Raw genomic sequence first — 49,410 nt, 5'->3', positions numbered from 1 at the left:
AACCTTATGAACAAAAAGAAAAAAGTAGCCAAAAAGAAGGAAAGCTACTACTAACTAAAACATGAAAATCCGAGAAACGGATCTGTAGGACAGGACATTTTAACTTTGCAGAAATTAGGACATTTTAATCTTGCTATAACAACCTCTAAATAAAAGATTGACCTTAGGCGCAGGATATAATATCTTTGGAAAAAATGATTACTATAAAGAGAACCTGCTAATAATAGGATTCGGGATAAAAGTGTCTGAACATCTTTCTCTGGGAACAAATCTAAAATATTTCCAACTCTCTTTTCCTTCACCCTATGGCGATTTCAAGACCCTGGGATTTGATTTAGGCTCTCTTTACGAGATAGAGGAAAAAATCCAGATCGGATTGGCTTTCAGGAATGTAAATCAACCTGAACTGATAAAGAATTCAGACAGAATCCCTTTCTCCTATTCAGCTGGCATCTCTTTGTACCCCTATAAGCAGGTTCTCCTCGCAGCAGAATTGTACAAAACTAAATCAGAGAAAGAGGAATTGAGGTTCGGGCAGGAGATTAAAGTTTTCCGAAACCTGGCATTGAGATTCGGGATGAAAACATCTCCAGCCTGCTACTCTCTGGGCACTGGATTGGAATTGGAGAATTTAAGGTTCGACTATGGATATCTGAGTCACCCTGTTTTAGGCGGAAGCCATAAGGTAACGTTATCTTTTCACCTTTAGGTCAGGTTTCTTGGAGGTCTTTGAAAAATCTATCTTGCGGGGCTGGGAGCCCCGCCTACGTCCACGACAAGTAACTTTCGTAGGTCGGGCACCCTGCCCGACCATTGTAATCTTTTTTAAGAATTCTTTAAGTAAATGAACATTAAGGAGTTTTCAAATGGTAATGAAAAGCACACTTCTCTTCCTTTCCCGTCAGGAGAAACTAAAAAATTTTGTCCTGGGATTTGAGTTCGCCCAGAGGGTTTCACGCCGTTTCGTTTCCGGCGAGACTCAGGAACAGGCAATCAGTGCAGTAAAAGATTTGAATCAAAAAGGATTTTTGGCAACCCTCGACCGTCTCGGTGAAAATGTAACCAATCAGGAGGAAGCCATAAGAGCGGCAGACGATTATCTTCTGCTATTAGATAAGATCAATCAAAATGGTATTGACTCTAATGTTTCTTGCAAGCTCACCCAGATGGGGTTGGACCTGGATTTCGAATTCTGTTTGAATAACGTCAAAAGGATCGTTGAAAGGGCAAAAGGGTATAATAACTTCGTACGAATCGATATGGAGGATTCCCCACGTACTGACAAGACCCTGCAGGTCTGTTTTACCCTACACCGGGAATACCAGAACGTGGGGGCAGTGATTCAGTCTTACCTTTACCGGAGCGAAGAAGATGTGAGAAAACTATTGGAACAGAAAATCAGAATAAGACTGTGCAAAGGGGCATATAAGGAGCCTAAAACAGTGGCTTTCCAGAAGAAAAAAGAGGTGGATGAAAATTTCGTAAAATTGATGAAGATGATGCTGAAAAGCGGGGTATACCATGGAATCGCCACCCATGATGATAAAATGGTACAGGCAACTATCGATTTTGCAAAAAAAGAAAACATAACTAAAGAGAGTTATGAATTTCAATTCCTTTACGGAATAAGAAGAGAGTTACAGGAGGAATTGGTCAAGCAGGGATATAACATCAGGATCTATGTTCCCTATGGAGACCAGTGGTATCCCTATTTTATGCGCCGGATGGCAGAAAGGCCAGCCAACCTGTTCTTTGTGGCAAAAAATTTCTTCCGGAGATAATTTCCACCTGGAGTGTGAATCTTCAGGTTTACCAGTCTTCTTGTCGGGTCAGGAGACCCGACGAGCACGTCAAAGTTTAAAATTGTTTTGAGATTTTTGGAGGTCTTATGGAGATTTTCGATACTATCCGGGAAAATATGGAGGAACAGGAGGAAAAGTATCTGGCGCCTTACGCCATGAAAAGCGAAGGCACCAAAGGAAGAAAGTATCAGGAGGAGGATCATCCGTACCGTTCCTCTTTCCAGAGGGACCGTGACCGGATCATCCACTCCACTGCTTTTCGTAGGTTGGAATACAAAACCCAGGTATTTGTAAATCACGAGGGTGACCACTACCGCACTCGACTAACTCATACGATTGAGGTCGCACAGATCTCTCGCTCCTTGTCCCGGGCTTTAAGGTTAAATGAAGATTTGACCGAAGCCATAGCCTTAGCCCACGACCTGGGCCACACCCCTTTTGGACATTCAGGTGAGGAGACTTTAAATGAGATTATGAAATCATATGGTGGGTTTGAGCATAACCGTCAATCTCTGAGAGTGGTCGATCTTCTGGAGGAAAGATATCCTGAATTCCCGGGTTTAAATCTGACCTATGAAGTGCGCGAAGGGATTATAAAACATGAGACCGTTTATGATAAACCGGTCCCGGCTGAGTTCAATCCGAAATTCTGTCCCACGCTTGAATGCCAGGTGGTCAATCTGGCTGATGAGATCGCCTACTCAGCTCACGATATCGATGACGGGCTGCGTTCACAGGTTTTGTCTGAGGAGGAGCTGAGCGAGGTCGATCTATGGAGAATGACCATAGAGCAGATCGAGAAAAAATATAAGAACTTGCCCTCGCATCATAAATATATCCAGGTGGTGAGGATGATCATTAACCAGGAAGTCACGGATGCCATTGAGGAGACCACCAAACGCTTGAATAAATATCAGATCAAGAGCGTGAACGAAGTCCGCTCTTCAGGAGAGCATATTTTGAGCTTTAGCCCGGATTTAAAAAAGCTCAACTCTCAGCTGAAGATGCTCCTTTTCAATAAAATGTATCGTCATTACCGGATGATTAGGATGGCTGACAAAGCCAAGAGGATAATCACCCAGTTATTTGAAGTGTATCTGAGTAATCCGGATCAGCTTCCACCCCATACCCGAAAGAATTTCAAAGAGACCGAAAAGATGCAGGTGATCTGTGATTATATAGCCGGAATGACGGATAGGTTCGCGCTTCAGGAATATAAAAAGCTTTTCGACCCGTTTGAAAGGGTCTGATTTGTCGAGAACTGGAATATCTGGCGGGCAAAGGTGCCCGCCCTACGAGATCCCATTATCACATGTGTCTGTCATAAAAAACTTTAATGTAAGCCGGTCGTAGGCGGGGCTCCCAGCCCCACTATTCTCCATGAAACGTCTATGTAAGAGATTGCACCAAGTATGAATCTGCTTGCATAAAAAATCTTTCCAGTTGATTTCCTTTATCTCGAGATCATCGCCACCAACCTGTTATTGCAAATTGCAATACTCCCGATTTTTTCGCTGCTTTTCATATCCCGCTCAAAATCAGGGAATTATAAAATGCTTTGACCTTTGCTGGTCATCTTTTCAGCATCTTCCCTATCACCTACAACCTACAACCTATCACCTCTTAACAGGCATAGGTTTTGCAGTAGAGTAATTTTGGCAAATGGCAAAGGTCGTTAAGAGCTTTACGACCCGTAGGGAGGAAATATGGAATGCTTCTTTTACGGAACGATCAGGGAAATAGAGGTAAAAGAAAGATTCAATGGAGTGTTGTCCTTCGCCATACCAGATTTAGGATTCATCTTCCGGGCACAGTTTAAAGGCACTCCGGCTGAATGTGAATATGCCAGCCTTTTAGCCCTTCTGGAATTTATCGAGCAGAACCCGAACCTGTTCAAGAGCAGAAGGATTGAGATTTACGGTGACAGTTTCACCGTGGTCCATCAGGTCAATATGCAGATGCATTGTACCAAAGAATTGGAGCCTTATCGCAATATGGCGCTGGGATATAAAAGGAAAATTCCTTACGTGCTTAACTGGATTCCCAGGAATGATAATCCAGCCATAATTTAAAAAAGATAGGGGTTAGGGTAGGGAAAGTACAACGTCAGGGTTTATCCCTGACGTTTTTTTGTAGGGTAGACCCCCTGGGGGCTGTTGCTTAACTCATAGAAATGGTAAATTTGAGTCAGGAGTCGTTGACGTAGGGACAGCCCTTGTGGCTGTCCGCATTAGAGTTAGGACAGGGACAAGCCCTGTCCCTACAGAAAGATTTTCCTTTATTCGTTATTCGACATCCGCTATCAGTCATTATTTTTTTATCTGTCATCTTTCATCTGTCATTAGTCATTGGTTTAAAGAGGAAAATGTTGACAGACTAAATCAATTTTGCTAACTTGGAAAATATGAAATACACTGAATTCCTAAGCCAGATCGAAAAAGGAAAGATAGCTACTCTTTATCACTTTTCCGGCGAAGAGGATTTTCTCAAGCGAGAAGCCACTGAGAAATTGATAGAGCTTTTGATTGAGCCATCTCTGAAGAGCTTCAATTTAGATTTTCTCCAGGCCAGAGGAGTCAAGGCAGAGGAGATCATAAACCTTTGTGCTACCCTTCCCTTCGGCTCCAAAAAAAGAATGGTGGTAGTTTACGAGAGCCAGAAACTTCACCCTATTCAGAAGGATGAGCTTTTAAAATACCTCCCCCATGTTCCCCCGACAACCTGCCTGGTTTTATTTTCGAATACAGTTGATAACCGCTTGAAATTCTATCAGAGTTTAAAGAAGCTCGCAGCCGAAGTTGAATTTTCTGCACTCGACCCGGAGGAAGCATCAGACTGGATTAGGGAAAGAGTCAATACCTATGGTAAAAAAATAACCTCAGAGGGGATTAATTTCCTGCAGGAAGCAGTGGGAAATAACCTGTATGAGCTGTCAAATGAGCTGGAGAAGTTATCTCTTTATGTTAAAGAACGGGAGTCAATAAACTTAGAGGATGTCGAGACCGTAGTTGGTTATACTAAAGCTGAGAACATATCCCAGTTAGCCCAGGCAATAGTGGGGAAAAACCTCTCCCAGGCTTTAAAGATCTTGAAAGACCTCTCCCTTTCCAAAGAAAGGGAAACCAGCATAAACTACCGACTGGGTGACCATTTTCTGAAGATGTACCAGGTGAAAGCCTCAAAAGACCAGAATATATATAATCTGGCTCATACCTTAAGAACTTATTCTGGATTTATTCTCGAATACCAGAACCAGGCAAAGAACTTCAGCCTGGAACAGTTGGAAAAGGGGCTGGCACTCCTTTACCAGGCAGATTCGGATTTGAAATCAGGCAAGATGCCGGAAAAGCTTTTGCTTGAGCTTTTAGTCTATGAACTGTGCCGTTTATAAACCTTGAAATATCTATACCGAAATAAAATATAAATTCAGGAAAATCGGGAATTTTTCCCATCTCGAAGTGTATTTAAGTTGATGGAAGTCCGGATGGTGGAGAAAAAATTCAAAACCGGAGCTGAGGAGACTGAGGATAAGCTCATTGCCAGGGCGAAAAAGGGGGATATCTATTCCTTTGAAAGGCTGGTAGAAAGATACCAGAAGAAGTTCTATTATCTGGCTTTGCGGATGACCAGATCGCATGAGGCGGCAGATGATCTGGCTCAGGAATCTTTTATCAAGGCATTTTATTCTCTTAAGTCTTTTAAGGAGGGTCATAGCTTTTGCGCCTGGGTTTATAAGATTTGTATGAATCTGACTATAAACTATCTCAAAAGACAGAAATTCACCATCTCAGAAAGCCAGCTACCCCAGGGCTCCTTGGAGCTTGTAGAGGATACGGGGAAAGCCGATGCCTCAGAGCAGTTAGTCAGGGATGAGCTGGCCAGAAAAATAGAAAACGAGATAGATCACCTGCCAGCTGAATTCAGGGCGGTCTTTATCCTCAAAACGTATGAGGAATTAAGTTATGAGGAAATCGCCAATACCCTGAAAATCTCCAAAGGGACTGTGATGTCCCGGCTCTTCCGGGCAAGAGAAAGACTGCAAAAGAGTTTAAAAGGTTATCTATGAAAGAAGGTGGGAAAATTGAAGTGTAAGGATTTTGACAAGCTAATTCATCTTTATTTTGATGGGGAATTAGATGCGGGAGAATCAAAAGAGATAGAGGAGCATCTTTTGACCTGTCAAAACTGCGCGGCAAAACTGCAGGAACTTAAAAAGCTTGAAGAAAGTGCTAAGGGTGTAAGACTGCCAGAGCTTTCCCCTGATTACTGGAAAACCTTTGCTGAAAGAGTAAGGAATGAGATAATCCTCAGAAGGAGAAAATCTATCTGGTCAAGGCTCAAATCTGGATGGGAATCTTTTTTCTTCTACTCGCCGGTAAAATTGAGAATCGCCGCTGGAATCGCCTCGATCCTTTTAGTCTTCATAATCGGAAAGCTCTACTGGGATTACAAAGGAAAAGAATTAGAGCGGGTCAGATCTGAAAGAATAGAAAAGGCTTTATCTATTCCAGTTCAGCAGAAGCCTGAGTTACAGACCCCGGCTGTAAAGGAATCTCTCCAGACTAAAAAGCCTGCCAAGGAAACCACTTTCGTCAAGCCAAAGCCTCCCATCGCTGAACAGAAAGCTTTGCAGATTTCCACTCCTTCTGAATCCATATCGTCTGTGCAGGCAGAAAAAAACGCTGAGTTACAAGCTCCATCTGAATCTGTGATTTCTTTGGCCGGAGAGAAAGCTCAGGGGGAAAAAGAAAAGGGAGCTGGAGAAAGTAAAACTTCGGAACTCAAGAAAAGTATAACTGTCACTGCTGAAAGACCGAAAATTGAAAAAGGAGTCACAGCAAATTTAAGGACTGTTAATCAAGCAGAAATGGCTATGAAGCCTCCAAGCTTACCAGAAACCATCCTTTATGTTCAGAAGTCGCCAGAAGATAAACGCACTGCAGTAACAACCACACTTCGAGCCCCTGCGGCGGCGAAAAGGGATGAGGGGTTATACCCAGCCGAAAGCGTAAGATATTATAAGGTCGATACGGAGTGGGTGCGTGCTTTAACTGACAAAGATACACTGGTAGAAGCAGATACATTAAAAAAGGTAATTTCTTCCTGGAAAGAATATTTTGAAAAGAAGCCTGTATCAGAATGGACTCCTGAAGGTTTTTCGCAGATTAAAGTTGCTTATGAGCTTCTTTTCCTGAAGACAAGCGATGAGCCCTTACGTCAGGCAGGGATAAAACTACTGAATCAATATAAGGACTCGGTAACTGACCAGAAGATGAAGGATGAGCTGACTAAAAACATCTTTGAATTAGAGGCTCTAAAGAAAAAATAAAAAAATTCGAGAATAATTCTTTCCTTGATTTGTAGAGAAATTAGAAAACCTTTAACCAGGAGGGAATTATGAAAAAAACTAAGCCTTATACTCAGCATCTTCCTCATTCTTTACTCCAAAACCTTAGCGGATGGCTTTATCGTCCCGATTCCTCGTCATCCGGATGAGCCACTCCCGCCCTACCTCTCGATCAAATATCATCACGTAGAAATCAAAATCGATAACCAGGTGGCTCAGACCACAGTTGATCAGGTTTTTAGAAATGATTATCCTCGCGACCTTGAAGGAACCTACATCTTTCCGTTGCCTCTCGATGCCTCTATTTCCAAATTCTCGATGTTTATAGGAGGTGAGGAACTGAAAGGTGAGATTCTGGACAGAGACAGAGCGAGGAGAATCTATGAGGATATAGTTCGGAGAAGAAAAGACCCGGCTCTGTTGGAGTATTATAATCAGGGGATGTTCAGGGCACGGGTCTATCCCATACCTGCTCACGGCGAGACCAGGATAAAATTAGGATACTCTCAGGTTTTGAAATCTGAAAATAACCTCTGCGAATATAAATATTCTCTCTCTACTGAGAAATTCTCCCAGAACCCTCTGGAAAATGTGCAAATCGATCTGGTCATCAATTCAGATATTCCGATTAAGAATGTCTACTCTCCGACTCAGGATATAAAAATTGATAAAGAAAGCGACCACAGGGTAAAAGTCTCCTATTTTGAGGAGAACGCCAGACCGAATAAGGATTTTGTCCTCTATTACTCGCTGTCAGATAAGGAAGTGGGCTTCAATCTCTTGAGTTATCAGGATAAAAAAGAAGGGAACTTCTTTATGGCTCTTTTCTCTCCCAAAATCCAGAGACCTGACAGGTTCATCAGAAAAAGAGTAGTCTTTATTCTGGATACTTCAGGCAGTATGCAGGGTAAGAAGATAGAACAGGCTAAGAACGCCTTGATATTCTGCTTGAACAGCCTGAATCCCGGAGACAGCTTTAATCTGATTGATTTCGATGACCAGGTCAAGCCTTTCAGGGAAAGACTTCTGCCAGCTACGAGGGAGAATATTAATTCCGGCATAAAGTTCATCCGGAATTGCGAAGCGGACGGAGGAACAGATATCAATTCTGCCCTTTTGGAAGGTCTGAAAAACTTAAACCCTGAAGACAAAACTTCATATATCGTATTTCTGACTGATGGCTTGCCCACTGTTGGATTAACAGACATCAAGAGGATACTGGAGAATGTGAAAGAGAGAAATATCTCCAACAGAATTTTTGTCTTCGGCGTGGGCTTCGATGTGAACACTCATTTTCTGGACAGACTGGCTCAGGAAAATCATGCCACTTCTGATTATGTGACTCCGAACGAAGACATCGAGGTAAAAGTATCCAATTTCTTTAAAAAGATCTCAAATCCTATACTATCGGAGTTAAGTCTGAAGTTCCCAGGAGTTAAAACCTTTGAACTTTATCCAAAGGAATTGCCTGACCTATTCAGCGGCTCTCAGGTGCTGGTTTTGGGAAAATATGAAGGAGAAGGAAGTTCCTCAGCCTTTTTAAGCGGATATGCTGGTGAAAAAAAGCAGACCTACTCCTATCAGGTAAACTTTTCACCTGAGGAAAAAAATAGCTTCATCCCCCGGCTCTGGGCAACCAGGAGAATCGGATATTTGGTTGATCAGATGAGACTTTACGGCCAAAGCACAGAATTAATCGACGAAATTGTCCGCCTCTCCAAGAGATATGGCATAATAACCCAATATACTTCTTTTCTGGTAGATGCAGATCGCCCGATAACGGTCACAGCTGAGAGGCCGATAATCAAGAAGGGTGTAACCGCTGCTCTACGTACTGAGACCGGATCAGGTGCGGTTTATCAATCCAAGAATCTGCTCGGGATGCAAAGCGCCTTGAAGGCTCCGGAAGCATATATTGACCATTCAGGTAAAGATAGAAAGGTGTCTCAGATAATCCAGGCAGGAAACAAGACTTTCTTTAAAGAAGGTAACCTTTGGGTGGATAGTCAATATGACAGTACACTTAAGATTATAAAAATTCAGAGATTCAGCCCGGCCTATTTCGAGTTAGCTAAAAGATTTCCGGAATTCGAGAAGTATCTCTCTTTAGGCGAGAGGGTTATTTTCGTACACAAGGATAAGATGATTGAAATTTCAGAACTTGGTGAAGAGAAAACTGAAATTCTGAACCAGTTATAGTGAAATCGTTGAGGCGGGGTTACCCCGCCCAAAATCTGACAAACTCCAAGGGGCGTGGAAACCTCGCCCCTATCTTAAAATCAACCCCACCCATCTTATTGCTCAGCATTTTTTCTTCTTTTCTTTCCTTGAACCCTTGACCCCTTAATCCTCGATCCCTTATTCTTAAATATCTATTGACAAAGCCTATATTTTGATTTTTATTTTCCTCAAAGGAGATTCCAATAGTTTTCAGGTGGAAAGATGAAATGGCAGGTATTACTTGTAATCCTCATGTTTCTTGTGTTTAGCTGCGGGAAAACTGAGGAAAAGGACTCTTCTATGGAGAATAATGCTCAGTCAGATTCCCTGAGGATGCAGGAGAAAAGGGACTGGATGGTAAAAACCCAGATCGAAAGCCGGGGAGTCAAAGACCCTTTGGTTTTAAAAGCGATGAGAAAGGTGCCCAGGCATCTTTTTGTCCCTAAGAGCTATCAGGAAGAAGCATATGCAGATGAGCCTTTACCTATCGGAGAAGGGCAGACCATTTCCCAGCCTTACATAGTTGCCCTGATGACCGAGCTTTTAGGCTTAAAAGGAGAAGAAAAGGTTTTGGAAATAGGAACCGGCTCTGGTTATCAGGCAGCCATCCTGGCTGAGATCGCAAAAGAGGTTTACAGTATTGAGATTATCTGCCTCCTGGCTGAAAAGGCTGAAAGTACTCTGAAGGAATTAGAATATAAGAATATCACAGTCAAGTGCGGGGATGGTTACCAGGGATGGAAAGAGCATTCCCCATTTGACGGGATAATCGTAACTGCCGCTCCTGATCATATCCCTCAGCCTCTGGTTGACCAGTTGAAGATTGGAGGAAGATTGGTTATCCCGGTGGGAGAGCTTTTTCAGGAGCTTATCCTGGTTACCAAAACTGAAAAAGGTATTAAAAAGGAAAACGTCATCCCGGTCCGGTTTGTGCCTATGACCGGGGAGGCGGAAAAGAAATGAAACCGAGGAGCTAACAGGCTCGTATTAGGAAGAAAAAAAGAGGTAGAGATGGACAAAAAACTTTATCGTTCCACAAAAAATTCGACGATCGCTGGGGTCTGCGGCGGCATAGGGGAATATCTGAATATTGACCCTACCATAGTCCGCCTGTTTGCAGTCCTTTTGATCTTTGCTGAAGGGATTGGGATAATCCTTTATCTTATCGCCTGGATAATCATGCCCCGGGCAGAGGCAGTTGAGGGTGAGACCGTGAGCCAGAAAGAGTCTGAGACAAAAAAATATTTACCAGGCTTAATTCTCATCGGGGTAGGCATCCTGTTTTTGCTTAATAATTTCATCCCCTGGTTCCACTTTCATTTCATCTGGCCGGTGATCCTTATAATCCTGGGGCTTTTCCTTTTGATCCGGGCTTAAATCTAGAACCAGTTTGACAGGAGGAAATATGACAGTTTCCAGAATAAGGAATGGGGTCATCTTGCTTTCAGTCGGCATAGTTTTACTTTTGAACAACCTGGATTACGTCGACTGGTCAGTTTGGGTTTCCATTTTATCTCTATGGCCGGTCCTGCTAATTGCCATCGGGATAGAAAAAATCTTTGCCAGAACCTCTTTGAGCTTCTTAGCATACCTTTCTCCAATTTTACTCCTGATTGCGATTCTGGGTCCGGCTTATTACTTTTATAATAACGAGAGAGACAACATTACTTACGAGGGTAAGAGATTTCGATGGGAAAAAGAAATGGTACCTGCTGTCAAAAAAGGGTTCGCGACCTTCGATTTCAAGGCTGGTACCCTGAAAACCAATGCCAGCCAGGATAAGCTGGCTCTGGCTGAACTGGACTACTGGAGGAGAGTGCCCCTCTGTTTTTACAACTACTCTGATAAAGACAGTATAGTCAGGCTGGAGATAAAGGACCAGGACCATTTCTGGAGGGGTTGGTTTAAGCCCGGAATCAAGAGCAGGCACCAGTGGGACGTTTTTCTTTCTGATAAAATCCCCTGGGACCTGGAGATCGAGAACTCGGTGATGAATGGAGACCTTGATTTCTCCGGATTGATTCTGGAGAATTTATCAGTGAACCTGGATGCCAGCTCCCTCAAAATCAAATTAGGAAATAAATCCAGGAACCTGAAGGTTAAGATAGATTCAGATGTCTCCAGACTGGAGCTTTTACTTCCGAAAGATGCCGGTTTGAAAATTGAGAACCGGTCTTCTTTAAGCTCAACCAACTTTGAGGATATCTCTGTTAATCATGAGAGAAAAAGCTACTGGACCTCTAATTACGATTCCTCTCCTTCAAAGATCGAGATCTCCATTCATGGAGATGTCTCTTCACTCAAAGTCATAGGTTATTAATCCTGAACTATGCTAAATCGGTTCAAAGTTTTCGGAACATTTGTTATTTTTGTCTGGCTTTTCATCCTTCTGTTCTCTTTTGATTGTTCTAAAGAAAAACCGGATGCCTTTTCCAGAATGATGAAGGAGAAAAAGCTTCTGGTGGGAACAGATGCCACTTATCCTCCTTTTGAGTCTAAGGATAAAACTGGCAAGCTCGTAGGTTACGATATAGACCTGATGGATGAAATCTGCGACAAGTTAGGGGTCAAGTGCGAATATGTAGTAGTTCCCTTTGACGGCATAGTCTCCGGTTTAAACAGCGAAAAATATGATGCCATCATTTCCTCATTTACCATCACACCGGAAAGGGAACAGGTTATAGATTTCTCCAAACCGTATTACCATGCCAGCCAGTCGATCTCGGTAAGACTTGACCGGCAGGACATTAATTCTCTGACTGACCTAAAGGGGAAGAAAATCGGAGTTCAGTTAGGCACAACCGGCGAGCTTTTAGCTAAAAAGGTAGAAGGTGCTGAAGTCATCTCTTTCGACAATATCAGTGCGGCTTTTATCGATTTAGAGAATGGTAAATTAGATGCCATAATCAATGATAAGCCCACATCTCAGCGGATAATAGCCTTCCGCGGAAATGCAAAGATAGTGGGAACAGACCTCTCCTCAGAGAACTATGGCATTGCAGTAAGAAAAGGGGAAATAAGATTATTAGACGCAATAAATAACGCCCTCATCTCTTTAGAGCTTTCTGGCAAATTAGAAAACCTCAATAATAAGTGGTTCTCAGTTCAGACCAGGATACAATAGATGTAGGGGCACGGCGCGCCGTGCCCCTACCATTAACGATCAATTCTCTTTTTCAATTTTCACGTCAATATATTTTACCTTACAGCTCAGACAGACATGCTTTATATCTTTCTTGCCAGCAAAAACGATAAGCAAATGAGCCTGGTAGAAAACTTCGTGGCAGAAATAGCAAATCCCTCCATCCATTTCTGAGAACTCAGTCCCGCATTGGCTGCATTTAAAAGGGGTGATGACTTTGCTAATCATAGGGTAAAACCTCAAGTAAATTGAGGGTAGTAGACCAACTCTGCTTGCGTGTGACCTTAGCCCCCACAGCTAACGAAAAACGCGATTTGTAAATATATTTATGCCTTCCAACTCTTTATTTTCGTTTAATTCTAATCCCAACTCAGTAGCAACTTTCTTTATTTCTACAGAGAGATCTTCGGGTGAATGTATTCTGCTATTTATCAATACACCAGAGAAATCATGACTCGTCTCTATTTCTACTTTGACTAATTTTGTCATGGACCTCCATTCCTCCTGCCAAATTCTCCAGCTTTTAGTTTTGAATATGCTGGCGAAAGGGTTGGGAATCTTCTTACCGAGAAAGCCATAAACCGCCTTTTCATCCTTTTCATCAATTAATCTGAACACACTATCTGCTTTCGTTGGATGTCCTTCGTCTCTCAGGATAACAAGTTTCTTATCTTTAGAGATGTGTACCCATAGCCTATCTCTGAAATCAAAATCATGTTTTATATCGATAGGCCTAAGGCCGACCATACACTCCGTTATTTCACCCTTTTTCCAACAGTAAAACTCGTTTTTCTTGAAACGAAGAGCCATATTATCTCCTAAAGTTGCATCAAGCAGGGAACGACCCTATGGTTGTCGCATATTAATTATCGACAGATTCAATTATGGCTCTTAATCAATTTGGGATTCGATAAATCTAGCTTTTTGTAGGGGCGTATTGCAATACTCCCCTACGCCATTTTATTCGTCTGGTCAGCCGACCCTACGGCGCATCTGAAATTGGAGTGCATTAGCTTGTTAATGCAAGAGCAAGCTCTTGCACTCCAGAAAAAACACCCAACATTCCCCTTGACTTCTTTTGCCCATTCTTTAAATTCCCGACAACGTTAGGAGCCTTTCTTAATATGTTCCTGCAGCAAATAGTCAATTGGATTTCATTTCAGCTTCATATCCTGAAAAATATCCTTTTTTTCCTTGCCCCAGCAATACCGATGACCATCAAGCTAACCCTGGTGGCTTTTGCTTTAGCTCTGATTTTAGGACTCTTGATAGGTTTAGCCCGGTTATCGCAGAGAGGTTTAATCAAAGCTTTATCCAAAATCTATGTGGATGTGTTGAGAGGGATTCCGCTTTTGGTTCAGATCTTCTTCATCTATTTCGGCCTGGGCAAGGTTCTTAATTTAGACCGCTTTTTGGCAGGCGTTATCGCCATTGCAGTATGTTACTCAGCTTATCTGGCAGAGATAATAAGAACTGGTATCCAGGCAATTCACAAAGGTCAGTACCAGGCAGCCCTATCTTTGGGAATGACACCTTACCAGACAATGAGATTTGTGATCCTGCCTCAGTCTTTAAGGATCATAGTCCCGCCAGTGGCAAACGAGTTCATAGCATCCCTGAAAGATAGCTCCCTTGTTTCTATTATAGGATTAAGGGAGTTAACCCGAGCAGGCAGGGAATACTACTCCCAGCATTTTATAGATTTCCAGACCTGGCTGGTGGTGGGCATAATTTATTTGATAATGACCTTGAGCTTATCCAGATTGGTCTCCTATCTGGAGAAAAAATATAGGGTGCATGGCTATGGAATACCGCATTGATTAGTTTATGAATCGAGTAGGGGCAGAGTTTATCTCTGCCCAAGTGCAGGGGTGGAGACAAGCTCCACCCCTACGCGGTATGTGCCAAAATATGATCCTGCTCCCCGAGGGATGTTATCATCCCGAGGATTAGCGACGGGGATGATAACATCCCCTTAGAGCGTGGGTATGCATTTATGATCATTCAGACTAAAGAAATCAGCAAAAGATTTGGCGAAATCATTGCCCTGGAGGGGGTCAATTTTGGGGTCGAATCAGGTGAGGTGGTGGTTATAATCGGACCCTCAGGTTCTGGCAAAAGCACCCTGCTCAGGTGTCTGAATGGTTTGGAGAAAACAGATTCCGGCGAAATCATAATCGATGGGATAAGATTAGACAAGGATAAAAAAAGCATCCATAAGGTCAGAGAGGAATTGGGAATGGTATTTCAGGAATTCAATCTTTTCCCTCATCTTTCAGTGTTAGGAAATCTTTGTTTAGCCCAGGAGGCCGTGCGTAAAAGGAGTAAACCGGATTCCGAGAAAATCTCTCTGGAGCTTTTAAAAAAAGTGGGGCTTCTGGACAAAAAAAACTCATTTCCCAACCAGCTTTCAGGCGGGCAACAGCAGAGAGTAGCCATTGCCCGAGCCTTGGCTATGAATCCCAAGATAATGCTATTCGATGAGCCAACCTCGGCTTTAGACCCGGAGATGATAGGCGAGGTCTTGGAGGTCATGAAAAATCTCGCTAAGGAGGGTATGACCATGCTGGTGGTAACTCACGAGATCGGGTTTGCCCGGGAGGTGGCGAAAAGGATAATCTTTATGGATCAGGGCAAAATCATCGAAGAAGGAAAAACCCAAGACATCTTAAACTCACCCCAAAACCCACGAACAATAGCTTTTTTGAGTAAGGTACTGAAGTGACTTTTAGATAATCTGTAGGGGCGACCCGCCGGGTCGCCCCTACCTTAGTCCTAACCTGAGAAAAGTAGACCTACGTTGCCCGCAATGTGGGTCAATCGTTTCTGTAAGGGCAGATTGCAATGTGCCCTTACTTGTCTGTCGTCCAACCGGAGACAGACTAAAAGTCTGTCCTACCATGTATAAAAAACGAAGAGCCCCCTAAGGGGGCTCCTTTAGAAAAATAGAAGAAGTGAATGGGGTGCTTAGTGCAATTCTTCGGGTAGAGGCGCTTCATCCGGTAAAGGTTGAAATTCTTCCATAGGCGGTGCTGGTTCGACCTCATCAAACAAAGGGGCAAGCTCTTCCTCCATTAATGCCTGTTCCGGATCTACAGGTGGCTCTTCAGGAGCAATGGAGAGTTCCATTTCCTCCTCTTGAGTTAAAGGCGAAGGTGCTGCCTCTTCGGAAAGAGGTCCCATTCCCATCCCCTGCCTCTGGAATCTCTGTGACCTTCCCTCATTTAATTTTATTCTTTTCCGTATTACTTTTCGGTCGAATGCACGGTGCAGTCTTCTTTCTCTGAAGCTCTGAATCTGCTCTTTGGTCAGAACGTCTCTAAAAGCCATCAGCTGGTCGACTTTAGCCTTCTCCAGCTTGGTCCTCAAAGCTCCTATCTCATCCAATTTCCTATTAATTTTAGCTTTGTCAAGCTTCTCCTGATGCAAAAGCTCTCTTAACTCCAGGTTGGCAATCTCCAGGTCAGAATGGAGCCGAATTTCTTCTTTTCTCCCCTCGAAAGCAATGCTCTTAACTTTTTCCTTATGCTCCGGAGAAAGGCCCAAACCTGATTTAGAAGGTTTCTCCCTCTCGGTCATTTGAGAGAAAACTAAACCTGTCGTAAGAAACAGGAAAGCCAGTATTACGACAGAAAGCATGGTCAGTTTCTTTAGACTCATTATCTTTTCACCTCCTTAATTTTTATTGTTCAAATCCTCTTTTTCCTCGGTACTGTCTGATTATCTCCATCATCCTTTTTTCAAATCTATCCTCAAACAGCAGAAGTTTTACCTGCTGCTCCAACGTCAGGATCTCTTTTGTTTTTTCTCTGAACCTTTGCTGGACTTCTTCCAATTGGACCCTCTCTTTTTCTAACTGTCTCAAGATATCTTTTATTTTGCCTTCATCCGGTTTCTCTTCTCCTAAAACTGCTTCCAGCGACTTCAAAAGGTCTTCCCTTTTTTCCCTGAAGATCTTCTGCGCTTTCTGCATCTCTCTCCAGGCAGGTAAAAATTTATCCGATTGTTCCTGGGACAAATCCAGAACCTCTAACATCTTCCACATCTTCATAGTCTCGATCTCTTCCCTTAACCTTTCCCTTTTACCTTCCTCCGGGAAAGGTCGAGCAGGAGGTCTTTGAGCGTGAACTGCTTGAGCAGTCAAGACAAAAATAAAGACCAGGAAGAGCATCCCTGAGAGCTTAAGCTTTTTCATAAAATCTCCCTTTTGAATTTTGTTTTTTCTAAGTCTTTCTTTAGATTTTCCAGTTGTTTTAAATCCAGTTCTTCTAAAGCCTCTTCCTTTCCCCCCTTATCCCAATTATTTTTTTCCAACTCTATCTCTGCCAGAGCCAATTTATCTCTGTCGGTTTCTGAAAAAAGTTTACTGGCCGAGCTTTCATTACCTGCTTCTGCATAGAAAAGCTGGTCTATTTTCTCGCCTTCAGCCGGCAAGAGGTAACTGTATGGCTCTTGGCTGGATTTAAACATAACCCTTTGGTCTTCCTTAAACAAAAAGATACCTAATAACAAGACCAGTGCCAGGCTGACGATTCCTCCAGCTATTTTCAACCTTGGAATAGGAACAAGAGTGGCTCCCTGGCCTTTCTCGATTTTTGCTCTGACCCCAGGCACAAAATTAACCCAGGATGCCTCATCCGGCTCATAGGCACTCTCATTTTTCAGTAATTCAAAGGTTGAACTGATTTTTTGCAGCTCTTTTTGACAGTCTGAGCAGATCTCCAGATGGCTCTGAACTAAATTCCTCTCCTCAGGGGAGATAGAGTTCTCATAATAATCTACCAGCTTAACCTGTATGTTTTTACATCTCATAATTTTCGCCTATTTCTATTCCATAAAACCGGCTAAAGATTTTTTGAGCTTTTTTACAGCCTGAAAATAATTAGCTTTAATGGTGCCTTCGCTTTTGTCCAGGATTTTAGCTATCTCCGAATGGGGCAATTCCTGATAATGCCTTAATATGAACACCGTCCTTTGCTTACCGGGCAGATTCAGCACCGCCTGATCTATAGCCTTGTCAAGCTCCTTTTGTTCAAGGTCTTTAAGAGGGGAATCAGAGGACAAAACCGGTTGAGTCAAATCCTCCAAAAGGATAAAAGACCTGAACCTATCTCTTTGAGTAAAATTCAAACACAGGTTCACAGCTATCCGGTAAAGCCAGGTTGAAAAGCTTGCTTCCTCTCTGAAATCTTTTAAGGAACGATACGCCTTCACAAAAGCCTCCTGGGCTAAGTCCATAGCATCTTCTCTGTTGCGAACCATTTTCAAGACCAGATTGAAAATCCTTTGCTTGTACAGGTTGACCAGCTCGTTATAAGCCTTTTCCTCTCCGTGCTTAAACCTCCGAACTAACTCCCGGACGATCTCCTCGTTCATCTTCTGGTTTTCTATTTTATTTGACACTGGCAAACCCTGAAAGTTTAATCAAAAAATAAAGGGCAAACCAGAGTTTACCCTTCTTAGAAATACTGGACACTGATCACTGACCACTTAAAACTATCTTTATCAGTCTTTTTTACTCTTTATCAAAACCTTGGAGTAAAAAGGAAGATTATCCAGGACCTTTCCTGTCCCGCGCGCCACACAGGTCAGGGGGTCATCCGCCACAATTACTGCCAGATTGGTCTCATGCCTTAATCTTTTATCCAACCCTTTAAGCAAAGCCCCGCCCCCGGTAACGATTATCCCCCGGTCCAAAATATCTGAGGCTAACTCCGGCGGGGTCTGTTCTAACGCTTGTCTTACTGCCTCGACTATAGATTCCACCGGCTCGCTTAAAGCCTCCCTTATCTGAACTGAGCTGATCTTTATGGTCTTGGGAATCCCAGCAATCAGGTCTCTTCCCTTTATCTCCATCACCTCTTCGGTTTCCAGGGGGAAGGCTGAGCCGATTTTGATCTTGATCTCCTCTGCGGTTCTCTCTCCTATCAAAAGGTTGTAATTCTTTTTGAGATAGAGGACTATGGCTTCATCCATCTCATCCCCGCCAATCCGGATGGAGATATTATTGACTATCCCGTTCAAGGCGATGACTGCAATCTCTGAAGTTCCTCCGCCTATGTCAATGACCATGCTTCCGGTGGGCTGGTCCACTGGCAATCCTACGCCGATAGCAGCTGCCATCGGCTCCTGGATTAAAAAAACTTCTCTGGCACCTGCATTCTCGGCTGAATCCCTGACCGCCCTTTTCTCCACCTCGGTGATCCCTGAGGGAACTGAGATGACGATTCTGGGCTTCATCAGGTAGCGGTGTCTGACCACTCTCTTAATAAAATCTGATAAAAGTTTTTCCGTGGTCTCGAAATCAGCAATCACCCCATCTTTTAAAGGTCTTATTGCTACTATCTCTCCCGGAGTCCGGCCTATCATCTCCTTGGCAGCAGTTCCCACTGCTAAGACTTTTTTAGAAGATACCTCTAACGCAACCACAGAAGGTTCATTTAATACAATCCCCTCACCCCTGACGAATACTAAGGTGTTGGCTGTGCCTAAATCTATCCCTATATCGTTAGATATAAAATCAAAAAAACCCATTCCTCCTCCTCAATGGCTTTTTAGATTTGTGCATTGGGAAAGCCGTTCCGTTTATGTAGAATCATTGGCTTTCTCTTCTTCCAAAGGGGATGAGACGGTTTTGTTCATCTCCTCTCCCAAATAGATATATCGGCGAATTAGGGGAATCCAATCGCTCCATTTTTTCCCGGTTTTCCCCTGCAGGGTCTCCCTTTTGATTATCTCGGAAAATGCTCCGGCTTTAGCGTCCATCTCATCTGCATAGTGTAAGATTATCGCCTCTATAGTTTGAGGCACCACCGGTGAAGCAAGCTCTAACTCCCCCTGATGTGACAGGATCAGATGCCTTAGCTCTAAAGCTAAATTCTCCGGAAAGCCCTCGATCTTTTTGATCTTCTGATAAACCAGCTCATCTCCGGACACGATATGGCCTAAAAGCCTGCCTTCATCTGTATAATCTACGAAACCGGCAATCGAATAGGTGTAGATTTTACCGATGTCGTGCAGCAGAGCACCGGTAAGGAGCAGGTCTCTGTCTACCAGTTCGTACAGGTCAGCCGCTTTCTCGCAAAACTCAGCCACCTTTAAAGTATGTTCCAAAAGCCCGCCTAAATAGGAATGATGCCAGAGCTTGGCGGCAGGTGCGATTTTAAGTTTCCGGGTCAATTTCTCATCTTCCAAAATCACGCCCAGAAGTTTCTTTAGATGCTGGTTTTTTATCTTCTCGGTTTTTTTCAGGAAATTTTCAAAGAGCATCCCTAGGTCCATCTCCGATTTGGGAAGGAAATCCAGAGGATCCTCTTCACCTTCCTTAGCCTTTCTCAGCTTTTCGACCTTTATCTCCAGACCTTCTCGATAGGTTACTGTCATTCCCTTAACCTTAACGATATCCCCGGGTTCAGCCTCAGCATACGATTCCTCAACATTCTCGAATAGAACAGCATCAATTCTGCCTGTGGAATCCCCTAATTCTAACTTCAGGTATTTTTGCCCGTTAAACGGCTTGATCTCTTTTTTTCTGAGCACAAAGAAGTCGGTAACCTCGGTGCCAGGCTTTAGGTCTTTTATCCAGATATTTTTCATCGATCAACAATTTTGTTAATAATATCGAAATAGCCGAACAAAAGTCAAGAACAAAATAGTTGTTAATGAAACGGTTTCTGCTTATATTTAAAAAAAAATCTGGAGTGAGTCGTAGAAAAGTTGGTAGCCGCAACCTTCAGGCTGCGTGAACACCTGACAAAGATAAGAACGCAGACATAAAGTCTGCGGCTACCCGGAGGACGAAATTCAGGAAAATCGGTTGAACCAATGCCCATAATTTATCGCTACATCTTAAAAGAGCATATAGGACCTTTCTTTTTTGGCTTAGCCATAATTACCTTTGTCCTGATAATGGATTTTCTCTTAGAGCTGCTCAATTTGATAATTGGAAAAGGGGTGAGCTTGCTGATTGTTCTTCAGGCGTTTGCCTTGAATTTAGCCTGGATGTTAGCCCTGTCTATTCCTATGGCGGTCTTAGTCTCTACTCTGATGGCTTTTGGAAGACTCTCTCAGGACAACGAGATAACTGCTTTGAAGGCTTCAGGAGTAAGCCTTTATCGTATCGTCTTTTCCCCTCTTCTTTTCTCTCTTATTTTGACTTTGGGTTTGATCTACTTCAACGATAGAATTCTGCCTGAGGCAAATCACCGGGCACGTATTTTGATGTCTGAGCTTCACCAGATAAAACCGACTTTGATCCTCAAAGAAAATAGGTTCATAGACGAGATCCCTGGCTATCATATTTTGATTAAAAAGATCAATCCCGGAAATAACGAGATCTCAGATATAACTATCTATGAAAAGGTAGAAGGACCATTTCCCAGGACCATTCTCGCCCAGAAGGGAAAAATTGAGTTCTCTCAGGATAGAAGCACCTTGATTTTAAACTTAGAAAAAGGTGAAGTACATGAGGCAGATCAGAACGAGCCAGGGAGGTATCGCCGCATAAGCTTCGAAAAACAGACCATCTATATCCCGAACGTTGAGGGAAAGTTTATCCAGGCAGGCTCTAATTACCGCACCGACCGGGAGATGAACATCCGAATGATGTCTGAGCAGGTCAGGAATATAGAAAAAAGCACGGACTCAGAGCTGGGCAGCCTGAATAAGCTCGCAGAAGACAGAATATCTGAGGTTTTTGGCAGAAAAATCGTTTCATCTCCGGCCTCCAACCCTTCAAATGAAAAAGAGGTTTTGACCAGCATTTTTTTCAAAAATCAAAACTTTTTTTATCAGCTTCAGATGGAAACCCAGAACCTTTTCTCTCAGGAAAAGGATAAAAATTCGTACCTGGTCGAAATAGAGAAGAAGTACTCGATTCCCTTCGCCTGTCTGGTGTTTGTCCTGATAGGGGCGCCTTTGGGAATTATGTCCCGGAGAGGGAATATGGCAGTGGGGTTGGGACTCTCCTTAGTCTTCTTTGTATTATACTGGGCTTTCCTGATAGGAGGAGAGGAACTGGCAGACCGGCTTTATATTTCACCCTTCTGGGCAATGTGGTCAGCCAATATCCTCTTAGCCTTAGCCGGAACTTACATTCTGGTAAGATCGACTAAGGAGATGACCTTTATCTCCTGGAAATGGGCTGAGAGATTTATCCCGAAAAAGTTTAGAAAAGTTCTTTTCGGGACTGACCTCTAAAAGGGTTTTACTTGAAAGACTCTGAGAAAAAACTTCTTGAAGAAAACTTGGAGTGTAAACCTTGAGGTTTACCTATAATAAAATAAGCCAAAGTCTCAAGACTTTGAGGTTTTATACTCTACGAGACCTTCTCTATGCAGATTTTAGATAGATATTTGTTGAAACAGTTCCTCTACGTCCTTTTTTTCGCGCTCCTGTCTTTCTGGATAATCTTCTTGATAGTGGACGTGGTGGAGCATATAGATACTTTCATCGACCAGCACGCCTCCTTGAGTTCAATCATCAAATATTATATTTTCTTTTCGCCTTACATATTTGTTCTGGTTTTGCCCATTGCCATGCTTTTGTCCTCCCTTTTCTCTTTAGGACTCCTCTCCAGGCAGAACGAGCTTTTAGCCTTGAAATCCTCGGGGGTAAGCCTATACCGAATCCTTTTCCCGCTTCTTGGATTAGCTCTGGTCATGAGTTTTCTGGTGATGATGGCTGGGAATTATCTGATCCCTTACACCAATCGGCTCAGCCGGAAAATTCATTCCAGGGAGATAGAGAAAAAAGCCAATCTCGGTGAAACGATGTACAATGATGTCTACCTGCAGACTGAAAACCAGCAGATTCTGTATCTGAACCATTACAATAGCCAGAACAGAACAGGCGAAGGGGTATTATTTCAGACTTTCAAGGATAACCAGATGAAAGAGGAGATCCGCGCAGAAAAGATCATCTGGGGAGGAAACGGCTGGATATTCTTTAAGGGAAGCCAGAGGATCTTCTCTGATTCCTCTTTATCTCCTGAAAAATATTTACCTTTTGAACGGACACTGAGGTTTGATCTAAAGATTAAACCTGAGGTCTTAACCCGGGAGCAGAAATTGCCTGAAGAGATGAGCTACCAGGAGCTTAAAAACTATGTCCTGCTCAAGCAGAAAACCGGGCAGGACGTCGCCGCAGAAAAAACCGATCTTTATTTGAAAATCTCTTTCCCTTTAGCCAATCTGGTCATAGTCCTTTTCGGCTGCACCCTGGCAACCAGCCCCAGGAGATCAGGATTGGCTTTGAGCTTTGCCTTCAGCCTGGCGATATGTTTTGTCTATTATACTTTTTTAAGGATCGGACAGTCCTTTGGCTACTCCCATAAATTTTCACCTCTTTTAGCCGCCTGGATCTCCAACCTGGTCTTCGGAATTGTAGGATTGGTGCTTTTGTTCAAAGCGAAGAAGTAGTCGCAAAAAATGTAGGGACAGAACAGTGTTCTGTCCCTACAGAAAAAAACTATTGAACCCAAAAGGGTTGACTAATCTTTTGCAAAGGCATCTTTCAAAAGTCTGCTCTGTCTTTCAAAAGCTTTGCGCGGATCAGGTGGGGATTTCATCAAGGAGATCTCTTGGGTCAAAAGGCGGGCAACGTGCATAGTGTGAGTCTTCATGTTTTTCACTTGCCTTTGATACAAAGGGTGATCGCGGTTAACAAAAATGGTGACCCCCTCAGTCATGCATTCTGGTCCATCTGGTCCAAAGTGATCCAGACAGCAAGTGATGCCGGTCTTTCCCATCTTTAACCTTTGCACAACAGCATTTGGTGTGAGCTGGGAAACCATCGGTTTTTTCTCTTCCTTTTTCCTTGTTCCTTTTTCCTTTTTTGATTTTTCGCCAATGGTCTCTTCTTTAGCTTTTCCTTTTTTCTTGACCATTCCAGCCTCTCCCAGTCCTCCGGCCTCAAAAGCAACCGGCAGGATTCCCTCCGGTGCGAACTCAGGATTTTGGGCTAAGGCATCCTGAACTCTATGCAGAGCTTCTCTTAAAGCCCTTCTGGTTGACCTGTTGTCTCTTTCTTCTTTCAATCTTCCTAATTGTTTTTTAACGCTCTCCATCACCTCGTAGAAGGCTTTATATTCTTCCGAATCCAGAATGAAATTAGTCCGCGAGCTGGAGATTGGCAGGAAGTCAGCGTCAACCTCCCCTCTAATTCGAGCGATATCTTTGCCCCAAGATTCCATCCCGAAAAACTCTCTTTTGATGGTAACCTGTTTGACCTTGCATTCTATTCCCAGTTCCTCGGGGGTCGCTTTAGCTTCTGGCAAAATAATTATCTCTCCGTGTACTGGTCCGAATTTGGTCCCTTCCAAAAATGGAACTCGCCTGCCTGGGGTATACCTGGCTCTGACTCTCATGCCATTCAGATAAACTTTAAATTGTGGATCCCGAATGGGACAGCTTTCCACAATTCTCTGTTCCACCAGATTGGGATCAAATCGTTTTCTCAGTTTTGATAAAATCACCGTGGTTCCATCCCCCCGCTCGGGATCATAGGGTGGTGTCTCTAAAGGTAGTTGCCAGCTATCGCCACTTTTTTCCCAGTCTTTTTTATCAAAGGTAACTTTAGCCGCAAAACCTTGACATTGAGTATGAACTTCAAAAACATCGCAGGCGGAAAGGGTGGCAAATTTACCTATGCCAAACTGGCCGATTCGATCTCTTCCCAGTTTAGGAGATCTGGTGTGTAATTTCTTTTCTGGTGAACCGATGTTAAAATACTGCTTCAATCCTTCAAGGTCCATTCCCGTTCCATTGTCCTCAACCGCGATGGCATCCGGAGTTAAGGCGATCTTGACCTCGGTGGCATCCGCATCATAGGTATTGTTAACCAGCTCTCGAATTAACTCGATGCTCTCAGTATAAAGCTTTTCTCCGATGGTAATGATATGAGCTTTGTCAACGGTAATGGGCAAGGTTTTCATTTGGTCACCTTCGGTTTAAATTATAATAAGATAAAATTCTGGTGTCAATAAAAAAACGCCCGACGTCCCGCTAAAACGGGGCCGGGCGTTACGGATGCCAAAACCGGTATACCCATCTTGCCCACAAGATGGGTTTTAGCGTAGCGTTGCCACTCCTGTGGCAACGGTGAATACCAAACCGGTATCCCCACCTTGCCCACAAGGTGGGGTGATCAAATGTAGAGGAAGGCCTCAAGGTCTTGAGACTTCAGCCTTCCATTTTTTGGAGTGCATCCCGCCTTGGCGGGGTGCATGCATCCATATGGATGCACTCCATAATGGAGGTCTGATCCCGCCAAAGGCGGGACCGCTACATTCTTTTCTTACCCAAAAAGAACTAATTTCCAAAAAAGAGACGCATGCAATGCGTCTCTACTTCAACTCTAAGTTGGTTCGGGAATAGGATTTCCCGAACCAATCTAATTACTTGCGGGAATTCCAATTCCCGCACGAACAAGAGACGCATGGCTATGTGTCTTTACAATGAATGTAGGGGCGAACCCCCGTGTTCGCCCAAATTAAAAGGGCAGGCACGGGGGCCTGCCCCTACAAAAAAATCGCCCGACACAAAGGTCGGGCGTTACGGATTTTTTTAATCCCTTGAACTATTGAACCATTAAACTTTTATTTTAAGTTCCCATTTCCCAGGAAGCCAGATACTTTTTCTGTTCCGGGGTCAATTTATCTATTTTAATCCCCATCGACTGTAATTTTAACCGGGCGATCTCGGAATCGATTTTTTCCGGCACCACGTAGACTTTCCTCTGTAGAGTCTTTCCTGACTTGACCAGGTATTCAACTGAAAGCGCCTGGTTGGCAAAGCTCATATCCATAACCACAGCCGGATGTCCTTCAGCAGCAGAGAGATTAATCAGTCTTCCTTCGGCTAAAAGATTTATCTTTTTTCCATTTTTCAAAGTATATTCATCCACAAACTCCCTGACTTTTCTTTTCCCCTTGGACATCTTCTTTAAGCCCGGAATATCTATCTCCACGTTGAAATGCCCGGAATTGCAGATCACGGCATTATCTTTCATTATCCTGAAATGTTCCGGGCGGAGAACGTTGATGTCTCCGGTCAGGGTGCAGAAGACATCTCCGATCTTAGCTGCTTCTGACATAGGCATAACTCTGAAACCATCCATCGTGGCTTCTATTGCCTTCAAATAATCGACTTCGGTCACGATCACGTCTGCACCCATCCCCTTGGCTCTAAGGGCAAAACCTCTTCCACACCAGCCATAACCTGCCACCACTACTTTGGAGCCGGCTAATAGGAAATTGGTTGCCCTTATGATTCCGTCTATGGTGGACTGGCCTGTCCCGTACCGGTTATCGAAAAAATATTTGGTTTTGGAATCGTTCACAGCTATGATGGGATACTTTAAAACTCCATCTCTCTGCATACTTCTCAGGCGAAGGACTCCGGTTGTGGTCTCCTCTGTTCCTCCGATGACATTTTTTATCAGGTCTTTCCTTTTTGACTGCAGGGTGGAGACTAAATCTGCGCCATCATCCATAGTCATATCCGGCTTTATATCCAGGGCTGAGTTGATATGTTGGTAATACACCCTATTATTTTCACCCTTGATTGAGAAAGTCGGTATCTTGAAATCCTGAACCAGGGAGGAGGCAACATCATCCTGTGTCGATAAAGGGTTGGAGGCACACAAAACCACCTCAGCTCCACCTGCTTTTAAAGTATCCATCAGATTGGCAGTTTCCGTGGTAACGTGCAAGCAGGCTGAGATTTTAAATCCTCGCAGGGGCTTTTCCTTTCTGAACCTTTCCCGGATCATCCTTAAAACCGGCATATTTTTCTCCGCCCACTCGATCCTTAATCTGCCTTGTTTTGACAATTTCAAATCTTTGACGTCATATTTCATTTTTGCTCCTTTGTTTTAAGTAGATAGTAGGTAGTAGACAGCATATAGGGCACATTCTCCACCCTATCTTTTTTCCCCTGTCTACTGTATACTGTCTACTTTTTTCCCTTTTGAGCGTTTAAGCATCTTTTTTTAAATCTTCTATCTTATCTAATCTTTCCCACGTGAACTCAGGTTCGGTTCTGCCGAAATGTCCGTAAGCCGCGGTTTTCAGATAGATGGGTCTTCTTAAGTCCAGCATCTCGATCATTCCCTTGGGTGTAAGTTGAAAATGCTTCTTGATCAAGCTGACCAGACGGGAGTTGGGAATTTTGGCAGTTCCATAAGTATCAGCCATAACCGATACCGGCTCAGGCACGCCTATGGCATAAGCGAGCTGAACTGCACATTTCTGAGCCAAGCCTGCGGCCACGATATTTTTGGCAATATACCTTGCCATATAGGAAGCAGATCGGTCCACTTTGGTAGGATCCTTGCCGGAAAAAGCGCCTCCACCGTGTGGAGCCATTCCACCATACGTGTCCACGATGATTTTACGACCGGTCATGCCAGTATCTGATTGGGGACCTCCGATGACGAACTTTCCGGTCGGGTTGACCAGGTACTTGGTCTTCCCATCGGCCAAATTCCCTATGACCGGCTTCACTATGTTCTCGATAATCTCCTGCCTGGCTTTCTCCGTAATCTTCTTACCGGTCTTATCAAGGATATCTTCAGTATGCTGGGAAGATAAAACCACACAATCGACCCGATGTGGAGCGTTATTTTTGTATTCCACTGTGACCTGAGACTTGCCGTCCGGACCCAGATAATTTAAAATCCTCTTTTTTCTGACCTCAGCCTGCCTCCGGCAAAGCTTATGGGCTAAAGAGATCGACATCGGCATAAGCTCAGGTGTCTCATCGCAGGCATAACCGACCATGAATCCCTGATCCCCTGCTCCACCTACATCTACGCCCTGTGCGATGTCAGGAGATTGAGACCCTATGGCATTAAGAACTGCGCAGGTCTCGTAGTTGAAACCATATTTAGAATGAGTATATCCGATGTCCTTGATCAGATTTCTGGTCAATCCGGCGATATCCACATAACCGGTGGTGGTGATTTCACCCCCGACTATGACCAATCCCACAGTGATGAAGGTCTCACAGGCAACCCTTCCAGTTGGGTCCTGCCTTATCACCTCATCTAAGACTGCGTCCGAGATCTGGTCGCACACCTTATCCGGATGCCCCTCAGTAACCGATTCCGAGGTAAAGAAATAATCTTTCTTCTCCATCTTCAATCCTTTCTTTTTTTATCTTTTCCCTGCCTACTGTTTGCTGTTTGCTGTCCACTGTCTACTTTTCTTAATCCAGTCCTACTTCTGACGAATCTCCCACATACAGTTTCTGAAACTTCCCCAGTACCCGTGAGTTATTTCCAACTAAAGAAGAATCTAACAAACAGTGACAGACTTCAGATTTCTCTCCTACAATAGAATTTTTTATGAAAGAATTGCGAATGATCGCACATTCTCCAATCGAGACGTAAGGACCTATAACTGATTTCTCTATAAGGTAGTTTTTCGGTAAGTAAACCGGTGGAATAATCACGCTTCCATTTACGTCTCTTGATTTTTTAATCTTAGAAAGAAGGTGCCGGTTGGTCTCCAAAAGTGTTTCTGGTTTTCCGCAGTCGAACCAGCCATCCACATCGAAAGTGCGGAATCTCACACCTTTATCGATCATAAGCTGCAGGGCATCAGTAAGCTGATATTCTCCCTTGGTGCGTATCCCCTCGTTAATGATCTCCCCCAGTGCCTTTTTCAACAGGTCCCCGCTCCTGAAGTAATAGACCCCTACTAAAGCTTTTTTGCTGGTTGGACGGTCCGGCTTTTCGATTAATCTTGAAGCATATCCGTTCTTGAGTTCCACTATACCGAATCTTTTCGGGTCGTCTACCTCTTTTATACCTAAGGCATCGTGGTTTTCTTTTGTGACCTGTTTGAGGTTCATCTCGAAAACTGTATCCCCTAAGATAATCAAAAGAGGCTCACCCCTTTTCACGGATCTGGTGGCTAAATAAACTGCATAGCCCAGTCCTTTTAACTCTTTTTGCTTTATGAAAGATGATTTGAACTTGTAGTTTTTCCGCACATAATCTATGATCTTTTCGCCCATAAACCCGATCACGAAGATCACCTCGTCTATCTTTAACCCTTTCAAGCCATCCAAGACGTGCCCTAAGATCGGTTTGCCTGCCACGTGCAGCAAAACTTTGGGCGCAGTATGGGTAAGGGGTCTCAGCCTGGAGCCTATTCCGGCTACTGGAATTATGACCTTCATAGTCTTCTAAAATAATCTTTATTTAATAATATGCAACCAATTTGTCAAAAGAAATTGCGCCCTGCCGATTAAAAGCGAGACCCTTGCCATAACCGTATATCCAAACGAGGCGCCAAATGAGATCATTATAAACCAGATTCCGAGTTTCGCTACCGCGCCTAAGGCACCTTTATGCTCCTTGGAAAAGTAGAAGTAAATCAGGGTGGAGATGACCCCCAGCACCATCACTAACCCGGACAAAGAGACTACGTTTACGAACGTACTCCTGGTCTGAGGCAGGATCAGCCCGTGAAGCTGTCTGATCAGGGAGATACCAGCAGTATTCCCCACCACAAAGGCTAAGGAAAACCTGGAAAGCCAGGAGACCTTTGAAAAAAACCGGGTGAACATTAAAAGGCCTAAAATTCCAGGGATGATCAGAAGATACTGTCTCTCGTTGAACAGCGGAGTCCAGAGCTGCTGTTTGATGACCGAATGCCAGATCAGACCGACATAATAGCCGGCTGAGATTCCGGCGAAAACATGCTCTGCCAGCTTGTAGAAAGGGTTATCCTTGTACAGAAAGCTGTAAAGGGACAAGGTAAAGAAAGCAGCCAGAGTTGTCCCAAAGAATTCCCAACTCATTTTGAAGCCTCTTTTTTCCTGGTGGCAAAATATCCTAAGTTTCCTAAGACCACAAAAAATATTATTGCAAAATGAATGATCGACTGGGAGTCCATCCCGCGCATGGCTCTGCCCAGGTTTGAGGTAAGCTTCTCGTATTCGGCTGCCCCTTTCATCCCTCCTAAAAGACCCACCAGCTGCTTGGTCTGCAGAAAAGAATAACACTTGGGTGCCATCACTGCGGTAACCCCTGCCCCCATCGGGGTTCCGAACTGGGCATTGACTAAGGAGACCCAGTAATCCACAGTGGCATTGTCAGAGACTATAAAGATAAAATCTACATCTTTGTAGTTTTTTACCCTCTGCATCAAGGGCAAGGTCTCCAACTTGTTGCCATAAGCATCAGATGGGAAAATATCAGCAATCCTCCTGCCCATACCTAACATCACCGCCTGATATCCATACTTATAACCTAAGTTGACGTAATCTACTCCATATTTTTTATCATATTCCCTGGCTACATTTTTAACCACGTTCTCCATCACCGAAAGTGCTCCTAAAGGAATAGTGGTTACAGTTACGACCTTAACATTTTTCCTGAAAAGCTGTCTTAAAACCGCATAGGACATCGGCTCAGTTTCAGGCAGAGTAGAAGGATAGTAGTCGAAAGTCAAAAGGACAACCGAGCCCTCCTTCAGGCTTTCTACTTTATTATATAAGTCCAAAGAAGGCTGGGTAACCCCCAAGGGCAAGCCCAGAGGGAAAATAAGAGGCAAAATTACCGCCACGCCGATCAAAAGGAAGATATACCTTCGATCCAGTGCCTTAAGAGAAGAGAATATTTTTAAAAAGGAGTTCATCTTTTAGACCCGACTCGTCAAGCAGTCCCCAAGGGGACATGCTTGACCTACAAATCTTCTTTCCCTGTCTACTACCTACTTATCAACCCTGAAGGTTTACACTCCAGGATTAATTTTCCTTTTTGAAACTTTCTACTGCCTTTTCCAGGTTTGGATAAATCTCGAATATCTGACCCAGATGGGTTACCTCCACTATTTTTTTCACCTCCAGCCCTGGATTGGCTAACTTTATCCTGCCTCCTTTTTGCCTTAATTTCTGGCTATATTCCAGGAGCACAGAGATGAAGGCAGAGTATATCAGCTCGGTCCTGGAAAAATCCATTATGACTCTGTAATTGCCCGCAGCATACGCCTCGGCAAATTTATCTTCTAATTCCTTGATATCATCCCCGGTCAGGAACTTCTCCTGGGGCTCAATCACCAGGATATCTTCGATCCTATAGCTTTTTACTTTCATTTTTCTCCATCTAACTTGAATTATTTTTTTTTGCTAGGGCTCGGAAAAATCAGGAGGCTCTGTCGGGCAAGGGTGTCCGAAACCTACGAGAAACTTAACCATTGAACCCGTAGGCGGGGCTCCCAGCCCCACAATAAAAGCTCTGTTGAACTCTCCCGACATTATCAATTTCTTAACCGAGTAGGTCAAACATGTCCAGAGGACTGGTTGACTATTTTTTATCTATCTGTCAAGCAGCCCGCCTTTGGCAGACATGCTTGACCTACGGATCTTATTGAGGTAAACCTGAAGGTTTACACTCCATCTATCCCATATAAGTTCTCTCGATGCCTAAAAGAATCCTTAAAGACATCGCAGCCGCACCCAGGGCTGCGCCGATGATGATTCCCCTTTGCACAGCCAAATTGGGATAAGCCATAATCCAGTCCGCATAGGTGGGAAGCTTATCCCATAGAGCTTGTCCCAAAGGAGTTCTGCCTAACATTACTATGATTGCCGTAATAAGCAAGATAGTAGCTTCCAGGGTTCTTGCCCTGAAAGCCCGATAAGCTGCGGAGGCGATGAAAAAAGCCAAAATCGAAAACATAGTCGACATCATAGGAGACTGGATATTTTGAAAAAGCCAGTCAAAGGGGGTCTTTTCCTGTATCCCCCAGATGATGCCGCAGATAGACATACCAAGTACAAACAAGACCAGAACGAGCTTGAAAATCCAATCCTTTCCTTTTTCCTGGATAACTTTCAAATTCACTTTGAGGATACTGACTATCCCTAAGAGCAGGCTAATCCCTCCCACGATAGTGACCCAGGTTAAAAGATTCTGGCTGAAATTCACTATCCCGGAGTTGGCGCTGAAAAAAGCTAATATCATGATGAAACCGGACAAGAATGCTATGGCAGTATTGATTTGTGTTCTCATAATTTCAATGCTCTATGAAAAGTTTATAAAAGAAACCACCACCGATATTCAGGGTTTCAAAAATTACCCCTAAAAAGATACATATTACCAGGAGAATCTTCATCCAGTCCTGACCCTTCAAGCTCCCCAACATCAGAGGCTCCTTGGAAAGATAAGAGCTGGCTGCAAAAAGCTCCTCACCCATCAGGGTATAGTCGCAGGCCGCTATGAAGAAAGGGAGTTGTTCCGGATTAGCAGTTCCAGCTATCTGGATGGCTCCGCTCGCCTGTCCTTCCTCAGCCAGAAGCAGAGATTCAGCATAAAAGGCGCCCATATACACGTTGGTGGCTGGCTTATCCCGGTGCATAATCCCGTGAACAGCAGCCACAAAGGCGAACTGCTCTCCAGCCACATACTGTGCCATCTCCGGATCATAATCATCCCCCTTGCCTGCATCTAAATAAGCCCCCTTGACCGATTCCTGAGCAGCTGCCAAGACCAGGGGATAACGCACTGGAACTGAAAGAGGAGTATTATACTGAGCAGTTATCTTAGCCACCCGGCTCAAAATCGAAAGCCCGGCAATGGTCTGAATCTCATCTAACTCATCTATCCCAGGGATAAAAAGGACTGGTCTTCCCATCTCCGTAGCCCTGCCAACTCCCTCCTCTATTGCTTCTAATCCATTAATCTTGCGGATAAAAAACTTCTTACCCTTTCTGGTACTGCGGATATATAAAAGCACAGCCGCGCAAAAGATGATAAACAAAACCAGGATATTTATCCTGTCCATTCTGAATACAGAAGTGCTCTCAGAAGCAAAGGCAAGCTTGAAACTGGCAGAGGAGAATGCAATTGCAGTAAGGAGTGAAAGGACAATTCTTCTTCTCATTTTTTAGAAGCTAATTCCTTTTTGAGATAGTCAATAACCTCAACTGGTGTAGGATCAACTTGATTGAGGATAGCTAAGTAAAAGCTGGTAAAATCCCCTAACTGGATCAAGGAGAAAATCCGGGATAAAAGACTTTGTCCCCGGCTTTCTATTTCAATTATTTTCACCTTCTTCTTCTGAATTATATTTTTGACTATCCGCATCCTGACTTTGATTCGGGGATGGTCCTCTTCATCTTTTAAAACAATCACCCGTAACTTATCCCTGATCTGGTCTAAAACCTCCCAGCCCACCAACTCGTTATGGTTGAACTCGGGGAAATAGTTATTGTAAGCCAAAATCTTTGAGTTCTCGCCAAACTGCCCCTTCCACCTGTACCCAACGGCATCAACATAATCCACTGAGGTATAAATTATGGGGAGTTTTCCATACAGGTTTGCGGCTAAGCTCTTAGCTGGGTTCTGGCTTTTCTTTTTATCCAGTGCATATTCTGCTCTTTTTTCCTCAAGGAATTTAGAGGTTTTCTCAAGCTCCTCTATCTTATCCTGAATCAATCCTAATCGAGAAAGAGCAATAAGGATCGGCGTAAAAGAATAACCCAAAGCCGCTCTGGGAGGAAAACCCTTGGGTATGAGTACGAAGGGGAATCGGTCCTTGTTACATTCCTGAAAAAGAGTCCCTCCTGAGGTGATGGCGATGATTTTGGCTTTTCTTCTTTTTGCTTCCCGAAAAGCTGAAAGGGTCTCCTCGGTCTCACCTGAATAGCTGGAGACAAAGACTAAGGATTTATCATTTACGTATTCCGGCAGAAGATAATTCCTGCAAACTGTAAAAGGAACTTTAAGTTCATAAGTTAGGTAAGATCGGGCTAAATCCCCACCGATAGCAGAGCCCCCCATTCCGGTAAGGATAATGTTCTGCGGAGTGAAGTTAGGCAATTTCAAATCAGCGATGAACCCGAGATGAGCACCTTCAGTTAATTGCTGGGGGAAATTATAGATTAAATCGTACATCCCTTTTGCATCCACTTTTTTTATGCCTTTGACATTGTCTAAATCCGGTTTTATGTTCATCTTTTAAGTCCTCGCAGAATTTTCGTGGCTGAATTTTCTTTGATAGTCTTCATCCAGGAATCTTTCTATGTCCTTAGAATCATTAAGCTTCATTGCTTGCTCAACCAGATTTCTGGCTTCTTCAAATTCAATCGAACGGATGATTTTCTTGATCTGGGGTATGGCTAAAGGAGAAGTGGAAAGCTCGTCTATCCCCAGTCCTATTAAAAAAGCCGTTGCCTTGGGGTCATTTGCCATCTCTCCGCACATCCCTACCCAGATATTATTCTTATGCCCGTCTTCTATGGTCTTTTTTATCAGTTTCAAAATCGAAGGATGAAAACTCTGATAAAGATGCGCGATCCTCTCGTTGGTCCGGTCAACTGCCAGGGTATACTGGATCAAATCATTGGTCCCGATGCTGAAAAAATCGCAATGCTGGGCTAAAGAATCTGCTTCTAAAGCCGCAGATGGTATCTCGATCATAATCCCGAGTTTGATTTTCTCATCAAAGGGAACTTTCTTCTCTCTTAGCTCCGATTTGACCTCTTCTAAAAGCTCTTTTGACTTTAAAAGCTCTTCTAACCCGGAGATCATAGGAAGCATAATCCTTAAGTTTCCTAACGAGCTGGCTTTGAGAATAGCCCGGAGCTGGATTTTAAAGAAATCCGGAAGATCAAGGCAGGCCCGGATCGCTCTCCAGCCCAGAAAGGGATTTGCCTCATAAACTCTTTCTGCATCTTGAGCGAATTTATCTCCTCCCATGTCGAAAGTCCGGATGATTGCATTCTGTGGATGGACTTTGCGGGCAAGAGAAGAATATGCCTGATACTGCTCTTCCTCCCCGGGAAGATCTGAAGTGACTAAATAAAGATATTCTGTCCGGAAAAGTCCTATACCCTGCGCCCCGTTTTCTATGGCAGTGTCCACATCTGAAAGGAGCTCAATATTGGCAGAGAGCTCTATTTTCCTTTTATCTTTGGTTTCTGCAAGAAGGCTGGTCAGCTCAGCTAAGCTTCTCTTCCTTTCCAGAAGCTTTTCCCTTTTTGCTTCATAGCTCTTTAAGGTAAGCTCATCTGGTGAAAGAATTATCTCCCCTTCTTCCCCATCCAGAATCAACATCTCCCCGCCCTTCAGGCTGTAGAAAAAAGTTTTTAGTCCGACCACAGCCGGAAAACCCAAGGACTTAGCTAAGAGCGCCACATGAGAGGTTTTACCGCCGGTATCTGTGGCAAAACCGAGCACATTCCCCTTTTTCATCTGCACAACATCTCCCGGAGCAAGGGAATGGGCGACGATTATCCCCGGGGTCTCTAAAGGCTCGATGGTATGCTGTTTTCTACCTAAAAGCCGGTTTAGTACCCGGTTTGAAACCGCAGAGATGTCAGCCACCCTTTCTTTTAAATATTCATCCCTGGACAAGGAGATGGTCTGAATGGTTTTCTGAACAACCCGGTTGTATATGAATTCGGCATTCTTTTTCTCCTCCCTGATCCCGGTAAACACCTGCTGGTTGATAAATTCATCTTCGAGGATCAGAAGATAAGCTTCAAAAAGCTTGGCATGCTCAGGTCCTAACTTTTTAGCTATACTATCCTTCAGCTTGGAAATCTCAATTTTCGCCTCGTTCAGCGCTTTATTAAAGCGCAGGATCTCATTTTCGACCTGATCCGAAGACAGGTCTTCCTCTTTGATCCTGATCTCCTCCCGGTCCAGGCGATATACCCTGCCAATTGCTATCCCGGGAGAGGCAGAAATCCCAAGCCAGATTCTATTTTTTTTCTGATTCTTCATTTTAGAGTTTATCTTTACATTCCTTTCAGGTTTATTATTTTTTGCTGATGCTGCTCAGTCCTCGCCAAACTTCTCCAGGAAAAGCTTGGCTATCTCCTCCACTGCCTGGGCTTCATCTTCGCCCCAGGCTTTTATGGTTATGAAACTCCCCATCTCCGCCGCTAACATCATCACACTCATAATGCTTTTGGCATTCAGCTCGTATTCATCCTTTACCAGCCTGATCTCCGACTGGAACCGGCTGGCTTTCTGCACTAAAAGAGCGGCCGGGCGAGCATGCAGCCCTAAGCGGTTTATTACCTGGATTTTCTTTTCCGTCAACTTGAAATCCTTTAAACCCGTATGAAATTCTTGCCTGAAAGCTGTTTAACAGCTCCTTTTAGCTCTAAGTTAAGCAAAAGCGACAGTGCCTGGGGGGTTGTAAGCTGGCTTTCCCTGGCAATCAGGTCTATGTGAGCTGGTTCAGTGGAAAGGAGCTGGTAAACTTTTTGTTCCTGCTCAGAAAGTGAAAAACCTATGTCCTTCTTAGGTTCTTCTGTTTCATTGGAAAAAACATTCTTCAGCTCCTCTAAGATGTCCTCAGCCCGGGTCACCAGAGTAGCTCCATTTTTGATCAGCCAGTTGGTCCCCTGGCTCCCCTTGGAGCTTATGTTGCCTGGAATAGCGAAGACCTCCCTACCTTGCTCTAAGGCAAGCTGAGCCGTGAGAAGCGCCCCGCTTTTTATTCCGGCTTCGATGATTATCACCCCAAGGGAGAGACCGCTTATCAGCCTGTTCCTCTTAGGAAAGTTGTTCCCTTCCGGCTCTGTGCCTAATAGAAACTCTGAGATTAAAGCGCCGTTTTTCTCAATCCTCTCAGCTAATTTCTTGTTCTCTGGCGGATAAATAACATCCAGCCCGGACCCAAAAACTGCAACTGTCCTTCCTTTTGACTCCAGGGCAAAGTGATGCGAGGTCGAATCGACTCCCCGGGCAAACCCGCTGACTATGGTTATTCCTTTTTCTGCTAATTCACGGGTGATCTTTTCAGCGATGAGCTTGCCGTAAGATGACGGCAGTCTGGTCCCCACAATGGCTAAAGCTTTAGAATCTTCATTTTTAATCTCCCCCTTTACGAAAAGGAAAGGAGGAGGGTCATAGATATTTTTCAGGCCAGGAGGATATTCAGCACACTTAAAAGTGATGAATCTGATCCCGTCTTTTCCCACTCTTAGGCTTTGCTTTTCAGCCTCTTCCCAGGAGCTGAAGGTTTTTATGTTCTGAGCAGTCATCTCACCAATGTCCGGTATCTGCTTAAGCTCCCTTAACCCGGCTGAAAACACTTGCCTGGGTGAGCCAAAATGATTTAAAAGCGAGACAAACCTTTTTGGTCCAACTCCCGGGACTAAAGATAACCCGATCCAATCCCTTATCTCAGAAACCTCCAAATCCTAACTCCTCTCCTCTTTATGGCTTTTAGCTACCAGCTCCCTGCTGCAAGCTACGAGCTTTTTAGAATGCTCCAATCTTTACCTCTCCCTTTTCCTGCAGCCTACCTTTTTCCAGTTCCCGGCTGATGATATTTAAAAGCTCTTTAATCCCGACCCCTGTCAGGGCTGAGATCTTTACGCTTGGCAGATCCAGGTTAACTTTAATTTTTTTCTTCTCCTTATCAGGCAAAAGATCGATTTTGTTTAAAGCTAAAATCGCAGGTTTCTCAAGAAGCGAAAGATCATACAATTTGAGTTCCTGTTTGAGCCTATTATATTCCAGAGGTATGTCAGGCACAGTCACATCTAATAGAAAAACCAGTATCTTAGTCCTTTGTATATGTCTTAGGAAATCAAGCCCTAACCCTTTTCCCTTATGGGCACCCTCGATCAGCCCCGGAATATCGGCTAAAATGAAATTTTTGCCGCTTTTTAACCTGACCACTCCTAAGTTCGGCCTGAGGGTGGTAAATGGGTATGGACCTATTTTGGGTCTGGCATCTGAAATCCTGGCCAAAAGTGTGGATTTGCCTGCATTAGGCGGTCCAACAATCCCCACGTCTGCCAAGAGCTTCAACTCCAGGATTATTTTTCTTGTTTCACCTTTTTCACCCGGCTGGGCAAATCGGGGCGCCTGGTTAGTGGAGGACTTAAAATGCGCATTCCCTTTTCCTCCTCTCCCACCCTTGGCTGCTATGAATAAGTCCTCAGGGGAGACCAGATCACCTAACACCTCTCCTGATTCTTTATCCTTCACCATTGTGCCAGGAGGAATTTTCACCACCAGATCTTTACCGCCTTCTCCTGTTCTATCTTTACCTTCGCCATGTTTGCCATTTTCTGCTTTGTAAATTCTCTTATAATGAAAATCCAGCAAGGTGGAAAGGTCTGGATCCACTTTTAGAATCAGATCTCCTCCCTTTCCTCCGTCGCCTCCATTGGGACCTCCTTTGGGAAGATATTTCTCCCTTCTGAAGCTGATGCATCCATTCCCACCTTTACCTCCCCATACTTCTATCTCTGCATAATCTACGAACATGATTCTTCTATTTCTTTCCCTCGATCAGCTGAATTAAAACATCTCTCAATCTGCTCTTCTCAATATCTTTTCTCAACTTACCATCGGTAGCTACGGATATTTCCCCGGTCTCCTCAGATACGATCACAGCTAAAGCATCAGAATCCTCAGTCACCCCGATTCCAGCTTTATGTCTCATCCCGTACAGGTCAGCATATTCTCTTTTCTGAGTTAAAGGCAGGGTGCAGGCGGCTGCTACCACCGTTTCTCCTCTGACGATCACAGCTCCATCATGCAGAGGAGTGTAAGGCGTGAATAGGGTCAGAAGCAGTTCACTGGAAAGCTGGGCATTCAAAGCTTTCCCGGTCTCTATGAAATTCTTCAGCCCGGTTTCCCTTTCCAGGACAATCAAAGCTCCGTATCTAAGCTCCGAAAGCTTTATCAATCCCTTGACCAGCTCATCTAAGACCTTCTGCTTTTCAAATCGGATGAAAAGACGAAAGGGACGGCTTTGCCCGAATTCAGCCAAAGCTTTTCTCACTTCTGGCTGGAATACGATTACCAGAACAATTACCCCGACAGTGGCTATATTGGTTATCAGCCATTTCAACCCTTCTAATTGAAACCAAAACGCCACGAACGCGATCACGATCAGAGCAAAGATTCCAAACAAAATCTGGATTGACCTGGTTCCTTTGACCAGGATCAGAAAACGGTAGAAAAGAAATGCCACAATCGCCACATCGATTAAGTCGACTATGCCGAATTTCAAAAACCCTACGTGAAAGAGTGTCATCTTTTGCTAACCTGACGTTAAGATTGCATCCACTAATTTTGCCACCCTTTTGCTTTCTTTGACATTATGCACTCTTAAGATATTTGCGTCGTTCATTATGGCAGCTGCCATCGAGGCTAAACTACCCTCTAACCTCTCTTCAGTCGGCAGATTTAATATTTTTCCGATAAACGACTTACGCGAAACTCCAACCATAAGTGGTCTGCCTAACTCTGTGAACTCATTAAGATTTTTCAATATCCTTAAGTTATCTTCCGGGGTTTTACCAAACCCTATTCCGGGATCGATAATTATTTTGTCTTCATCGATACCGGCTTCTTTGGCAATTTTTATAGATTCTATTAGATATGTTTTAATCTCTTCAATCAGGTTATCATAATGAGGATTCTCCTGCATATTCTTCGGTGTTCCCTTAATATGCATTAAGACTACCGGAACATCGTATTTAGCTATGACTTTCTTCATCTCAGGATCATACCTCAACCCGCTTATGTCGTTGACCATTGAAGCCCCGGAGTCCAAAGCCTCCTTTGCTACTCTGGATTTATAGGTGTCTATCGAGATCGGGACCTGAATCATTTTAGTTAATTCCTCAATCACCGGTATAACTCTGCGCAGTTCTTCCTCGATAGTTACGGGTTCTGAACCCGGTCTGGTAGATTCACCGCCTATATCGATTATATCCGCACCTTCTTCTGCTAATTTGAGCCCCTGTTTTACTGCCTCCTCCGGCTTGAAAAACTTTCCTCCATCTGAAAATGAATCCGGGGTAACATTCAGCACACCCATAAGATGTGTGCGAGAGGAAAGATCAAGTACTCTCTGTCCAATTTCCAGTAAGTATCCTTTCTTCTGATTGAGCTCTTTTAGTCCTTGTCCTTTAAGGTTCATATTTCCCCTGATAAAACGAGTGTATAAGGACGGCTACATTCCCCTTTGAAGATTTCTGTCACCCTTTTTAAGAAGGATCTTCTCTACCTTTTTCAGGTTCATCCTTACTTTTATTTTGATTCCTTTTTATCTTCTACTTTGCTTTTCTGGTCACTGTTTTTATTCTCAAGTTTCTCCCCCCTTAGAATCCGGTCTATCTCCTCTCCATCCAGAATCTCCTTCTCTAAAAGAGCCTCAGCTAAAAGATGAAGCTTATCTAAGTTGCCGCTTAAAAGATCGAAGGCTTTTTTCTCCGCTTCTTCGACAATCCTTTTTACCTCCTCGTCGATCTCCTGAGCAGTCATTTCGCTGTAATCCCTGTGTTTGGCTATCTCCCGTCCTAAAAAGATCTCCTCTTCTTTTTTCCCGAAGGTCAAAGGACCTAACTTGTCGCTCATCCCCCATTCGCATACCATCTTTCTGGCAAGCTCAGTAGCTCTCTCGATATCATTCCCCGCTCCAGTGGTCAGCTCATTGAAGACTAACCTCTCTGCAACCCTGCCGCCTAAAAGGTGCACCAGCTTGGTCTCCAGATACCCTTTGGAATGGGTATGCTTTTCATCTATGGGCAGATAATGGGTTAAACCCAGGGATAACCCCCTGGGGATTATGGTCATCTTGTGAACCGGATCAGAACCAGGGGTAAGTTTAGCCACCAGTGCATGCCCGGACTCATGATAAGCGGTAAGTTTTTTCTCCTCTTCATTTATTACCAGGCTTCTCCTCTCAGTTCCCATCATCACCTTATCCTTTGCCTCCTCAAAATCATCCATAGTAACCTTATCATGATTTTTTCTGGCAGCTAAAAGTGCTGCCTCATTCACCAGGTTAGCTAAGTCTGCTCCTGAAAGACCTGGAGTTCCTCTGGCTAAGATTGATAGATTTACATCCTCAGACATCTTTATTTTCCGGATATGAACTTTCAAGATGCCCTCTCTACCTTTTACGTCAGGAATATCTACTACCACCTGGCGGTCGAATCTGCCAGGTCTTAAAAGAGCCGGGTCTAAAACATCCGGGCGGTTAGTGGCTGCTAAGAGAATCACGCCCTCATTCGACTCAAAACCATCCATCTCCACCAAAAGCTGATTTAAGGTCTGTTCTCTCTCGTCATGCCCGCCGCCCAATCCTGCGCCTCTGTGACGGCCTACTGCATCTATTTCATCGATGAAGATTATACAGGGGGCATTTTTCTTTCCCTGGTCAAATAGGTCCCTGACCCTGGAGGCACCGACTCCCACGAACATCTCCACAAAATCTGACCCGCTCATACTGAAAAAAGGAACCCCGGCTTCTCCGGCAACTGCTCTGGCTAAAAGGGTCTTGCCCGTGCCGGGTGCCCCTAAAAGTAACACCCCTTTGGGGATTTTACCTCCTAATCTCTGGAATTTAGAAGGGTCTTTTAAAAACTCTATGACCTCCTGCAACTCCTGTTTAGCCTCGTCTGCTCCTGCTACATCGTTGAAGGTGACCTTAGGAGTATTCCCGGTCTGGAGTCTGGCACGGCTTTTGCCAAAAGAGAATATCCCTTTGGTGCCCCCTTGCATCTGCCTGAAAAGGATAAACCAGAGAAAACCCAAGAGCAGAAGATAAGGCAGTACCCCCAGGAGAAGCCCTGACCAGTTGAATTTGGGTGGTTCAGCTTTTATCTGCACCCCTTTTGCTACTAATTTCTGTAAAAGAGAAGGGTCATCAAAAGGGAGATGCAGTTTGTAATTCAGGTATGATCTGGTAACATTACCTTCTGTCTTTTTAATTGGCTTAACGAAATCGCCACTTATATCCTTCTCCACCATAAGAGCGGTTTTAACATTATTGGAATCAAGCTGCTCCAAAAACTCAGTATAGTTTATCTCGGCTTCTTTTTTAAAGCCGCGATTGTAATACTGGAAAAGGTACACCGAGATGATGATCAAAACCAGCCAGATCAGAAGAGTCCTTCCTGCTTTTCTCCAGGGGAATTCACCACCTGGTTTTTCACCTTCAGGGACTCTTTTCGATCTATTCTTCTTCTCAGGCTTAAACCTGTTGCCTCGATTCGAGTTTTCTTTTTTTCCATTCATATATTTCACCTTATCACCTTTATTTATTCTCAAAGCTCAAGCTTTCTTTGGGACAACTTCGCTCCTTCGACCCTGGCTATATAAGGCAGGTTACGGTATCTTTCGGCTAAGTCCAATCCGTAACCCACGACGAACTCGTTGGGTATTGCAAAACCTGCATATCTGATCGGGACCTCGACTTTTCTCCTCTCCTTACGGTCTAAAAGGGTAACTATCTCTATGCTTTTCGGACAACGCAGAAGCAAGTTTTTTTTTATGAAGTTCAGGGTTAAACCAGTATCCACGATATCCTCTATGATTATTACGTCTTTTCCCTCGATATTAACGTTTAGGTCCTTGATCAGTTTGACTGCCCCGCTGCCGACTATCTCCTGGCCATAGCTGGCAACTGCAATGAAATCGACCTGATGCGGGATTTTTATCTGCCTGACCAGATCAGCTAAGAAAATGAAGCTGCCCTTGAGTATCCCGATTAATATCGGCTCTTTACCCGCATAGTCCCTGGAGATTTTACTCCCTAACTCTCTTATCCGTTTGTCCAGCTCCCTTTTTGGGATGATTATCTTAATCCCTTTTCTTCTCATTCTCCAGTTTCTTTAGCTTCTATTTTTAAGATATTCTCTGTGGTTTTTCTCACTTTGAATTCATCTGCAATTCTATATCCCAAGACCCAGACTATCCAATCATTGGAGGTTAAAACCAGAACTCTTTCCTTTTCATAACGAGGAACTTTAAGGTCTGTCAGGAAATCTTTCAGACTTTTGGTCCCCTTCATTCCCAGAGGTCTGAACCGGTCCCCTGTCCTCGGATTTCTTAAGATGAACGGCGGTTTCAACTTATCCCAGTCGAGGGAGGCAGTCATCTCGTCTTTTGAATAAGGCTTTTCTTTCAGATTTTTCCTTTTGATTACCTCTGAATCTAACCTTATCCCGAATTTTCTGGACTCTACTATTCCCGGAAAAATCAACGGCTGATCTTTTTCCGTCTTTTTTACCTTATAGAAATTCAGATGCCTGGCAGAGATTTCAGCCAGAACATCTTTATTCAGGAAGACTCTTCTGCCTGCCTTCTTTTGCTGAGCTAAGCTCAGAACCCGCTCTACCAGATTGAAACTTGCCTTAAATCCACCTCCTCCTAACCGTTCGAAAACCAACCTGAGCATCTCTCTTTGTAAAAAAATATCATAACTAAATAACTTATCTAAATCAAGCGAAATCTTCTCCTTTTGAGCCTTTGCCACCTTTCCAAATTCCTTTAGAGTCTCTTTCTCGAGATAATCTTCCTGAGCAGTTAAAATAGAAGCAGTCCGGTTTAGTGTATCGATGATTTTCGGATTATAATTCCTTTTGAGATGAGGCAAAAGCTCCAATCTTATCCTGTTTCTCAGGTAATCCTGTCTTAAATTAGATGAATCGATTCGGAAATCAAGATTTTGTTCTTTGAGAAACTCCTCTATCTCCTCTCTTTTTATTTGCAGAAGTGGTCTGATGATCTTACCCCTTACAATCGACATTCCTGTCAGACCTAAAGCTCCTGTTCCTCTGATCAGGCGCATCAGCACGGTTTCTGCCTGGTCATCTGCATTATGTCCTAAGGCTATTTTGGTCGCTTTTAACCTTTGAGCTAACTTGTCCAAGTACTGATACCTGACTTCCCTGGCAGCTTCTTCGATAGAAAGCTTTTTCTTCCTGGCAATTTTTGCGACATCGAAAGACCTGGTATGAAAGTCTAATCTTAAATCCCGTGCCAAGCTTTTGACAAATCTCTCGTCCTTATCTGACTCTTCACCCCTGAGCTTATGATTTATAAGAGCAACAAAAAGTTTCAAATCATATTTTTCCTTTATCTGATATAAAAGATAAAGCAGCGCCACAGAATCCGGACCTCCGGAACAGGCAACAATTACCCTATCCCCCTTTTGTAGCATATTAAAACGCCCGATTGTCTGTTCAAATTTCAGCAGTATTTCCATAAGAATCTCTTACCCTTTTTGCCTACCCTGATTTCTTGGACTATACTACAAAAAGATATGGTTTTTAGAGGAATTGTCAAACCAAAAGGGGGAATTTGTTCTGTCAGGTCCTCAGACCTGACAGGATCTAATGAACTTCGGTGTCAGAAACAACTCCTGAAATAATCAACGAAAAGCTTCTGGTAAACGAAAGCGAGCCTGAAAGGCTCGCGCTACGAATATATCTTTTCCCAATATGCTCGCTACTACCTACTATCTACTTGTTTCTTCTCCCAAATCTCCTTAGTTATCCTCATCTCCTTGAACTGCACCAGGATTTCATCACCCTCTTGTTTGAAATATTTCCTTATATCTTTGAAACGTTCATATCCAAAGATATTTATCTTGTTTCTCGGATCATGTTTTTCGAATTTAGTTCTGAAAAATTCAAACCCGCAATTGAGATAACATTTAATAGCCTTTTTGTTCAAAGCGGCAACATCTAAATACAGCTCCTTGAATCTCATCTTCTCAAAATAATAAGGCAGAAGGGTCTTAATTGCTTCAGTCCCATAACCTTTATCAGTATGTTCACACCCGAAATAGATGCCTAGCTTTGCCTTTTTATTCCCCCAGTCAAGGTCATAGATATTTAAAAATCCTAAAAGCTCCTCTTTGAGACTGTCAATGGACAGGTAAAGCATATGAGGGTCTTTTTTTCTTTTCAGATACCATTCCTTTTTCTGAGCCTCAGTCATCTCCCCTAAATTGTAATGAGCATATAACGGATCAGGGTAAGGTTTCCATTTTAGCCTTTTGTCAATATCGTCCCTGCTAAGCGGACGGATGATTAGCCTTTCTCCTTTAAGCTTAATGCGGACTATTTTGAGGGATAAGTTTGGATTCATCCTAATAATTTGTGGTAGCTCCACCTTACCCTCAGGGTGGGAAAATTGACCCACGTTGTGGCAACGTGGGTATACTGGTACTGTGCGGGGGCGGAGCTGTTCTCCCTGTCTACTGTATGCTGTCTACTGTCTACTCATTCCAACAATTTTGACATAATCAGAAAATCTAATTTATGCCAGTGCTTGCGTAGATGAGCTTCCTGCACAAAACCTGATGACAAATACAAATTAACTGCGGTAATAAGACTTGGTGTGGTATAGGCGAAAAGCTTATGGCATCCTTTTTTTTGGGAGTAATCTGCGACTTTGTTAATCAGCTTTTTTCCAATCCCTTTACCCTGTTCATCCAATGCCGTGCAGATCCAGGAAAGGTCTGATACCCCACCCTGGTCAAATCTGCCGATAGTCAGCCCGACTATTCTGCCGTCTTCTTCAGCCACAAAACCATATCTGTTCTCATCTCCGATAAATCTCAAGAAAGTATCATAGGAATAAAGTTGAAGCTCCTCATCCAGAAGCTTCCTGGGATAGACCTCCTTCTCATACTTCTCCCAGGTTTTTTCCCGAACAGTTCTCGAAAGCTCAATCGAATCCTCGATGTCTTCTTTTTTCATCTCCCGGATTAGCATTTGACCTCCAGACATAATCCGCAAGTTCTCTTTCATTTTCTCCTCCCTTGATGGGAGGGTGTTCCCCTCTCCCTAACCCTCTGCCACAAGGGGAGAGGGAACTCTACTTTCTTTCAATTTTTCAGAATATTGTGGTGGTAATAATCTATCCCATCAAATCAAACCCAATTGCTTCTCTAACTCCTCAACCAGATGCAGGTACTCGTGATGTTTTCCTTCCCCAATAACCTCTTTTTCTATCTTTTCAAACTTCTCCTCTAAAATCTTCTGCTCTTTTTCCGGGATATTTCTATCAGCCATTGCATAAAGAATATTATCTTCCTTAAAAATATGTGGGGCTAAGAGGCCAGCATAACCGCGTGCATTTTCCACCAGTTTTTTGATAGAAGATTTATCCCCTTTCTCATATTTTTCTAATGCCTCTGCCATACCCTTGACATAATTTCTGCCTAAGGTGTGCTCATACAACATTACTCCCAGAGGACCGCCCTCCCTGGGTATCCCGTATTTCTCCATCATCGGGAAAAGAGTATCCTCTTCTTTGCCATGATGGCACTTGTCAGCAAAATTGCGTATGAAATCAATTGCTTTCTTGAAGACTTCAGGCTTAACCTCTTTACCTTCATCTAAACTCTGTGAGACCTTTTCCAAAATCTTCAGCATCCTCAAAATGACCTTGTGCTCTTCTTTTAATTCATCTGTGGGTTTCATAAAAAAGTACCTCCTATTACTACGTTAGGGCTGATTAATTACTTTTTTAGCTGTCATGCTGAGCGAAGCGAAGTATCTATTAGTGCTTCCTATACTACAGGTTTTATAGATTCTTCGCCCGTAGGGCTCAGAATGACACAGAGATGTCAATCTGACTTCATCATGATTGACATACGGCTACGGCTCGGGCGACCGCGGGGGGTCGCCCCTACGTTGTTTTTCCCTGTTTACTGTATGCTGTCTACTGTCTACTTAATTTCCCCATATCTTCTTTTTCAAAACACCCACCAGTTCATCAATTTTCACTCTTACCTGCTCCATCGAATCCCGCTCCCGCAAGGTCACTGTCTGATCTTGTAGCGTCTGGGAGTCAACTGTTATGCCGAATGGAGTTCCCACCTCATCCTGCCTTCTGTACCTTCTGCCAATGGCACCCCCTTCATCATAGAAGACCTTAAAATGAGGTCTTAACAGATCTTCGATCTTTTTTGCTATCTCTGGCATATTCTCCCTTTTGACCAGGGGATACACCCCGGCTTTGATCGGCGCGATTTTGGGATCTAATTTCAAAACGGTTCTTTCCTCATCCTTGACCACCTCTTCGTGGTAAGCATCCACCAGGCAGACCAGCAACGAGCGGTCAACCCCGGCTGAGGTCTCGATTATGTATGGAATAAACCTTTCCCTGGTCAGGTCATCATAATAGGAAAGGTCTTTCCCGGTTGCCTGGGTGTGCCGGGAAAGGTCATAATCGGTGCGGTTATGAATCCCCTCGATCTCCTTCCAGCCAAAGGGGAAATTATATTCTATGTCAAAAGCCATCTTGGCATAAAAAGCTAATTCCTTTTTATCGTGCTGGTGAAACCGCAGGTTTTCTTTTTTTATCCCCAGAGAATGATACCATTTCATTCTCTCCTCTTTCCAGTATTCGATCCATTTGTCGTCTTCTTTGGGGTTGATAAAAAACTGCATCTCCATCTGCTCGAATTCACGCGAGCGGAAGATGAAATTGCCAGGGGAGATCTCGTTTCTAAAAGCCTTCCCTATCTGAGCAATTCCGAAAGGAGGTTTCTGCCTGGAAGGGGCTAATACGTTTAGGAAATTGACATAAATACCCTGGGCAGTTTCCGGACGAAGATAGACCATTGAAGCATCATCCTCCACTGGACCCATATGGGTTTTGAACATCAGATTGAACTGCCTGGCTTCAGTCAATTCTCCACCGCAATTAGGGCATTTCGTTCCCTGAACTTCTTCTGCTCTGAATCTCATCTTGCAGTTCTTGCAGTCTACCATCGGGTCAGCAAAAGAAGCTACGTGACCTGAGGTCACCCAGACCTGCGGATGCATTAGAATCGAGGCATCCAGCCCTTCGATATCATCCCGGAACTGGGTCATACTTTTCCACCAGCACTGTTTGATGTTATTCTTAAGCTCCACGCCTAAGGGCCCATAATCCCAGCAGCTATTTATCCCCCCATAGATCTCGCTGGACTGGAAAATGAAACCTCTCCTTTTACACAGGGAGACCAGTTTATCCATTAAATCTTGACTTTTCTTGTTTGCCACCTTTCCTCCAAAAAGTTCCTGTTGATTAACCCGAAATCTTCCTCAAGAATTCCAGAGTTTTTAGCTCTTTTGCTCCGGTATGATAACTGATAAAACTCTTGACCAGCTCAGCGATCTCTTCCAGGTTTTCTTTATCTACGGGGAATTTATCCGCCTTGTTAATATCCAGGGATAGAAGCTTCCTGGCTATAAGATACGATTTCCGGTTGAGCTTGAGAAAATATTCATCCTCCTTTGCGCACTTTTTGCAGATCACCCCGCCTCTTTCCGGGCTGAAGAAAACCTCTTCCTCTTTTATCTCCTTACCACAGTTTACGCAGGCATCTAATTTAGGCTTATACCCTAAATGCGTGCTGAGCTTGAGTGCAAAACTCCAGAAAAGCTTTTCCAGGTTCGACTCATCAGTTAATTCCATCCTTGAGAGTGTCTTCAGGCTCAAATTGAAAATCCTCGGGTTTGACTCCTCGCCTTTTATCAACTGGTCCAGAAGCTCAGACACAGCCGCTGCCCAGGAAAAACGGTTCAAGCTTTTGCTTAATCCCGAAAAACTTTTCAGGGTCTCAGCAGAGGAAAGAAGATGGAGTTCGCTTCTCTCCCTTTTATAAAAAACTACCTCGACCAGCGAAAACGTTCCAGGTGGAGCAGTCCTGCTTTTTGCCCTTTTTATCCCTTTGGCTAAGACCTTTACCTTCCCGAAATCTCTGGTGTAGAGGGAAAAGATGAGCGAGGAGTCCCCATACTTGAAGCTCTTCAGGACGATCCCTTCGGTTTTGACCAAGCTCATCTATTTTTTTGAAAGAGGGGTGGAAGAAGTGTCCTGGGGCTGGACGAATTTATAGATCACCTCATCCTTTTTGGCCATGCCGTATCTTTCCCGGGCAACCTTCTCGATGTAGGAGAGGTCATCTCTGAGTTTTTCTTTCTCTATTTGCAGATCCATATTCAGAGCCTGCAGCCTTTTAGTCTCAAGGATTGTATTCTCTCTTTGTGCTTTTAGCGAAAGCAGGCGGAAAAAACCATAATCCCCGGCAAAATAGAGATAGAAAATGAAGCAAAAGAGCAGGAGAAACAAAACCCGCCTTAATATTTTCTTGCGGGGCAAAGACTGTTTTTTGATCCGGGTAAAGAAATCATCCACCCTGAGATTTTTTTTCTTTCTATTGTCTAACATGCTGACCTCCCTTTACCCAAGCCATAAAACACATTCCTCCCTGCATAAGCTGCTTTCTTGCCTAATCTTTCTTCGATTCTCAGAAGCTGATTATATTTGCAGATCCGGTCTGTTCTCGAGGCTGAGCCGGTCTTTATCTGGCCCGAGGAGACAGCAACCGCCACATCTGCTATGGTGGTATCCTCAGTCTCGCCTGAGCGGTGAGAGATAACGGTGTTAAAGCCGGCTTTTTTCGCCATCTCGATGGTGTCTAAAGTCTCGGTCAGGGTCCCTATCTGGTTTAACTTGATCAGTATAGCATTAGCTGCTTTTCTCTCAATCCCTACTCTTAGCCTTTTCGGGTTGGTGACGAAGATGTCATCCCCCACGATCTGTATTCTATTCCCCAATTTCTCGGTCAACTTGACCCACCCTTCCCAGTCATCCTCTGCTAAACCGTCTTCGATGGAGATGATCGGGTATTTATCCAGAAGGTCTTCATAATAGTGAATTAACTGTGAGCTGGTAAATCTTCTACCTTCAGCTTTGAAGATGTAGAGTTTTTCGTCCGGATTATAAAATGCTGAAGCCGCTGCATCTATCCCCAGGTAGATATCCTCTCCAGCTCTATATTCTGCCCGGCTAATTGCCTCAAGGATCACCTGAAATCCTTCCTCATTCGAATTCAGACTGGGAGCAAACCCGCCTTCATCCCCCACGCCGGTGTTGAGCTTTTTTTCCTTTAAGACTTTTTGCAGGTGATGAAAAACCTCCACCCCCATTCTCAAAGATTCTTTAAAAGAGTGACCGCCCGCAGGCAAAATCATAAACTCCTGAATGTCCAGATTATTATCTGCATGTTGACCACCGTTCAGGATATTCATCTGTGGAACCGGAAGGAGCTTTGCCTTTTTCCCTCCGATATATTCATATAAAGGAATCTTCTTGGAGAAAGCACAGGCTTT

At 43.8% G+C, this 49,410-nt stretch carries 50 protein-coding genes; 16 read left to right on the top strand and 34 right to left on the bottom strand.

Annotated features, from left to right (window positions below):
- The first annotated feature begins 157 nt into the window (after positions 1-157).
- The 12 genes from MUP17_04105 (at position 158) to MUP17_04050 (ending at position 12,493) form a co-directional block, all read left to right on the top strand.
- The gene (locus tag MUP17_04105) at positions 158-709 is read left to right on the top strand and encodes a hypothetical protein (protein MCJ7458157.1); all 552 of its coding nucleotides are present in this window, start codon (positions 158-160) and stop codon (positions 707-709) included.
- Between the two features lie 157 nt (positions 710-866).
- Entirely contained in the window at positions 867-1,781 is a 915-nt protein-coding gene (locus tag MUP17_04100; GenBank protein ID MCJ7458156.1) for a proline dehydrogenase family protein, read from the top strand.
- Between the two features lie 107 nt (positions 1,782-1,888).
- On the top strand, positions 1,889-3,052 hold the full coding sequence (locus MUP17_04095) for a deoxyguanosinetriphosphate triphosphohydrolase (GenBank protein ID MCJ7458155.1): 1,164 nt from the start codon (positions 1,889-1,891) through the stop codon (positions 3,050-3,052).
- Between the two features lie 456 nt (positions 3,053-3,508).
- Entirely contained in the window at positions 3,509-3,874 is a 366-nt protein-coding gene (locus MUP17_04090; protein MCJ7458154.1) for a hypothetical protein, read from the top strand.
- 332 nt (positions 3,875-4,206) lie between these two features.
- A complete protein-coding gene (holA, locus tag MUP17_04085; protein MCJ7458153.1) occupies positions 4,207-5,193 on the top strand; it encodes a DNA polymerase III subunit delta in 987 nt (328 codons plus the stop codon).
- A gap of 93 nt (positions 5,194-5,286) precedes the next feature.
- Complete coding sequence (locus MUP17_04080) at positions 5,287-5,868, top strand: sigma-70 family RNA polymerase sigma factor (protein ID MCJ7458152.1); 582 nt, start codon at positions 5,287-5,289, stop codon at positions 5,866-5,868.
- Positions 5,869-5,883: 15 nt separating this feature from the next.
- On the top strand, positions 5,884-7,131 hold the full coding sequence (locus MUP17_04075) for a zf-HC2 domain-containing protein (GenBank protein MCJ7458151.1): 1,248 nt from the start codon (positions 5,884-5,886) through the stop codon (positions 7,129-7,131).
- Between the two features lie 228 nt (positions 7,132-7,359).
- Positions 7,360-9,348, top strand: a complete 1,989-nt coding sequence (locus MUP17_04070; protein ID MCJ7458150.1) for a VIT and VWA domain-containing protein — start codon at positions 7,360-7,362, stop codon at positions 9,346-9,348.
- 354 nt (positions 9,349-9,702) lie between these two features.
- Positions 9,703-10,332 (top strand): protein-L-isoaspartate(D-aspartate) O-methyltransferase, encoded by a 630-nt coding sequence (locus MUP17_04065; GenBank protein ID MCJ7458149.1) that lies wholly within the window; start codon positions 9,703-9,705, stop codon positions 10,330-10,332.
- 48 nt (positions 10,333-10,380) lie between these two features.
- Entirely contained in the window at positions 10,381-10,746 is a 366-nt protein-coding gene (locus MUP17_04060) for a PspC domain-containing protein (GenBank protein ID MCJ7458148.1), read from the top strand.
- A gap of 28 nt (positions 10,747-10,774) precedes the next feature.
- On the top strand, positions 10,775-11,689 hold the full coding sequence (locus MUP17_04055; GenBank protein MCJ7458147.1) for a DUF5668 domain-containing protein: 915 nt from the start codon (positions 10,775-10,777) through the stop codon (positions 11,687-11,689).
- A gap of 9 nt (positions 11,690-11,698) precedes the next feature.
- Entirely contained in the window at positions 11,699-12,493 is a 795-nt protein-coding gene (locus tag MUP17_04050; protein ID MCJ7458146.1) for a basic amino acid ABC transporter substrate-binding protein, read from the top strand.
- Between the two features lie 39 nt (positions 12,494-12,532).
- Here MUP17_04050 and MUP17_04045 read toward each other — a convergent pair whose 3' ends face one another.
- Both MUP17_04045 and MUP17_04040 read right to left on the bottom strand, forming a co-directional pair.
- Positions 12,533-12,739, bottom strand: a complete 207-nt coding sequence (locus MUP17_04045) for a hypothetical protein (protein MCJ7458145.1) — start codon at positions 12,737-12,739, stop codon at positions 12,533-12,535.
- A 69-nt stretch (positions 12,740-12,808) separates the two neighbouring features.
- Complete coding sequence (locus MUP17_04040) at positions 12,809-13,321, bottom strand: hypothetical protein (protein ID MCJ7458144.1); 513 nt, start codon at positions 13,319-13,321, stop codon at positions 12,809-12,811.
- A gap of 314 nt (positions 13,322-13,635) precedes the next feature.
- On the opposite strand from MUP17_04040, the gene MUP17_04035 reads away from it, so the two are divergent.
- Together MUP17_04035 and MUP17_04030 are read left to right on the top strand one after the other, a co-directional pair.
- Entirely contained in the window at positions 13,636-14,331 is a 696-nt protein-coding gene (locus MUP17_04035; GenBank protein ID MCJ7458143.1) for an amino acid ABC transporter permease, read from the top strand.
- A 179-nt stretch (positions 14,332-14,510) separates the two neighbouring features.
- Positions 14,511-15,236, top strand: a complete 726-nt coding sequence (locus MUP17_04030) for an amino acid ABC transporter ATP-binding protein (GenBank protein ID MCJ7458142.1) — start codon at positions 14,511-14,513, stop codon at positions 15,234-15,236.
- 242 nt (positions 15,237-15,478) lie between these two features.
- Here the strand turns inward: MUP17_04030 and MUP17_04025 are convergent, their stop codons facing one another.
- From MUP17_04025 to MUP17_04000, 6 genes are all read right to left on the bottom strand, one after another.
- Positions 15,479-16,171, bottom strand: a complete 693-nt coding sequence (locus MUP17_04025; GenBank protein MCJ7458141.1) for a periplasmic heavy metal sensor — start codon at positions 16,169-16,171, stop codon at positions 15,479-15,481.
- A 22-nt stretch (positions 16,172-16,193) separates the two neighbouring features.
- Positions 16,194-16,706 (bottom strand): periplasmic heavy metal sensor, encoded by a 513-nt coding sequence (locus MUP17_04020; GenBank protein ID MCJ7458140.1) that lies wholly within the window; start codon positions 16,704-16,706, stop codon positions 16,194-16,196.
- On the bottom strand, positions 16,703-17,323 hold the full coding sequence (locus tag MUP17_04015) for a zf-HC2 domain-containing protein (GenBank protein ID MCJ7458139.1): 621 nt from the start codon (positions 17,321-17,323) through the stop codon (positions 16,703-16,705). Before MUP17_04015 ends, MUP17_04020 begins: the two co-directional genes overlap by 4 nt.
- Before the next feature lie 15 nt (positions 17,324-17,338).
- Positions 17,339-17,914 (bottom strand): sigma-70 family RNA polymerase sigma factor, encoded by a 576-nt coding sequence (locus MUP17_04010; GenBank protein ID MCJ7458138.1) that lies wholly within the window; start codon positions 17,912-17,914, stop codon positions 17,339-17,341.
- 102 nt (positions 17,915-18,016) lie between these two features.
- Positions 18,017-19,045 (bottom strand): rod shape-determining protein, encoded by a 1,029-nt coding sequence (locus MUP17_04005; GenBank protein ID MCJ7458137.1) that lies wholly within the window; start codon positions 19,043-19,045, stop codon positions 18,017-18,019.
- Between the two features lie 51 nt (positions 19,046-19,096).
- Positions 19,097-20,107: an HD domain-containing protein gene (locus tag MUP17_04000; protein MCJ7458136.1), complete on the bottom strand. Its 1,011-nt coding sequence runs from the start codon at positions 20,105-20,107 to the stop codon at positions 19,097-19,099.
- 228 nt (positions 20,108-20,335) lie between these two features.
- Between MUP17_04000 and MUP17_03995 the strand changes: the two genes are divergently transcribed.
- Both MUP17_03995 and lptG read left to right on the top strand, forming a co-directional pair.
- Complete coding sequence (locus MUP17_03995; GenBank protein ID MCJ7458135.1) at positions 20,336-21,709, top strand: LptF/LptG family permease; 1,374 nt, start codon at positions 20,336-20,338, stop codon at positions 21,707-21,709.
- A 134-nt stretch (positions 21,710-21,843) separates the two neighbouring features.
- The gene (gene lptG / locus MUP17_03990) at positions 21,844-22,929 is read left to right on the top strand and encodes an LPS export ABC transporter permease LptG (GenBank protein ID MCJ7458134.1); all 1,086 of its coding nucleotides are present in this window, start codon (positions 21,844-21,846) and stop codon (positions 22,927-22,929) included.
- Between the two features lie 71 nt (positions 22,930-23,000).
- Here the strand turns inward: lptG and MUP17_03985 are convergent, their stop codons facing one another.
- The 26 genes from MUP17_03985 to eno form a co-directional block, all read right to left on the bottom strand.
- Complete coding sequence (locus tag MUP17_03985; protein ID MCJ7458133.1) at positions 23,001-24,443, bottom strand: ATP-binding protein; 1,443 nt, start codon at positions 24,441-24,443, stop codon at positions 23,001-23,003.
- Positions 24,444-25,111: 668 nt separating this feature from the next.
- Entirely contained in the window at positions 25,112-26,368 is a 1,257-nt protein-coding gene (ahcY, locus tag MUP17_03980) for an adenosylhomocysteinase (GenBank protein MCJ7458132.1), read from the bottom strand.
- 118 nt (positions 26,369-26,486) lie between these two features.
- The gene (metK, locus tag MUP17_03975; protein MCJ7458131.1) at positions 26,487-27,647 is read right to left on the bottom strand and encodes a methionine adenosyltransferase; all 1,161 of its coding nucleotides are present in this window, start codon (positions 27,645-27,647) and stop codon (positions 26,487-26,489) included.
- A gap of 70 nt (positions 27,648-27,717) precedes the next feature.
- Entirely contained in the window at positions 27,718-28,695 is a 978-nt protein-coding gene (locus MUP17_03970; protein MCJ7458130.1) for a sugar phosphate nucleotidyltransferase, read from the bottom strand.
- Between the two features lie 18 nt (positions 28,696-28,713).
- Positions 28,714-29,319 (bottom strand): hypothetical protein, encoded by a 606-nt coding sequence (locus MUP17_03965; GenBank protein ID MCJ7458129.1) that lies wholly within the window; start codon positions 29,317-29,319, stop codon positions 28,714-28,716.
- Positions 29,316-30,158: a hypothetical protein gene (locus tag MUP17_03960; protein ID MCJ7458128.1), complete on the bottom strand. Its 843-nt coding sequence runs from the start codon at positions 30,156-30,158 to the stop codon at positions 29,316-29,318. The genes MUP17_03965 and MUP17_03960 overlap by 4 nt, the downstream gene beginning before the upstream one ends.
- Positions 30,159-30,267: 109 nt before the next feature.
- On the bottom strand, positions 30,268-30,615 hold the full coding sequence (locus MUP17_03955; GenBank protein ID MCJ7458127.1) for an STAS domain-containing protein: 348 nt from the start codon (positions 30,613-30,615) through the stop codon (positions 30,268-30,270).
- A gap of 304 nt (positions 30,616-30,919) precedes the next feature.
- Entirely contained in the window at positions 30,920-31,534 is a 615-nt protein-coding gene (locus tag MUP17_03950; GenBank protein ID MCJ7458126.1) for a hypothetical protein, read from the bottom strand.
- A 4-nt stretch (positions 31,535-31,538) separates the two neighbouring features.
- A complete protein-coding gene (locus MUP17_03945; protein MCJ7458125.1) occupies positions 31,539-32,405 on the bottom strand; it encodes a hypothetical protein in 867 nt (288 codons plus the stop codon).
- A complete protein-coding gene (locus tag MUP17_03940) occupies positions 32,402-33,478 on the bottom strand; it encodes a bifunctional phosphoglucose/phosphomannose isomerase (protein MCJ7458124.1) in 1,077 nt (358 codons plus the stop codon). The genes MUP17_03945 and MUP17_03940 overlap by 4 nt, the downstream gene beginning before the upstream one ends.
- A 3-nt stretch (positions 33,479-33,481) precedes the next feature.
- Positions 33,482-35,251 (bottom strand): phosphoenolpyruvate--protein phosphotransferase, encoded by a 1,770-nt coding sequence (ptsP, locus tag MUP17_03935; GenBank protein MCJ7458123.1) that lies wholly within the window; start codon positions 35,249-35,251, stop codon positions 33,482-33,484.
- A gap of 54 nt (positions 35,252-35,305) precedes the next feature.
- A complete protein-coding gene (locus tag MUP17_03930) occupies positions 35,306-35,572 on the bottom strand; it encodes an HPr family phosphocarrier protein (protein MCJ7458122.1) in 267 nt (88 codons plus the stop codon).
- An 11-nt stretch (positions 35,573-35,583) separates the two neighbouring features.
- Entirely contained in the window at positions 35,584-36,678 is a 1,095-nt protein-coding gene (dprA, locus tag MUP17_03925; protein MCJ7458121.1) for a DNA-processing protein DprA, read from the bottom strand.
- 64 nt (positions 36,679-36,742) lie between these two features.
- A complete protein-coding gene (gene obgE, locus MUP17_03920) occupies positions 36,743-37,759 on the bottom strand; it encodes a GTPase ObgE (GenBank protein MCJ7458120.1) in 1,017 nt (338 codons plus the stop codon).
- Positions 37,760-37,766: 7 nt separating this feature from the next.
- Positions 37,767-38,534, bottom strand: a complete 768-nt coding sequence (gene cdaA, locus MUP17_03915; protein MCJ7458119.1) for a diadenylate cyclase CdaA — start codon at positions 38,532-38,534, stop codon at positions 37,767-37,769.
- Positions 38,535-38,540: 6 nt separating this feature from the next.
- Positions 38,541-39,425 carry a dihydropteroate synthase gene (folP, locus tag MUP17_03910; GenBank protein ID MCJ7458118.1) on the bottom strand — a complete coding sequence of 295 codons (885 nt, stop codon included), beginning with the start codon at positions 39,423-39,425 and terminating at the stop codon, positions 38,541-38,543.
- Positions 39,426-39,535: 110 nt separating this feature from the next.
- Positions 39,536-41,527, bottom strand: coding sequence for an ATP-dependent zinc metalloprotease FtsH (gene ftsH / locus MUP17_03905; GenBank protein MCJ7458117.1), 1,992 nt, complete (start codon positions 41,525-41,527; stop codon positions 39,536-39,538).
- A 29-nt stretch (positions 41,528-41,556) separates the two neighbouring features.
- Positions 41,557-42,111, bottom strand: coding sequence for a hypoxanthine phosphoribosyltransferase (hpt, locus tag MUP17_03900; protein MCJ7458116.1), 555 nt, complete (start codon positions 42,109-42,111; stop codon positions 41,557-41,559).
- Complete coding sequence (gene tilS / locus MUP17_03895) at positions 42,108-43,499, bottom strand: tRNA lysidine(34) synthetase TilS (protein ID MCJ7458115.1); 1,392 nt, start codon at positions 43,497-43,499, stop codon at positions 42,108-42,110. Before tilS ends, hpt begins: the two co-directional genes overlap by 4 nt.
- A 245-nt stretch (positions 43,500-43,744) precedes the next feature.
- Positions 43,745-44,386, bottom strand: a complete 642-nt coding sequence (locus MUP17_03890; GenBank protein ID MCJ7458114.1) for a GNAT family N-acetyltransferase — start codon at positions 44,384-44,386, stop codon at positions 43,745-43,747.
- A gap of 134 nt (positions 44,387-44,520) precedes the next feature.
- The gene (locus MUP17_03885; protein MCJ7458113.1) at positions 44,521-45,051 is read right to left on the bottom strand and encodes a GNAT family N-acetyltransferase; all 531 of its coding nucleotides are present in this window, start codon (positions 45,049-45,051) and stop codon (positions 44,521-44,523) included.
- A 117-nt stretch (positions 45,052-45,168) separates the two neighbouring features.
- The gene (locus MUP17_03880; protein ID MCJ7458112.1) at positions 45,169-45,726 is read right to left on the bottom strand and encodes a hemerythrin domain-containing protein; all 558 of its coding nucleotides are present in this window, start codon (positions 45,724-45,726) and stop codon (positions 45,169-45,171) included.
- A gap of 252 nt (positions 45,727-45,978) precedes the next feature.
- Positions 45,979-47,268, bottom strand: a complete 1,290-nt coding sequence (locus tag MUP17_03875; GenBank protein ID MCJ7458111.1) for a glycine--tRNA ligase — start codon at positions 47,266-47,268, stop codon at positions 45,979-45,981.
- A 52-nt stretch (positions 47,269-47,320) separates the two neighbouring features.
- The gene (recO, locus tag MUP17_03870; protein MCJ7458110.1) at positions 47,321-48,079 is read right to left on the bottom strand and encodes a DNA repair protein RecO; all 759 of its coding nucleotides are present in this window, start codon (positions 48,077-48,079) and stop codon (positions 47,321-47,323) included.
- Positions 48,080-48,466, bottom strand: a complete 387-nt coding sequence (locus tag MUP17_03865) for a septum formation initiator family protein (GenBank protein ID MCJ7458109.1) — start codon at positions 48,464-48,466, stop codon at positions 48,080-48,082.
- Positions 48,460-49,410: phosphopyruvate hydratase (eno, locus tag MUP17_03860; GenBank protein ID MCJ7458108.1), on the bottom strand; the 951-nt coding region annotated here is incomplete at its 5' end. The genes MUP17_03865 and eno, both read right to left, overlap by 7 nt.

It is taken from the genome of Candidatus Zixiibacteriota bacterium (assembly GCA_022865345.1).
Taxonomy (GTDB): Bacteria; Zixibacteria; MSB-5A5; order MSB-5A5; family RBG-16-43-9; genus RBG-16-43-9.
The sequence above is the reverse complement of the archived record's forward strand: the minus strand, read 5'-3'. Positions and strand labels throughout refer to the sequence as shown.

Bases quoted from the DNA above. Each gene is read 5' to 3' on its own strand.
- MUP17_03965 (MCJ7458129.1), bottom strand. From the start codon at position 29,319: ATGAGTTGGGAATTCTTTGGGACAACTCTGGCTGCTTTCTTTACCTTG.
- MUP17_04000 (MCJ7458136.1), bottom strand. From the start codon at position 20,107: ATGAAAAATATCTGGATAAAAGACCTAAAGCCTGGCACCGAGGTTACC.
- MUP17_03875 (MCJ7458111.1), bottom strand. From the start codon at position 47,268: ATGGATAAACTGGTCTCCCTGTGTAAAAGGAGAGGTTTCATTTTCCAG.
- MUP17_03955 (MCJ7458127.1), bottom strand. From the start codon at position 30,615: ATGAAAGTAAAAAGCTATAGGATCGAAGATATCCTGGTGATTGAGCCC.
- MUP17_03890 (MCJ7458114.1), bottom strand. From the start codon at position 44,386: ATGAATCCAAACTTATCCCTCAAAATAGTCCGCATTAAGCTTAAAGGA.
- MUP17_03865 (MCJ7458109.1), bottom strand. From the start codon at position 48,466: ATGTTAGACAATAGAAAGAAAAAAAATCTCAGGGTGGATGATTTCTTT.
- MUP17_04090 (MCJ7458154.1), top strand. From the start codon at position 3,509: ATGGAATGCTTCTTTTACGGAACGATCAGGGAAATAGAGGTAAAAGAA.
- ptsP (MCJ7458123.1), bottom strand. From the start codon at position 35,251: ATGAAGAATCAGAAAAAAAATAGAATCTGGCTTGGGATTTCTGCCTCT.
- MUP17_03960 (MCJ7458128.1), bottom strand. From the start codon at position 30,158: ATGAACTCCTTTTTAAAAATATTCTCTTCTCTTAAGGCACTGGATCGA.
- MUP17_04020 (MCJ7458140.1), bottom strand. From the start codon at position 16,706: ATGAAAAAGCTTAAGCTCTCAGGGATGCTCTTCCTGGTCTTTATTTTT.
- MUP17_04025 (MCJ7458141.1), bottom strand. From the start codon at position 16,171: ATGAGTCTAAAGAAACTGACCATGCTTTCTGTCGTAATACTGGCTTTC.
- MUP17_03945 (MCJ7458125.1), bottom strand. From the start codon at position 32,405: ATGAGAAGAAGAATTGTCCTTTCACTCCTTACTGCAATTGCATTCTCC.
- MUP17_04055 (MCJ7458147.1), top strand. From the start codon at position 10,775: ATGACAGTTTCCAGAATAAGGAATGGGGTCATCTTGCTTTCAGTCGGC.
- tilS (MCJ7458115.1), bottom strand. From the start codon at position 43,499: ATGGAAATACTGCTGAAATTTGAACAGACAATCGGGCGTTTTAATATG.
- ftsH (MCJ7458117.1), bottom strand. From the start codon at position 41,527: ATGAATGGAAAAAAAGAAAACTCGAATCGAGGCAACAGGTTTAAGCCT.
- MUP17_04050 (MCJ7458146.1), top strand. From the start codon at position 11,699: ATGCTAAATCGGTTCAAAGTTTTCGGAACATTTGTTATTTTTGTCTGG.
- ahcY (MCJ7458132.1), bottom strand. From the start codon at position 26,368: ATGAAATATGACGTCAAAGATTTGAAATTGTCAAAACAAGGCAGATTA.
- obgE (MCJ7458120.1), bottom strand. From the start codon at position 37,759: ATGTTCGTAGATTATGCAGAGATAGAAGTATGGGGAGGTAAAGGTGGG.
- MUP17_04100 (MCJ7458156.1), top strand. From the start codon at position 867: ATGGTAATGAAAAGCACACTTCTCTTCCTTTCCCGTCAGGAGAAACTA.
- MUP17_04015 (MCJ7458139.1), bottom strand. From the start codon at position 17,323: ATGAGATGTAAAAACATACAGGTTAAGCTGGTAGATTATTATGAGAAC.
- MUP17_04095 (MCJ7458155.1), top strand. From the start codon at position 1,889: ATGGAGATTTTCGATACTATCCGGGAAAATATGGAGGAACAGGAGGAA.
- MUP17_03995 (MCJ7458135.1), top strand. From the start codon at position 20,336: ATGCCCATAATTTATCGCTACATCTTAAAAGAGCATATAGGACCTTTC.
- holA (MCJ7458153.1), top strand. From the start codon at position 4,207: ATGAAATACACTGAATTCCTAAGCCAGATCGAAAAAGGAAAGATAGCT.
- lptG (MCJ7458134.1), top strand. From the start codon at position 21,844: ATGCAGATTTTAGATAGATATTTGTTGAAACAGTTCCTCTACGTCCTT.
- MUP17_04035 (MCJ7458143.1), top strand. From the start codon at position 13,636: ATGTTCCTGCAGCAAATAGTCAATTGGATTTCATTTCAGCTTCATATC.
- MUP17_04065 (MCJ7458149.1), top strand. From the start codon at position 9,703: ATGCAGGAGAAAAGGGACTGGATGGTAAAAACCCAGATCGAAAGCCGG.
- MUP17_03970 (MCJ7458130.1), bottom strand. From the start codon at position 28,695: ATGAAGGTCATAATTCCAGTAGCCGGAATAGGCTCCAGGCTGAGACCC.
- MUP17_03885 (MCJ7458113.1), bottom strand. From the start codon at position 45,051: ATGAAAGAGAACTTGCGGATTATGTCTGGAGGTCAAATGCTAATCCGG.
- MUP17_03940 (MCJ7458124.1), bottom strand. From the start codon at position 33,478: ATGAACATAAAACCGGATTTAGACAATGTCAAAGGCATAAAAAAAGTG.
- MUP17_04060 (MCJ7458148.1), top strand. From the start codon at position 10,381: ATGGACAAAAAACTTTATCGTTCCACAAAAAATTCGACGATCGCTGGG.
- recO (MCJ7458110.1), bottom strand. From the start codon at position 48,079: ATGAGCTTGGTCAAAACCGAAGGGATCGTCCTGAAGAGCTTCAAGTAT.
- MUP17_04080 (MCJ7458152.1), top strand. From the start codon at position 5,287: ATGGTGGAGAAAAAATTCAAAACCGGAGCTGAGGAGACTGAGGATAAG.
- MUP17_04040 (MCJ7458144.1), bottom strand. From the start codon at position 13,321: ATGGCTCTTCGTTTCAAGAAAAACGAGTTTTACTGTTGGAAAAAGGGT.
- hpt (MCJ7458116.1), bottom strand. From the start codon at position 42,111: ATGAGAAGAAAAGGGATTAAGATAATCATCCCAAAAAGGGAGCTGGAC.
- cdaA (MCJ7458119.1), bottom strand. From the start codon at position 38,534: ATGACACTCTTTCACGTAGGGTTTTTGAAATTCGGCATAGTCGACTTA.
- metK (MCJ7458131.1), bottom strand. From the start codon at position 27,647: ATGGAGAAGAAAGATTATTTCTTTACCTCGGAATCGGTTACTGAGGGG.
- MUP17_03950 (MCJ7458126.1), bottom strand. From the start codon at position 31,534: ATGAGAACACAAATCAATACTGCCATAGCATTCTTGTCCGGTTTCATC.
- MUP17_04045 (MCJ7458145.1), bottom strand. From the start codon at position 12,739: ATGATTAGCAAAGTCATCACCCCTTTTAAATGCAGCCAATGCGGGACT.
- MUP17_03985 (MCJ7458133.1), bottom strand. From the start codon at position 24,443: ATGAAAACCTTGCCCATTACCGTTGACAAAGCTCATATCATTACCATC.
- MUP17_03880 (MCJ7458112.1), bottom strand. From the start codon at position 45,726: ATGAAACCCACAGATGAATTAAAAGAAGAGCACAAGGTCATTTTGAGG.
- MUP17_04005 (MCJ7458137.1), bottom strand. From the start codon at position 19,045: ATGGGTTTTTTTGATTTTATATCTAACGATATAGGGATAGATTTAGGC.
- folP (MCJ7458118.1), bottom strand. From the start codon at position 39,425: ATGAACCTTAAAGGACAAGGACTAAAAGAGCTCAATCAGAAGAAAGGA.